General features: G+C 71.7%; 49 protein-coding genes, 1 pseudogene and 1 riboswitch (1 of these 51 running past the window's edge). Of the genes and pseudogenes, 36 read left to right on the top strand and 14 right to left on the bottom strand.

Annotated features, from left to right (window positions below):
- The 4 genes from ACIRQ9_RS29920 to ACIRQ9_RS29905 all read left to right on the top strand — a co-directional run.
- On the top strand, positions 1-1,762 hold the 3' portion of the coding sequence (locus tag ACIRQ9_RS29920; protein ID WP_404180190.1) for an ATP-binding cassette domain-containing protein. It extends 821 nt beyond the left edge of the window; 1,762 of the gene's 2,583 nt are visible here — the last part of the coding sequence; its start codon lies beyond the left edge, outside the window; it ends in the stop codon at positions 1,760-1,762.
- Positions 1,763-1,924: 162 nt separating this feature from the next.
- Positions 1,925-2,812 carry a FadR/GntR family transcriptional regulator gene (locus tag ACIRQ9_RS29915; protein WP_404180187.1) on the top strand — a complete coding sequence of 296 codons (888 nt, stop codon included), beginning with the start codon at positions 1,925-1,927 and terminating at the stop codon, positions 2,810-2,812.
- Positions 2,813-3,311: 499 nt separating this feature from the next.
- Entirely contained in the window at positions 3,312-4,862 is a 1,551-nt protein-coding gene (locus ACIRQ9_RS29910) for an RNA polymerase sigma factor (RefSeq protein ID WP_404180184.1), read from the top strand.
- A gap of 121 nt (positions 4,863-4,983) precedes the next feature.
- On the top strand, positions 4,984-5,850 hold the full coding sequence (locus ACIRQ9_RS29905) for a serine protease (RefSeq protein ID WP_404180181.1): 867 nt from the start codon (positions 4,984-4,986) through the stop codon (positions 5,848-5,850).
- Between the two features lie 102 nt (positions 5,851-5,952).
- On the opposite strand, the gene ACIRQ9_RS29900 is transcribed toward ACIRQ9_RS29905, so the two are convergent.
- Positions 5,953-6,183 carry a hypothetical protein gene (locus ACIRQ9_RS29900; protein WP_404180178.1) on the bottom strand — a complete coding sequence of 77 codons (231 nt, stop codon included), beginning with the start codon at positions 6,181-6,183 and terminating at the stop codon, positions 5,953-5,955.
- Positions 6,184-6,625: 442 nt separating this feature from the next.
- Here ACIRQ9_RS29900 and ACIRQ9_RS29895 point away from each other — a divergent pair, with 442 nt between their 5' ends.
- The 6 genes from ACIRQ9_RS29895 (at position 6,626) to ACIRQ9_RS29870 (ending at position 13,849) form a co-directional block, all read left to right on the top strand.
- Entirely contained in the window at positions 6,626-8,749 is a 2,124-nt protein-coding gene (locus ACIRQ9_RS29895) for a type IIA DNA topoisomerase subunit B (RefSeq protein WP_404180175.1), read from the top strand.
- Positions 8,750-9,277: 528 nt separating this feature from the next.
- Complete coding sequence (locus ACIRQ9_RS29890) at positions 9,278-9,811, top strand: DUF1453 domain-containing protein (protein WP_404180172.1); 534 nt, start codon at positions 9,278-9,280, stop codon at positions 9,809-9,811.
- Positions 9,808-10,959, top strand: a complete 1,152-nt coding sequence (locus tag ACIRQ9_RS29885; protein WP_404180169.1) for a sensor histidine kinase — start codon at positions 9,808-9,810, stop codon at positions 10,957-10,959. The genes ACIRQ9_RS29890 and ACIRQ9_RS29885 overlap by 4 nt, the downstream gene beginning before the upstream one ends.
- The gene (locus ACIRQ9_RS29880; protein ID WP_404180166.1) at positions 10,956-11,633 is read left to right on the top strand and encodes a response regulator; all 678 of its coding nucleotides are present in this window, start codon (positions 10,956-10,958) and stop codon (positions 11,631-11,633) included. Before ACIRQ9_RS29885 ends, ACIRQ9_RS29880 begins: the two co-directional genes overlap by 4 nt.
- A 69-nt stretch (positions 11,634-11,702) precedes the next feature.
- The gene (locus ACIRQ9_RS29875; protein WP_404180163.1) at positions 11,703-12,260 is read left to right on the top strand and encodes a DUF485 domain-containing protein; all 558 of its coding nucleotides are present in this window, start codon (positions 11,703-11,705) and stop codon (positions 12,258-12,260) included.
- Positions 12,257-13,849, top strand: a complete 1,593-nt coding sequence (locus ACIRQ9_RS29870; RefSeq protein WP_404180160.1) for a cation acetate symporter — start codon at positions 12,257-12,259, stop codon at positions 13,847-13,849. Before ACIRQ9_RS29875 ends, ACIRQ9_RS29870 begins: the two co-directional genes overlap by 4 nt.
- A gap of 4 nt (positions 13,850-13,853) precedes the next feature.
- Here ACIRQ9_RS29870 and ACIRQ9_RS29865 read toward each other — a convergent pair whose 3' ends face one another.
- A complete protein-coding gene (locus ACIRQ9_RS29865; RefSeq protein WP_404180158.1) occupies positions 13,854-14,546 on the bottom strand; it encodes a response regulator in 693 nt (230 codons plus the stop codon).
- A 158-nt stretch (positions 14,547-14,704) separates the two neighbouring features.
- Between ACIRQ9_RS29865 and ACIRQ9_RS29860 the strand changes: the two genes are divergently transcribed.
- The 3 genes from ACIRQ9_RS29860 to ACIRQ9_RS29850 are packed head-to-tail and all read left to right on the top strand — an operon-like array spanning position 14,705 to position 17,485.
- Positions 14,705-15,520, top strand: a complete 816-nt coding sequence (locus ACIRQ9_RS29860) for an ABC transporter ATP-binding protein (protein ID WP_404180157.1) — start codon at positions 14,705-14,707, stop codon at positions 15,518-15,520.
- Positions 15,510-16,373 (top strand): ABC transporter permease, encoded by an 864-nt coding sequence (locus ACIRQ9_RS29855; protein WP_404180155.1) that lies wholly within the window; start codon positions 15,510-15,512, stop codon positions 16,371-16,373. The genes ACIRQ9_RS29860 and ACIRQ9_RS29855 overlap by 11 nt, the downstream gene beginning before the upstream one ends.
- A 53-nt stretch (positions 16,374-16,426) precedes the next feature.
- Positions 16,427-17,485, top strand: a complete 1,059-nt coding sequence (locus ACIRQ9_RS29850) for an ABC transporter substrate-binding protein (RefSeq protein WP_404180152.1) — start codon at positions 16,427-16,429, stop codon at positions 17,483-17,485.
- 6 nt (positions 17,486-17,491) lie between these two features.
- On the opposite strand, the gene ACIRQ9_RS29845 is transcribed toward ACIRQ9_RS29850, so the two are convergent.
- The 4 genes from ACIRQ9_RS29845 to ACIRQ9_RS29830 form a co-directional block, all read right to left on the bottom strand.
- Positions 17,492-18,172, bottom strand: coding sequence for a response regulator (locus ACIRQ9_RS29845; protein WP_404180149.1), 681 nt, complete (start codon positions 18,170-18,172; stop codon positions 17,492-17,494).
- Complete coding sequence (locus ACIRQ9_RS29840) at positions 18,169-19,818, bottom strand: ATP-binding protein (RefSeq protein ID WP_404180146.1); 1,650 nt, start codon at positions 19,816-19,818, stop codon at positions 18,169-18,171. Before ACIRQ9_RS29840 ends, ACIRQ9_RS29845 begins: the two co-directional genes overlap by 4 nt.
- Positions 19,819-19,935: 117 nt before the next feature.
- Entirely contained in the window at positions 19,936-20,880 is a 945-nt protein-coding gene (locus tag ACIRQ9_RS29835; protein ID WP_404180143.1) for a sucrase ferredoxin, read from the bottom strand.
- 77 nt (positions 20,881-20,957) lie between these two features.
- A complete protein-coding gene (locus ACIRQ9_RS29830) occupies positions 20,958-22,214 on the bottom strand; it encodes a citrate/2-methylcitrate synthase (RefSeq protein WP_404180140.1) in 1,257 nt (418 codons plus the stop codon).
- 109 nt (positions 22,215-22,323) lie between these two features.
- Between ACIRQ9_RS29830 and ACIRQ9_RS29825 the strand changes: the two genes are divergently transcribed.
- Positions 22,324-23,487 (top strand): citrate synthase, encoded by a 1,164-nt coding sequence (locus ACIRQ9_RS29825; protein WP_404180137.1) that lies wholly within the window; start codon positions 22,324-22,326, stop codon positions 23,485-23,487.
- A gap of 173 nt (positions 23,488-23,660) precedes the next feature.
- Positions 23,661-24,740, top strand: coding sequence for a CobW family GTP-binding protein (locus ACIRQ9_RS29820; protein WP_404180134.1), 1,080 nt, complete (start codon positions 23,661-23,663; stop codon positions 24,738-24,740).
- On the opposite strand, the gene ACIRQ9_RS29815 is transcribed toward ACIRQ9_RS29820, so the two are convergent.
- Entirely contained in the window at positions 24,737-27,193 is a 2,457-nt protein-coding gene (locus ACIRQ9_RS29815; RefSeq protein WP_404180401.1) for a DNA topoisomerase (ATP-hydrolyzing) subunit A, read from the bottom strand. The genes ACIRQ9_RS29820 and ACIRQ9_RS29815 overlap by 4 nt on opposite strands.
- A 280-nt stretch (positions 27,194-27,473) precedes the next feature.
- Here ACIRQ9_RS29815 and ACIRQ9_RS29810 point away from each other — a divergent pair, with 280 nt between their 5' ends.
- The 4 genes from ACIRQ9_RS29810 (at position 27,474) to ACIRQ9_RS29795 (ending at position 32,257) form a co-directional block, all read left to right on the top strand.
- Positions 27,474-28,868, top strand: a complete 1,395-nt coding sequence (locus ACIRQ9_RS29810; RefSeq protein WP_404180131.1) for a M16 family metallopeptidase — start codon at positions 27,474-27,476, stop codon at positions 28,866-28,868.
- A complete protein-coding gene (locus ACIRQ9_RS29805; protein ID WP_404180128.1) occupies positions 28,865-30,253 on the top strand; it encodes a M16 family metallopeptidase in 1,389 nt (462 codons plus the stop codon). Before ACIRQ9_RS29810 ends, ACIRQ9_RS29805 begins: the two co-directional genes overlap by 4 nt.
- A 189-nt stretch (positions 30,254-30,442) precedes the next feature.
- A riboswitch (cyclic di-AMP (ydaO/yuaA leader) is annotated at positions 30,443-30,606 on the top strand.
- Positions 30,607-30,618: 12 nt separating this feature from the next.
- The gene (locus tag ACIRQ9_RS29800) at positions 30,619-31,374 is read left to right on the top strand and encodes a M23 family metallopeptidase (RefSeq protein WP_404180125.1); all 756 of its coding nucleotides are present in this window, start codon (positions 30,619-30,621) and stop codon (positions 31,372-31,374) included.
- A gap of 187 nt (positions 31,375-31,561) precedes the next feature.
- The gene (locus ACIRQ9_RS29795) at positions 31,562-32,257 is read left to right on the top strand and encodes a GntR family transcriptional regulator (protein ID WP_404180122.1); all 696 of its coding nucleotides are present in this window, start codon (positions 31,562-31,564) and stop codon (positions 32,255-32,257) included.
- A gap of 424 nt (positions 32,258-32,681) precedes the next feature.
- Here the strand turns inward: ACIRQ9_RS29795 and ACIRQ9_RS29790 are convergent, their stop codons facing one another.
- Positions 32,682-32,963: an HPr family phosphocarrier protein gene (locus ACIRQ9_RS29790; protein ID WP_404180119.1), complete on the bottom strand. Its 282-nt coding sequence runs from the start codon at positions 32,961-32,963 to the stop codon at positions 32,682-32,684.
- 176 nt (positions 32,964-33,139) lie between these two features.
- Here ACIRQ9_RS29790 and ACIRQ9_RS29785 point away from each other — a divergent pair, with 176 nt between their 5' ends.
- The 4 genes from ACIRQ9_RS29785 (at position 33,140) to ACIRQ9_RS29770 (ending at position 38,601) form a co-directional block, all read left to right on the top strand.
- Positions 33,140-36,046: a GNAT family N-acetyltransferase gene (locus tag ACIRQ9_RS29785; RefSeq protein ID WP_404180116.1), complete on the top strand. Its 2,907-nt coding sequence runs from the start codon at positions 33,140-33,142 to the stop codon at positions 36,044-36,046.
- Positions 36,047-36,122: 76 nt separating this feature from the next.
- Entirely contained in the window at positions 36,123-36,719 is a 597-nt protein-coding gene (locus ACIRQ9_RS29780) for a DUF5998 family protein (protein ID WP_404180113.1), read from the top strand.
- Positions 36,719-37,912 carry an alkaline phosphatase family protein gene (locus ACIRQ9_RS29775; RefSeq protein ID WP_404180110.1) on the top strand — a complete coding sequence of 398 codons (1,194 nt, stop codon included), beginning with the start codon at positions 36,719-36,721 and terminating at the stop codon, positions 37,910-37,912. Before ACIRQ9_RS29780 ends, ACIRQ9_RS29775 begins: the two co-directional genes overlap by 1 nt.
- 41 nt (positions 37,913-37,953) lie before the next feature.
- Positions 37,954-38,601 carry a thymidine kinase gene (locus ACIRQ9_RS29770; protein WP_404180107.1) on the top strand — a complete coding sequence of 216 codons (648 nt, stop codon included), beginning with the start codon at positions 37,954-37,956 and terminating at the stop codon, positions 38,599-38,601.
- Here ACIRQ9_RS29770 and ACIRQ9_RS29765 read toward each other — a convergent pair.
- On the bottom strand, positions 38,591-39,406 hold the full coding sequence (locus ACIRQ9_RS29765) for a VOC family protein (RefSeq protein WP_404180104.1): 816 nt from the start codon (positions 39,404-39,406) through the stop codon (positions 38,591-38,593). The genes ACIRQ9_RS29770 and ACIRQ9_RS29765 overlap by 11 nt on opposite strands.
- 314 nt (positions 39,407-39,720) lie before the next feature.
- Here ACIRQ9_RS29765 and ACIRQ9_RS29760 point away from each other — a divergent pair, with 314 nt between their 5' ends.
- Positions 39,721-40,563, top strand: coding sequence for a sulfurtransferase (locus tag ACIRQ9_RS29760; protein ID WP_404180101.1), 843 nt, complete (start codon positions 39,721-39,723; stop codon positions 40,561-40,563).
- Positions 40,564-40,657: 94 nt separating this feature from the next.
- On the opposite strand, the gene sepH is transcribed toward ACIRQ9_RS29760, so the two are convergent.
- Complete coding sequence (gene sepH / locus ACIRQ9_RS29755; protein WP_404180098.1) at positions 40,658-41,695, bottom strand: septation protein SepH; 1,038 nt, start codon at positions 41,693-41,695, stop codon at positions 40,658-40,660.
- A gap of 471 nt (positions 41,696-42,166) precedes the next feature.
- On the opposite strand from sepH, the gene ACIRQ9_RS29750 reads away from it, so the two are divergent.
- Positions 42,167-42,949 (top strand): hypothetical protein, encoded by a 783-nt coding sequence (locus tag ACIRQ9_RS29750; protein ID WP_404180095.1) that lies wholly within the window; start codon positions 42,167-42,169, stop codon positions 42,947-42,949.
- On the opposite strand, the gene ACIRQ9_RS29745 is transcribed toward ACIRQ9_RS29750, so the two are convergent.
- The gene (locus ACIRQ9_RS29745) at positions 42,873-44,201 is read right to left on the bottom strand and encodes a D-arabinono-1,4-lactone oxidase (RefSeq protein ID WP_404180093.1); all 1,329 of its coding nucleotides are present in this window, start codon (positions 44,199-44,201) and stop codon (positions 42,873-42,875) included. The two genes, ACIRQ9_RS29750 and ACIRQ9_RS29745, sit on opposite strands and share 77 nt — an antisense overlap.
- Complete coding sequence (locus tag ACIRQ9_RS29740) at positions 44,161-45,399, bottom strand: MFS transporter (protein WP_404180090.1); 1,239 nt, start codon at positions 45,397-45,399, stop codon at positions 44,161-44,163. Before ACIRQ9_RS29740 ends, ACIRQ9_RS29745 begins: the two co-directional genes overlap by 41 nt.
- Positions 45,400-45,560: 161 nt before the next feature.
- Here ACIRQ9_RS29740 and ACIRQ9_RS29735 point away from each other — a divergent pair, with 161 nt between their 5' ends.
- Positions 45,561-46,688, top strand: coding sequence for a ferrochelatase (locus ACIRQ9_RS29735; RefSeq protein WP_404180087.1), 1,128 nt, complete (start codon positions 45,561-45,563; stop codon positions 46,686-46,688).
- Positions 46,689-46,696: 8 nt separating this feature from the next.
- Positions 46,697-47,527, top strand: a complete 831-nt coding sequence (locus tag ACIRQ9_RS29730) for an inositol monophosphatase family protein (RefSeq protein ID WP_404180084.1) — start codon at positions 46,697-46,699, stop codon at positions 47,525-47,527.
- Positions 47,528-47,689: 162 nt separating this feature from the next.
- Here the strand turns inward: ACIRQ9_RS29730 and ACIRQ9_RS29725 are convergent, their stop codons facing one another.
- The gene (locus ACIRQ9_RS29725) at positions 47,690-47,863 is read right to left on the bottom strand and encodes a hypothetical protein (protein ID WP_404180081.1); all 174 of its coding nucleotides are present in this window, start codon (positions 47,861-47,863) and stop codon (positions 47,690-47,692) included.
- A 416-nt stretch (positions 47,864-48,279) separates the two neighbouring features.
- On the opposite strand from ACIRQ9_RS29725, the gene ACIRQ9_RS29720 reads away from it, so the two are divergent.
- From ACIRQ9_RS29720 to ACIRQ9_RS29705, 4 genes are all read left to right on the top strand, one after another.
- Entirely contained in the window at positions 48,280-48,933 is a 654-nt protein-coding gene (locus ACIRQ9_RS29720) for a response regulator transcription factor (protein ID WP_007387794.1), read from the top strand.
- Between the two features lie 5 nt (positions 48,934-48,938).
- Positions 48,939-50,189 (top strand): sensor histidine kinase, encoded by a 1,251-nt coding sequence (locus ACIRQ9_RS29715; protein WP_404180077.1) that lies wholly within the window; start codon positions 48,939-48,941, stop codon positions 50,187-50,189.
- A gap of 400 nt (positions 50,190-50,589) precedes the next feature.
- Positions 50,590-50,886: a DUF4193 domain-containing protein gene (locus ACIRQ9_RS29710; protein WP_005481602.1), complete on the top strand. Its 297-nt coding sequence runs from the start codon at positions 50,590-50,592 to the stop codon at positions 50,884-50,886.
- 13 nt (positions 50,887-50,899) lie between these two features.
- Entirely contained in the window at positions 50,900-51,817 is a 918-nt protein-coding gene (locus ACIRQ9_RS29705) for a hypothetical protein (protein WP_404180074.1), read from the top strand.
- A 27-nt stretch (positions 51,818-51,844) separates the two neighbouring features.
- Here ACIRQ9_RS29705 and ACIRQ9_RS29700 read toward each other — a convergent pair whose 3' ends face one another.
- Positions 51,845-52,306 (bottom strand): DUF3093 domain-containing protein, encoded by a 462-nt coding sequence (locus ACIRQ9_RS29700; protein WP_404180071.1) that lies wholly within the window; start codon positions 52,304-52,306, stop codon positions 51,845-51,847.
- Between the two features lie 58 nt (positions 52,307-52,364).
- Between ACIRQ9_RS29700 and ACIRQ9_RS29695 the strand changes: the two genes are divergently transcribed.
- From ACIRQ9_RS29695 to ACIRQ9_RS29675, 5 genes and pseudogenes are all read left to right on the top strand, one after another.
- Entirely contained in the window at positions 52,365-52,949 is a 585-nt protein-coding gene (locus tag ACIRQ9_RS29695) for a PaaI family thioesterase (protein ID WP_399011036.1), read from the top strand.
- Positions 52,946-53,509, top strand: coding sequence for a dUTP diphosphatase (gene dut / locus ACIRQ9_RS29690; RefSeq protein WP_404180067.1), 564 nt, complete (start codon positions 52,946-52,948; stop codon positions 53,507-53,509). Before ACIRQ9_RS29695 ends, dut begins: the two co-directional genes overlap by 4 nt.
- Position 53,510: 1 nt before the next feature.
- A complete protein-coding gene (locus ACIRQ9_RS29685; RefSeq protein WP_401411409.1) occupies positions 53,511-54,266 on the top strand; it encodes a DUF3710 domain-containing protein in 756 nt (251 codons plus the stop codon).
- Between the two features lie 190 nt (positions 54,267-54,456).
- Positions 54,457-55,626, top strand: a complete 1,170-nt coding sequence (locus ACIRQ9_RS29680) for an alginate lyase family protein (protein ID WP_404180063.1) — start codon at positions 54,457-54,459, stop codon at positions 55,624-55,626.
- A gap of 159 nt (positions 55,627-55,785) precedes the next feature.
- Positions 55,786-56,426: pseudogene (locus ACIRQ9_RS29675) on the top strand (histidine kinase); the annotation flags it as partial.

Below are 56,426 nucleotides of genomic sequence, written 5' to 3'. Positions count from 1 at the left end.
CCGCCACGGCATCCTCGTTCACCAACTCGCCGACGAGGTGGGCGACATGGGGGCGGGCGCGGGGGCAAAGCAGTCGTCGGACGCCGCACCGGAGGTGGCGCGGCGGCAGCCGGATGCGGCCGAGCAGGTCGCGATGGGCGAGCACCGGGCCGTCGGCGAGAAACCGGAAGCGGACCCACGGGACACGCCCGGCGCCGATCGACGGCAGGACACCTGCGGTTCGCCGGTCACCCCGCAGCCGCGCACGTCGAACGGGCCGAGGCCGGTGAGCCCGTCGGGCACCACCGACCAGGAACCGGGCACCGAGCCGGTCTCGCACCCGGCGCAGGACTCCGTCGCAGCGGAGCGGCAGCCGCACGGAGCCCCCCTCGTGCGCGCCGACGACACGGCGGCCGGGGCCGGGTCTTCGCACGCGGAACACCCCGACGCCGCAGACGACAACGAGACCCCGGCCGTCACGGTCGCGGCCCGGACCGCAAGCGTCTCCGCTGCTGCCCGGTCCGCGTCGACCGCACAGCCATCGCCCGCTGCCTCGGCCACGGCATCCGAGTCCCCGAACCACGCCGCCGCCTCCGAACTGATCTCCGCCACGGTCCCCGCCCAGCCGCCCTCCGCCGCCGATGCCGCGCGGACGGCCGCCGCCTCCGCCGCTCACCCGGCGGCAGCCACCGCGACCGCCCGGCCGCAGGGCTCCGCGGTGTCCCCGCGATCGTCGTTCCGCCCGCTCCAGGACGGTTCCTCCGCCCGCCCCGCCTCCCCGCAGACGCCGACTCCCGCCGAAACCGCCGAAGCCCCTCCCGTTCAGCCTCCTGTCGACCAGCCGCACGCCCGCGAAGCCCTGATCGCCAAGGTCTTCACCAGGAAGCTCCGGCGGACGGCACAGGCCGGCGACGGCGTGACCACCTCCGCTTCGACCGAAGCCGCCTGGCGCTCCCCGGCCGCCGCGCCGCACGACTCGTCCCAGCTCCCGCCTGCCATCGACGTACGGTCCGCCTCCGGACCGCTCCGTCCCCTGCGTTACGAACTCCGTCGGGCCGCCGGTATCGGCGCAGGCTTCGTCACCTGCGGTGCCGTCCTGGCGGTGTCCGCCCTCGTCGCCGTTCTGCTCGCCCGGCTCGGGCACACCCCGCAGGCCCGGCTGTTCGCCGCCTGGCCGCGGGAACTGCCGCTGCCGCCCGCGGCGCTGGGCGCCGGGCTGCTCGGCGCACTGGCCTTCGGAGACGAGTTCCGCCACCCCGCGCTCGCGGCGGACCGCGGCACCGTGCCCCGCCGGCTGGGGCTGCTCACCGCGAAACTGACGGTCTCCGGAGCCACCGCCGTCCTGCTCTCGTTCCTCACCCTCGGCTGCGACGCCGAAATGCTCTATCTCGTCTACGGCGGAGAACTCGCGAAGGTTCCCGCGGACTGGCTTCCGATGACCGCAAGTTGGTTCGGACTGGTCGTCGGCTGCGCCTGGGCCGGAGTCCTCGCGGCCGGCATCTTCCGGTCCACCACGGCCGGCCTCGCCGCGGTGCTCGCCGTACCCGTACTCGTCGTGCCCGTCGTACACAAGGCGCTGCAAGGGTCAGGCGCGCGGATGGCCGCCGGACTCCCGGTGCGGATGAGGGAGATGTTGCTGCTGCAGTGGCCCTTCGGAGGCGAGCGATATCTGGTCGCTGCGGTCCGGGTGGTGGCCCAACCCGTGGGCGGCGCAATGACGTTGTCGCTGACGGCACTGCTGTGCGCGTACCTGGCCACCACCCTGCGGACCAGGCTCCGATGACCACGGACCGAGCGCTTCCGATCCTCCCGCGCGCACAACTCCCCGCAGAAAGGCCATTTCTTTCTGATAAGGCGTCAATTGCGATGGGGTGAGCGATCACCCTTTCGTGTGCTTTTCACCAAAGACCTCAAGGGAGTTGGAGGCAACGCCGACAAAGGATCCGTGAGTACCCTTGCGCACACCATGATGACCGCCGCCCGCTCCGCAGACTCTGGTCTGGTCGGCCCGGGCGAACTCGACCGCTATCCGTACGTGGATGCCCCCGTCACCGATCGGGTCGGTCCGCCTTCCTGGGATGGCCCGGAGCCGGAGCTCGGCCGTGTGGGCCGACGCGCCGCGGGCAGCCGCGGCCGCGGACTGCACGGTCAGCTCGTCCAACAGCTCGGTCAGATGATCGTCTCGGGTGACCTGGGCGCGGACCGCCCGCTGGTGCCCGAGGAGATCGGCCAGCGATTCGAGGTCTCCCGCACCGTCGTCCGTGAGTCCCTCCGGGTGCTGGAGGCGAAGGGGCTGGTCAGCGCGCGTCCGAACGTCGGCACGCGCGTGCGTCCGGTCAGCGACTGGAACCTCCTCGACCCCGACATCATCGAGTGGCGGGCCTTCGGGCCGCAGCGTGACGACCAGCGCCGTGAGCTCAACGAGCTGCGCTGGACGATCGAGCCGCTCGCGGCCCGCCTCGCCGCCGGGCACGGGCGCGAGGACGTCCAGCAGCGCCTGTCCGACATGGTCGAGATCATGAGCCACGCGATGGCACAGGGCGACGCGCTGACGTTCTCGCGCGCGGATGCCGAGTTCCACTCGATGCTCATCCAGATCGCCGGCAACCGCATGCTGGAGCACCTCTCCGGCATCGTCTCGTCGGCCCTTCAGGTCTCCGGTGGTCCCGTCACCGGCTGCGAGCGGCCGAACGAGACGTCCCTGGCCCAGCACGCGCGGATCGTCGACGCGCTCGGCACGGGCGACGGCACGGTGGCCGAGTCGGCCATGCGTCAGCTGCTGACCGTCCACCCCGAGGTCGAGCGCGTGGTTCCCGCCCCGCGTGAGCACTGACCCGCGCTGAGAGCGGTGCACCCGGTCGGCTCCGCGCCACGGCGGCGCCGTCGGCCCGGGATCCCGCTTCCGTCGGACCCCGCCGGATCCCTCAGGGCTCCGGCGGGGTCCGGCGGGGGGAACGACTCGGCGCCCGCGAGGCGGCGGTGAGGGCGGTCGAACGGCGCGGGGGAGCGGGCTCCGGAACGGGCGTACGGTGATCGAGCAGTCGTCCGAACGGCCCGGAGAGATCATCAACGACAACCTCTGTCCATGTCTGACCGTTTTTGAACGCTTACGGGGTGTGACTCGGGCCACGTAGATTGGGCGTAACGCTCTTGCGAACAGCGCGATGACCTAATAGGTGACAGTCGCGGAAGGAATACGGACGCCATTCATGGCGCTGTGCATCTTCCCGACCCCCCGCCCGCGCCGTCGGCCCATCCCCAAGCCGGCGGTCGGCTCCGGTCCGTCCAGGACGGGGCCGGAAGCCGTTTTCCAACGTTCCGAGAGGTTGTTCGTGTCGGCCAGCACATCCCGTACGCTCCCGCCGGAGATCGCCGAGTCCGTCTCTGTCATGGCTCTCATTGAGCGGGGAAAGGCTGAGGGGCAGATCGCCGGCGACGATGTGCGTCGGGCCTTCGAAGCTGACCAGATTCCGGCCACTCAGTGGAAGAACGTACTGCGCAGCCTCAACCAGATCCTTGAGGAAGAGGGTGTGACGCTGATGGTCAGTGCCGCGGAGCCCAAGCGCACCCGAAAGAGCGTCGCAGCGAAGAGTCCGGCCAAGCGCACCGCCACCAAGACCGTCGCGGCGAAGGCGGTGACCACCAGGAAGGCCACTGCCGCTCCCGTCGTGTCCGCCTCGGCAGCCGACGACTCGGCTGAGGAGGAGGCGTCCGTGAAGCGGGCCGCCGCCGCCAAGAAGGCCGCTCCCACCGCCAAGAAGGCCGCCGCGAAGAAGACCGCGACCGCCGCGAAGAAGGCGGTGCCGGCGAAGAAGACCGCCGCCAAGAAGGACGACGCCGAGCTTCTTGAGGAAGAGGTCCTCGAAGAGGCCAAGGCGGGCGGCGAGGAGCCCGAGGGCACCGAGAGCGCGGGCTTCGTCCTGTCCGACGAGGACGAGGACGACGCGCCCGCGCAGCAGGTCGCCGCGGCCGGCGCCACCGCCGACCCCGTCAAGGACTACCTCAAGCAGATCGGCAAGGTCCCGCTGCTCAACGCCGAGCAGGAGGTCGAGCTCGCCAAGCGCATCGAGGCCGGTCTGTTCGCCGAGGACAAGCTGGCCAACGCCGACAAGCTCGCGCCCAAGCTCAAGCGCGAACTGGAGATCATCGCCGAGGACGGGCGCCGTGCCAAGAACCACCTCCTGGAGGCCAACCTCCGTCTGGTGGTCTCCCTCGCCAAGCGTTACACCGGCCGCGGCATGCTGTTCCTGGACCTCATCCAGGAGGGCAACCTCGGTCTGATCCGCGCGGTCGAGAAGTTCGACTACACCAAGGGCTACAAGTTCTCCACGTACGCCACCTGGTGGATCCGTCAGGCGATCACCCGCGCCATGGCCGACCAGGCCCGCACCATCCGTATCCCGGTGCACATGGTCGAGGTCATCAACAAGCTCGCGCGCGTGCAGCGCCAGATGCTCCAGGACCTGGGCCGCGAGCCCACCCCGGAGGAGCTGGCCAAGGAACTCGACATGACCCCCGAGAAGGTCATCGAGGTCCAGAAGTACGGCCGTGAGCCCATCTCCCTGCACACCCCGCTGGGCGAGGACGGCGACAGCGAGTTCGGTGACCTCATCGAGGACTCCGAGGCCGTCGTGCCCGCCGACGCCGTCAGCTTCACGCTCCTGCAGGAGCAGCTGCACTCGGTGCTGGACACCCTGTCCGAGCGCGAGGCCGGTGTCGTCTCCATGCGGTTCGGTCTCACCGACGGCCAGCCGAAGACCCTCGACGAGATCGGCAAGGTCTACGGCGTCACGCGGGAGCGCATCCGCCAGATCGAGTCCAAGACCATGTCGAAGCTGCGTCACCCCTCGCGTTCGCAGGTGCTGCGCGACTACCTCGACTAGGTCGCGGTCGTACGACGTCGAAGGCCCGGTCTCCCCTTGGGGGGCCGGGCCTTCGGGCTGCGGGCCGCGGTGCGCTGGATGACTCTGGGTTTCCTGATACCACTCAGAGTGAGGAACGTGCATGCGCCGTCCCATTGCCCCGGCCTTGATCCGACCGCTGATCCTGGCGGCCGTCGGCGCCGTGATACCGCTGGCCGGCCCACCTCCGGCCGTTGCCGACAGCGTGGTCGTCGGCGGGTTCCCCGTTGACGTCTCGCAGGCTCCCTGGACGATCGCGCTGTCCAGTCGTGACCGGTTCGGAGGTACCCGGGCGGGCCAGTTCTGCGGCGGGGTGGCGATCGGCCGGACCACCGTGCTGACCGCGGCCCACTGCCTCGCCGACGACGTGATCGGAGGGCCCGGCGGCCCGGTGCGAGACCTGAAGGTCATCGCGGGCCGCACGGACCTGCTGTCGACGCAGGGCCAGGAGATCCCGGTGACCGTCGCCCGGGTCAATCCGCGGTACGACGCCGACGCGAACACCGGCGACTTCGCGGTCCTCACCCTCGCGCGCCAGCTGCCGGCCGACGCCGTCGTCAAGATGGCCGCCGAGGGCGACGCCGGCTACCTGCCCGGCACCGCCGCCCTGGTCTCCGGCTGGGGTGACGTCACGGGCGGCGGCGACTACGCGCGCCGGCTGTATGCGGCGGAGGTCCACGTGCTGCCCGACGAGACCTGCGAGCGCGCCTACCCCGGCGGGGTCGACGGCACCTACCGGGCGGATTCGATGGTGTGCGCCGGGGAGGCCCTGGGCGGCCCCGACGCCTGTCAGGGCGACAGCGGGGGACCGCTGGTGGCGAAGGGGCGGCTGATCGGCCTCGTGTCGTGGGGCAGCGGCTGCGGGCGCCCGGGGAGTCCCGGTGTCTACACGCGCGTCTCCGAGGTCGTGAGGGCGCTGGGGTCCGACGGGTCCTTCAGTGCCTCCCGAAGCCCGCAGGAGCCCTCCTGAGGGCCGCTGCGGGCAGATGACGACGGGCGGCCGCTTCCCCTGGGGGAGCGGCCGCCCGTTCACCGGTCTGGGCCGGAGCTGGCTCGTCGTGTGTGCGAGAGGTCAGCGCTCATCTTCGGAGTCGGTGTTCGGAACGGTCGTCAGCCGCTCCGTCTCGTCCTGTATCTCAGCGGCGATCTTCTTGAGTTCCGGCTCGAACTTGCGTCCGTGGTGGGCGCAGAAGAGCAGTTCTCCGCCGCTGAGCAGCACGACGCGCAGGTATGCCTGGGCGCCGCAGCGGTCGCAGCGATCGGCGGCCGTCAGGTGGCTCGCGGGGGTCAGAACAGTAGTCACGTCGCCTCTTCTCTAGCTCGACGAGCTGTCGTACCAGGGTCAACATCCAACCAGCCCGAAAACGTTCCCGCTCGGGGCTTCTCCTCGAAAAATATTCTTCCGAGGTGGCCGTCTGCTGCCGGTTGGCGGCGAATGTGCCGTATTGCGTCGTCTTCGGTGCTTACGGGTTCGCGCGGTTCATCGATCTCATCCTCCCGGCCGGGTTGCCGGTTGTTTGTGAGGACGTGCCCGGAGCCTAAATGGTTCATGCCTCGAAGGGAACGTGATATGTACTTCACTCCATCGAGGGATCGAACACGTATGCGACCCTGGACTACTGTGAGTTCACGACGAGGGTGGCGTTACAACGGCTCTACCAGGCCTCGGTACCCTCTGAACGGCGACCGAAGCCGGCCCCTTACCCAAAAGGGGCTCCACTGAAATTCAGCGAGGAGCGAACCGCGTGACCGCCGATACGTCCGTGCCGTCCACAGCGCTGCTGGCAGGAGCAGACCGGGACGGCTCCAACTACACCGCGCGGCACCTGCTCGTCCTCGAGGGTCTCGAGGCAGTGCGCAAGCGCCCCGGTATGTACATCGGCTCGACCGACAGTCGCGGTCTGATGCACTGTCTGTGGGAGATCATCGACAACGCCGTGGACGAGGCCCTGGGCGGCTACGGCGACCACATCGAGGTCATCCTCCACGACGACGGCTCCGTCGAGGTCCGGGACAACGGCCGAGGCATCCCCGTGGACCTCGAGCCCAAGACGGGTCTGTCCGGCGTCGAGGTCGTGATGACCAAGCTGCACGCCGGCGGCAAGTTCGGCGGCGGCTCCTACGCCGCCTCCGGCGGCCTGCACGGCGTCGGCGCCTCGGTGGTCAACGCGCTCTCCGCGCGGCTCGACGTCGAGGTGGACCGCGGCGGCCAGGTGCACGCCATCAGCTTCCGCCGCGGCGTCCCCGGTGCCTTCGCCGGTGACGGCCCGGACGCGAAGTTCGAGGCCAAGAGCGGGCTGCGCAAGACCAAGAAGATCCCCAAGACCCGCAGCGGCACGCGCGTGCGCTACTGGGCCGACCGCCAGATCTTCCTCAAGGACGCCAAGCTCACCCTGGAGATCCTCCACCAGCGGGCCCGCCAGACCGCGTTCCTGGTGCCCGGCCTGACCATCGTCGTACGGGACGAGTACGGTCTCGGAGCGGACGGCAGCAAGGGCGAGGAATCCTTCCGCTTCGACGGCGGCATCAGCGAATTCTGCGAGTACCTGGCCACCGACAGGCCGGTCTGCGACGTCCTCCGTTTCTCCGGACAGGGCACCTTCAAGGAGACTGTGCCGGTCCTGGACGACCACGGCCAGATGACCCCCACCGAGGTCACCCGCGAACTCGGCGTCGACGTGGCGCTGCGCTGGGGCACCGGCTACGACACGACCCTGAGGTCGTTCGTCAACATCATCGCCACGCCCAAGGGCGGCACCCACATGGCCGGCTTCGAGCAGGCCGTGCGAGAGACCCTCAACGAGGTGCTGCGCGCCAAGAAGCTGCTCCGCGTCGCCGAGGACGACATCGTCAAGGACGACGCCCTGGAGGGCCTGACCGCCGTCGTCACCGTGCGCCTCGCCGAGCCGCAGTTCGAGGGGCAGACCAAGGAGGTCCTCGGCACCTCGGCGGCCCGCCGGATCGTGAACAACGTGGTCACCAAGGAACTGAAGGCGTTCCTGACCTCCACCAAGCGGGACTCCGCCGCGCAGGCCCGCGTGGTCATGGAGAAGGTCGTCGCGGCCGCCCGGACACGCATCGCCGCCCGCCAGCACAAGGACGCGCAGCGCCGGAAGACGGCCCTGGAGTCCTCGTCCCTGCCGGCCAAGCTCGCCGACTGCCGCAGCGATGACGTCGAGCGCAGCGAGCTCTTCATCGTCGAGGGAGACTCCGCGCTCGGTACGGCGAAGCTGGCCCGGAACTCGGAGTTCCAGGCGCTGCTGCCGATCCGGGGCAAGATCCTCAACGTGCAGCGGTCCTCGGTGACCGACATGCTCAAGAACGCCGAATGCGGCGCGATCATCCAGGTCATAGGAGCGGGCTCCGGCCGTACCTTCGACATCGACGCAGCCCGCTACGGCAAAATCATCATGATGACCGACGCCGATGTGGACGGCTCCCACATCCGCTGCCTGCTGCTGACGCTGTTCCAGCGCTACATGCGGCCCATGGTCGAGGCCGGCCGGGTCTTCGCCGCGGTGCCCCCGCTGCACCGCATCGAGATCGTCCAGCCCAAGAAGGGCCAGGACAAGTACGTGTACACGTACTCGGACCGCGAGCTGCGCGAGAAGCTCATGGAGTTCCAGAGCAAGGGCGTCCGGTACAAGGACTCCATCCAGCGCTACAAGGGTCTCGGTGAGATGGACGCCGACCAACTGGCCGAGACGACGATGGACCCGCGTCACCGCACCCTGCGCCGGATCAACCTCTCCGACCTCGAAGCGGCCGAGCAGGTCTTCGACCTGCTGATGGGCAATGACGTGGCGCCGCGGAAGGAGTTCATCTCCGGCTCGGCGGCGACGCTGGACCGGTCGCGGATCGACGCGTAGCAGTCGTACCTGGCCCGTGACAGCGGGCCGGGTGGGACGCCGGCAGTGTGGGGGAGGGGACCAGGGCGGCGCGCGTTCGTGACGAGGGCGCGCCGCGCCGAGCCGCCCGGGGCGACCGTGTCCCGGCCGGTGCCCGGCCGCCCCCCCGAATCACAGCGGCTCCGGCTACCGGGATCCCGGCGACTCGCAGCCGCCTCCCGGCAGCGTCGGCCGCAGCCTCGTACCAGCCGCCGGATCGGCGCAGCCGCACACGGCGCCGACGGCTCCGCACGTCACCTCACAGCCCGGGACGGGCATCAGGCAGCCCGCCACGGGCACCACCACGGCGCCATCGTCCCCGCACGGCTCCGCGCGGCCCGATGCAGCTCTCCGCAGGGCTCTCCACCCGCGGGTGGAGAGATTCCGCTCGCTGGATTCCACCCGTGATCCACCCGCACTCCGATCTGCTGACCTGCGCGTTTCCGTAGCGTCTGTGGTGTCGGCAGCTCCCGCTCCCGGCACCGCCCCTTCCCGCTCACGGAGGCTCTGATGGCCGGGCTCGTCAACGCGTTGCTGATCGTGGCAGTCGTCGTGGTGGTGATCGTGCGCCAGTTCCGCGCCCGCCGGATCGACACCGGCCGGCGCTGGTGGCTGCTGCCGGTGATCCTCGGGGTCGTCGCGCTGCGCGATCCCGGCATACTCGACACCCACCACCGCACCGAGTCCGCCCTGCTGCTCGGCGCGGAACTCCTGGTGGGACTCGGTATGGGCGCCGCGTGGGCCTGGACCACGCGGGTGTGGACGGAGCCCGACGGGGCTGTCTGGACCAAGAGCACCAAGGCCAGTGCGATGGTCTGGTTCCTCGGGATAGCCGTACGCATCGGTCTCGTCGGCCTCGGCGCGCTCGTTGGCGTCCACCAGAACAGCGCGGCCCTCATGCTCGGACTGGCGGTCACCCTTCTCGTCCGCGCCGGAATCCTGGTCTGGCGCGCTCGGCCCCTTCCCTCCACAGCCCCCGCGAGCGGACCCGCCCGGGCGTACCGTGACGGCATGGCCCGGGTCACCAGGAAGGAAGGCGTGTGACGGAGAACGTCTGGACGCGCTGGCCCTCGCGTGAGGCGCTGGGCCGCGCGGGGATCTCCCAGCCCCGGCGCACGCTCGCCTGGGCCGTGCGTCTGGTGGTCCTCGGACTGCTGCTGTGGAGCGCCTTCAACCAGTCGCACGTCCGCGGCTGGGAGATCGTCGCGGCGGTGGCGGCTGTCGGCGTGACCGCGGTGGCCTCCTGGGGTTTCTACCGGACCACCTACAGCCACCGGCTCCTGCCCTCCCTGGTCCTCATCGGTGTTCTCCTGGCCATCGCGGTGGTGGCGGAGGCCAGCGGGTTCCGAGGGCCTGCCCTGGTGATCTGGTGCGGCTGCGGCATCTCGGCCTTGGAGCGGCTGCCGATCGCCGTCGCGGTACCCGTCACGACGGTCGCCCTGGCCTCTTTCTCCGCCGTCAACAACGACGTGTGGCTGACCACCGTGGCCACGGTCGTCGGTTTGGCTCTCGCCGGCTACGTGATGCGGCTCGATGCGGAGGCCCGGGGGCACGCGCAGCGGCTGCTGGCCCAGGAGCGCGCGGCGAGAGCGGCCGAGGCGGAGTCGGCGGCGCTGGCGGAGCGGACCAGGATCGCGCGGGAGATCCATGATGTGCTGGCCCACAGCCTCTCGGCTCAGATGGTGCACCTGGAGGCGGCGCGGCTGCTGATCGAGCGCGGGGCGGACCGGCAGCAGATCCTCGAACGGGTGGTGGCAGCCCGGGGAATGGCGCGGGACGGACTGGCCGAGACCCGTCAGGCACTGTCCGCCCTGCGCGGCGAGATGACCCCGCTGGAGGATTTCCTCACGGAGATCGTCGCGTCGACCGACGGAGCCGAGGTCACCGTCACGGGCGAACGCAGGGGCCTGCCGGCGGAGGCGTCGCAGACGGTGCGGCGCGTCGCGCAGGAGGCGCTGACGAACGTCCGCAAGCACGCCCACGGTGCCAAGGTCCGGGTGCGGCTCGACTATCAGGAGCACGAAGTGACCCTGGACGTCAGGGACACGGGCGGCCGTCCCGGCGATCTCACCGGCGCGGGCAGCGGATACGGTCTGCTCGGTATGCGGGAGCGGGCGGAGTTGCTGGGCGGGTCGCTGGAGGCAGGGCGTGACGACGAGGGGTTCGCGGTGACGTTGAGGGTGCCCGTATGACAGAGGGTGAGACGAAGCCGGCGCGGGTGGTGGTCGCCGACGATCAGACCGTGGTCAGGGAGGGCATCGTGATGCTTCTCGGGCTGCTGTCCGGCGTGGAGGTCGTCGGCGCGGCGGGGGACGGGGAGGAGGCGGTGCGCCTGGTCGCCGAACTCGCTCCGGACGTGGTGCTGATGGATCTGCGGATGCCGCGTTGCGACGGCGTGGAGGCGACCCGGCGGATCCGGTCCGAGTATCCGGGGACGCAGGTCGTGGTGCTCACCACCTTCGCGGACGACGAGTCGCTGTTCCCGGCGCTGAAGGCCGGCGCCCGTGGCTATCTCACCAAGGACGCGGGCGGCGACGAGATCGTGCGGGCGGTGCACAGCGTGCTCTCGGGAGACGCCGGGCTGTCGCCGAGCATCCAACGGCGGCTGCTGGAGAGGCTGTCGCAGCCCGAACCGGCGGCCGTGGCCACGGAGGCGCCCGACGGGCTGACCGGGCGGGAGACCGAGGTCCTGGTGCTGATCGCCGAAGGACTCAGCAACCAGGAGATCGCCCGCAGACTGCACGTCTCCACCGCGACGGTGAAGACACACATCAACAACCTGTTCGCCAAGACGGGCCTCAAGGACCGTGCGCAGGCCGTGCGTTACGCCTACGGGAAGGGACTGGTGCGGCCACCAGGGAATTGAGTCACCTGATGGGGTGAAGAGCCCCGGGAAGAAGTGTCGGGGATCTTCCCGATCTGTCCATCCTTGGGCATGCAGTCAAGCAATGGTCGCCACCGCGACGGCGGGGGCGGTCCCGAGAGTTCAGCCGAGCACGACCACGACCAGGGCGATTTCGGCGCGGCCCCCCGCGAGGTCGCGTACGAAGATCCCTGGTACGACGCGTTGGCCTCCGGCTGGGGCGAGTTGGACGGGACGGGCGTGCCGGCACCTGCGGTGCCGGCCCCGCGGACCGAGCGGGAGGGCGCCGCGGTGCGCGCCCGTGACGTGTACCTGGAGGTGCAGCGCAGTGCGGCCTTCCAGGAGGTGCGCAGCCGCTACCGGAGGTTCGTGGTGCCGGGCACGACCGTGTTCCTCACCTGGTACGTGGGGTACGTGGTGACGGCGACGACCGCGCCGGGACTGATGGCCAAGCCCGTCGCGGGGGCGGTGAACGTGGCGATGGTCGCGGGCCTCGGACAGTTCCTCAGCACCTTCCTGCTCGCCTGGGCCTACTCACGGAACGCGCGGTTGCGCAGGGACCGCGCCGCGCTGGAACTGCGCTGGGACACCCAGGAGCTGACCCGGGGCGCCCGGGGTGGAGTGTCATGACGGGCAATCACCAGACGTTGGCTCTGCTGCTGTTCAGCGCGTTCGTCGCGGTGACACTCGGGATCACCACGTGGGTGAGCCGGCGGCGGCACGGTTCGGCGGAGGAGTTCTACGCAGGCGGCCGGCTCTTCTCCCCGATGGAGAACGGATTCGCGATCGCGGGCGACTACATGTCGGCGGCCTCCTTCCTCGGCGTGACCGGACTCATCGCGCTGTTCGGCTACGACGGCCTGCTGTACGCCGTGGGCTTCCTCGTCGCCTGGCTGGTCGTGCTGTTCCTGGTGGCCGAACTGGTCCGCAACTGCGGACGGTTCACGCTCGCCGACGTGATCGCGGCCCGGATGCGGGAGCGGCCGGTGCGGATCGCGGCGGGAACGTCCTCGATCACCGTGTCCGTGCTCTATCTGGTGGCGCAAATGGTCGGCGCGGGCAGCCTGGTGGCGCTGCTGCTGGGGCGGACCAGCGAGGCGGCGCAGGTGTGGACGGTCATCGGGGTCGGCGCGCTGATGGTGATCTACGTGTCGCTGGGAGGGATGCGCGCGACCACCTGGATCCAGATCGTGAAGGCGGTGCTGCTGCTGGGCGGCACGGTGGTCCTGACCGTGATGGTGCTGCTGCGGTTCCACGGCGACGTCGACGGGCTGCTGCTCACGGCGGCCGAACGCAGCGGACACGGCAGGGCGTTCCTGGCGCCGGGACTCAAGTACGGCGGCGGCTGGAGCGCACGGATCGACTTCATCAGCCTCGGACTGGGCCTGGTGCTCGGCACGGCCGGCCTGCCGCACATCCTGTCGCGCTTCTACACGGTGCCGACGGCCCGCGCGGCCCGGCGTTCCACGGTCTGGTCGATCGGCCTGATCGGCGGGTTCTACCTGATGGCGATCGTGCTCGGGTTCGGGGCCGCCGCCGTGGTCGGACCGGACGCGGTGCGTGCGTCGAACGAGGCGGGCAACACGGCCGTCCCGCTGCTGGCGCTCGATCTGGGCGGCGGTGAGGGCTCCACCGGGGGAACCATCCTGTTCGCGGTCGTCGCCGCGGTCGCTTTCGCGACGATTCTCGCCGTGGTCGGAGGGATCACGCTCGCCTCGTCGGCGTCGGTCGCCCATGACCTGTACGCCTCGCTGCGCAGGCCGCACGGCAAGCAGCGCAGTGAGGTCGGGGTGGCGCGGACGGCCGCGGTCGGCATCGGAGTGGTGGCGATCGCCCTCGGCCTGCTGGCCCGCGACATGAACGTCGCCTTCCTGGTCGGGCTGGCCTTCGCGGTGGCCGCCTCGGCCAACCTGCCCGCGCTGCTGTACTCGCTGTTCTGGCGCGGCTTCACGACCCGCGGCGCGGTGTGGGCCGTATACGGCGGACTGGTGCCGGCCGTCGGACTGGTCGTGCTGTCCCCGGTGGTCTCGGGAAGCCCCGGAGCGCTGTTCCCGGGCGTGGACTTCCAGTACTTCCCGTTGCAGAACCCGGGGATCGTCTCCATCCCGCTCGGCTTCCTCGCCGGCTGGCTCGGCACCGTCACCTCGGACGAGGTGCCGGACGAGGCCAAGCAGGCCGAGACCGAGGTGCGGTCGCTGACCGGGGCGGGCGCCGTGTGACCCGCTACGGCGCCACCCAGGCGTACCGGTGCTCCGGGCGTCCTGTGTCACCGTACTTGAGGGAGAGGCGGAGCCGGCCCACCTGCTCCAGATGACGGAGGTAGCGCTGCGCGGTGGACCGGCTCAGGCCGGTCTCGGCCGCCACCTCGTGAGCGGAGAGCGGGTGTGCGGCGCGGTGCAGGACGCCGCAGATCAGGTCGGTGGTCGGTTCGGAGTGGCCGCTGGGCAGGCCGGGCGTGGACGGGGCCGGTGAGGTGCGCAGTGCGCCGAAGATCCGGTCGACCTGTTCCTGGCCGGTCAGCCCGCGGCCGCCGACCCGGTCGACCGTGCGGCGCAGGGCCGCGTAGGAATCGAGGCGGGTGCGCAGGGCCGCGAAGGTGAACGGCTTGACCAGGTAGTGCAGGGCGCCCAGCCGCATCGCCTTCTGGACGGTGGTCACGTCGCTGGCTGCCGTGATCATGATGACGTCGGTGCCGTGACCCTGTTCCCGCATCAGGTGGATGAGTTCGAGGCCGGTCCGGTCCGGCAGGTAGTGGTCCAGCAGGACCAGGTCGATGGTGCCGCGTTCCACCGCGGCGAGGGCCTGGGCGGCACTGTGCGCGCGGGCGGCCACCCGGAAGCCGGGAACCTTCCCCACGTACTTGGCGTTTATCTCTGCGACGCGGAAGTCGTCGTCGACCACCAGGACGTCAATCATCAGGCCTCTCCTTCAAGGCCGGCGAGCGTTAAGCCCGTGTTTCGTCTGCGCAGTTCTAGCGCGCGCAAAATGAGCACAACAGATGCTTGCGAGCAAAAGAACGGCTTGCGCCCAGAAGACTGATGCCGTGGTCCGGGTCACACCTACCGTCCCGGCCCATGAACGCAGACACCAGCCCCGCCATCGAGCTGCGGGGCGCGAGCAAGATCTTCAAGACCCCGTCGGGGGGTCTGCACACGGCTGTCCGCGACCTCGACCTCACTGTGGGGCGTGGTGAGTTCGTGGCCGTCGTAGGGCCGACGGGTTGCGGCAAGTCCACCACGCTGACCCTGGTCAGCGGGCTGGAGGAGCCCAGTCGGGGCGAGGTGCTGGTGGCCGGTGCGCCGGTGGCCGGCGTCGGCGACAAGGTCGGTTTCGTCTTCCAGCAGGACGCCACCTTCCCGTGGCGGACCGTCCTGTCCAACGTGATGGCCGGGCCCCGTTTCCGTGGTGTGCCCAAGGCGGAGGCGAAGGAGAAGGCCCGCGAGTGGCTGGCCCGGGTCGGACTCGCCGCTTTCGAGGACCGTTATCCCCACCAGCTCTCCGGTGGCCAGCGCAAGCGCGTCGCGCTCGCCGCGACCTTCGTCAACGACCCCGAGATCCTGCTCATGGACGAGCCGTTCTCCGCGCTCGACGTGCAGACCCGGGCCCTGATGTCGGACGAACTCCTCGAACTGTGGGAGGGCACCGGCGCCTCCGTCGTGTTCGTCACCCACGACCTGGAGGAGTCCATCGCGCTGGCCGACAAGGTCGTCGTCATGACCGCCGGGCCCGCGACCGTCAAACAGGTCTTCGACATCGACCTGCCCCGCCCCCGCAAGGTCGAGTCGGTACGTCTGGAGCCGCGGTTCATCGAGATCTACCGCGAGATCTGGGAGTCCCTCGGCGAAGAGGTCCGCATCACCCGCGAAAGGGGTGCCGCCCATGTCGCCTGAGACGCTCAGCACACCGGTCGTCGACACGGTCAAGGCCCCGGACCGCGCCCGGTCGCGGGCCCAGGCCGCCCGCAGACGCAAGGTGGTCGTGTTCGCCGTGCGCGTGCTGCTCCTGGTGGCCGTCCTCGGCCTGTGGGAGGTCCTGTCCCGGGCCGAGGTGATCGACCCGTTCAACTTCTCGATGCCTTCGAAGATCTGGGACCAGATCTGGACCTGGATGACCCACGGCACCGCCCTCGGCTCCCTGGGCGAGCAGATCTGGTACACGCTGTACGAGGCGCTGCTCGGCTGGGTCATCGGGGTCGTCACCGGTGTGGTCTGCGGTATCGCCCTGGGCCGCATCGCGTTCCTCGCCGACGTCCTCGGTCCCTACATCAAGGTGCTCAACTCGATTCCCAGGATCGTGCTCGCCCCGATCTTCGTGATCTGGTTCGGGCTCGGCGCCTCCTCCAAGGTCGCCTCCGCCGTCGTGCTGGTCTTCTTCCCGGTGTTCTTCAACGCCTTCCAGGGCGCCCGCGAGGTCGACCGCAACCTGGTCGCCAACGCCCGGATCCTCGGCGCCAGTGACCGCAGGGTGACCCTTCAGGTCGTGATCCCGTCCGCCACCTCGTGGATCTTCACCAGCCTCCATGTCAGCTTCGGTTTCGCCCTGATCGGCGCCATCGTCGGCGAGTACATCGGCGCCACCAAGGGCATCGGCCTGCTCGTCGCGCAGTCGCAGGGCACCTTCAACGCCGCCGGTGTCTACGCGGCGATGGTCATCCTCGCCGTCGTCGCGCTCGCCGCCGAGGGGCTGCTCACCTTCGCCGAGCGCCGCATCTTCCGCTGGAAGCCGTCGGACTCCGACAGCTGACCCGCCCCGCCCGAACCCTCCCGCACCGCCTTCTCACAAGGACGTGAACCGTCATGCGCAAGTCCGCCAGATACTCCACCCTGGCCGCCGCCGGCCTGCTCGCCCTCTCCTCCCTCACCGCCTGCGCCAACGACGCGGCGAGCACCACCTCCAGCGGCTCCGGCGGCAAGGGTGACGGCAAGGGCACGAAGGTCAAGATCATGGTCGGTGGCCTGGACAAGGTCATCTACATGCCGGCCATGCTCACCCAGCGGCTCGGCTACTTCGACGCCGAGGGCCTCGACGTGGAGCTGCTGACCGAACCGGCCGGTGTCCAGGCCGAGACCGCGCTGGTCGCCGGGCAGGTCCAGGGGACGGTCGGCTTCTACGACCACACGCTCGACCTGCAGACCAAGGGCAAGGCGGTGGAGTCCGTGGTGCAGTTCTCGCACGCCCCCGGTGAGGTGGAGGTCGTCTCCGCCAAGGCGGCCGGCGACATCACCTCGCCCAAGGACTTCAAGGGCAGGAAACTCGGCATCACCAGCCTCGGCTCGTCGACCGACTTCCTCACCAAGTACCTCGCCGTCAAGAACGGCGTGAAGGTCAGCGAGTTCTCGCCGGTCGCCGTCGGCGCGGGCGCCACTTTCATCTCGGCGCTCCAGCAGGGTTCCATCGACGGCGGCATGACCACCGATCCGACCGTCGCGACCATCCTGGACAAGAAGGCGGGCAAGGTCCTGGTCGACATGCGGACGCCGGAAGGGTCCCAGAAGGCGCTCGGCGGGCCGTACCCGTCGTCAAGCCTGTACATGCAGACGGACTGGGTCAACGGTCACAAGGACACGGTCCAGAAGTTGGTCAATGCATTCGTCAAGACGCTCAAGTGGATGTCCACGCACAGCGCTGCCGACATCGCGGCCAAGATGCCCGCGGACTACGCCCAGGGCGACAAGGCCCTCTACACGGAGTCGATCAAGAGCACGCTGCCCATGTTCACCGACGACGGCGTGATGCCCGAGAACGGTCCGGAGACGGTGGAGAAGGTGCTCAAGGCGTTCAACACCAACATCCAGAACGCCGACGTCGACCTGAGTAAGACCTACACCACGGAGTTCGTCGAGGCCGCCAAGTAGACCGCCTCAGCCGCGGGTCGCCCACACGTAACGGTGTTCCGGGCGGCCCGCGTCGCCGTACTTGAGGGTCAGCCGCGCCCGTCCCGTGCGCTCCAGGAGCTTCAGGTAGCGCTGGGCGGTCTGCCGGCTCACCCCGGTCCGTTCGGCGAGCTCCTGGGCCGACAGCGGCCCGGACGCGTTCATCAGAGACTGGCGCACCAGCTCGGCGGTGGTGGGGGAGTGCCCCTTGGGCAGGTCCGGCTCCGACGTCGTGGACAGCGCCCCGAAGATCCGGTCCACCTCGGCCTGTTCGGCCTCGCCGCCGCCGTCCAGGGTGCGCCGCAGGTCGGCGTACGCCTCCAGCCTGGCGCGCAGCCCGGCGAAGGTGAACGGCTTGACGAGATAATGCAACGCGCCGTGCCGCATCGCCGCCTGCACGGTCGACACGTCACGCGCGGCCGTCACCATGATCACATCGGTCTGGTGGCCGCGTCTGCGCATCTCCCGGACCACCGACAGTCCCGTGTCGTCGGGCAGGTAGTGGTCCATGAGGACCAGGTCGAGCCGGGGCGGCTCCGTCAGCCGCCGCAGCGCCTCGGCCGCGTCGTGAGCCCGGCCGGCCACCCGGAAACCGGGCAGCTTCTCCACGTAGGCGGCGTTCACGCGGGCGACCCGGGTGTCGTCGTCCACGATCAGGACCTCGATCATCGCGTCTCCTCGCGGGCCGGGACGAGCACGGGTTCCGGCCCGGTCAGGGCCTCGGGGAGCGCGACCGTGAACTGCGCGCCCCCGCCGTCCGCGTCGCCCACGACCGCGCTGCCGCCCTGCCGTTCGGCGAGCCTGCGCACCAGGGAGAGACCGATGCCGCGCTTGCCGTGCGCGGGCGGCTTCTTCGTGGACCACCCCTCGGTGAAGACCAGTTCCCGCTGCTCCGCGGGTATCCCGGGCCCGGTGTCGCGCACCGTGAGGACGACCGCGCGGCCCTCGGCACGCAACTCGACCTCCACGCGCGCGTGCGGAGTGGCGGCGACCGCGTCCAGCGCGTTGTCCACGAGATTGCCCACGACCGTGACCAGCCCCCTCGGGTCGACCAGCCGGTCCGGGAGCCGGGTGCGGTCCGACACCCACAGGGCGACCCCGCGCTCCGCCGCGACGGTGGCCTTGCCGACCAGCAGCGCGGCCAGCAGCGGGTCCTTGATCTTCTCGGTGACCTGCTCGGCGGTGACCCGGTGGTCGCCCACCACCTCTCCGGCGAACTCCACGGCGTCCTCGAACATCTCCAGCTCCAGCAGCCCGAGCAGGGTGTGCATCCGGTTGGCGTGTTCGTGGTCCTGGGCGCGCAGGGCGTCGATCAGCCCGCGCGTGGAGTCCAGTTCGCGGCCGAGCTGTTCCAGTTCGGTGCGGTCGCGCAGGGTGGCGACGGCGCCGCCGTCGTCGGTGGGCATGCGGTTGGCGACCAGGACCCGGTGGCCGCGCACGGTGAGCAGATCGGTGCCGGTCACCCGGCCGGCCAGGACGTCGGTCGTGCGGCCCTCGCCGAGCGCCTCGTCGGGGGACCGGCCGACGGCCTCGTCGCCGATGCCGAGCAGGCGTCTCGCCTCGTCGTTCAGCAGCCGGACGCGGCCGTCGCGGTCGAGCGCCACCACGCCCTCCCGGATGCCGTGCAGCATCGCCTCGCGCTCCGCGAGCAGGGCCGAGATGTCGGAGAAGGCCAGGTCGCGGGTCTGTCGGTGGACCCGTCGGGAGATCAGCCAGGCGGCCAGCGCGCCGGCGGCGAGCGCCCCGCCGGCGTAGGCGAACAGCCCGGGGATGGTGCTGAGCAGGCGCGCCCGGACGCTGTCGTACGCGATGCCCACCGAGACCGCCCCGACGATCCGGTGGTCCGCGTCGTACAGCGGCACCTTGCCGCGCGCGGAGCGGCCCAGGGTGCCGCTGTCGATCTGCATGACGTCCTGGCCGGCCAGCGCCTCCTTCGCGGACGTCGAGACATGCCGGCCTATCAGCGACGGCGTGGTGTGCGACCAGCGGAATCCCCGCAGGTCCATCACCACGACGTACTCGGCCCGGGTGGCCTTCCGGATCCGTTCCGCCTCCTGTTGCACCGGGCCTGTCGTGCTCGGCGGCGTGGTGAGGACGCCCTCGGCTATCTTCGGGTCCTGTGCCGTGGTCTGCGCGATCGCCAGGGCCCGGCGCATCGCCTCCTGGTCGAGCTGCTTGCTCAGCGGCGCCAGGAAGAGCCCGGTCGCCAGCACCGCGACACCGGCGGCGATCACCACCTGCGTCAGCAGGACCTGCGAGAACGCCCGTCGGGGCAGGCCGATGCGCAGGCGGCGTGCGGGGGGAGTGGGGCTCATGCCCCGACGGTACGTGGGGGTGCGGGCCCGGCCACAGGGGGTGTGGCGTGGATCTCTTGACTGTTCCTTGGGGAAGTCGGCCGCCGGGGCCGCGCCGGTTCCGTCGCCCCGGTCGGGTCAGCTCGCCGGCGCCGTCGCCGTCCCGGCCTGCCGCAGCGAGACCACGTCCATCCGGGCCGGCGACCCGAGCACCGACACCCCGCAGCTCTCCGCGCGGGGCGGCAGCGAGGTGCCCTGGGCCACGCCGACCCGCCAGCGGCGGCCGTCGGTGTGGACGACGGTGACGTCCCAGCGCGGCGCCGCGCCCTCGGTCCTCACGACGCTCAGCGCGCCCGCCGTGTACTCGCCCGCCGCCTCGCGCACGGCCAGCTCGGCCGCCTGCGCGGGCCGTTCCCAGGCGGAGCAGCCACGGCAGGCCTCCAGCACCACACGGCCCTCCTGGACGCCGTGCAGGACCTCCTTGACGGCATGCGCCTCGGCACGGCCGTACGCGTAGCCGTACGGCAGCACGAGCACGGTCGGCGAGAAGCGATGACCACCCAGATGGGTGACCTCCCAGGTGCCCGTCACGCCGGACGCGGCCAGTTCGGCGGCGAGCGGGCGGCCCAGCAGGGCGCAGCAGCGGTCGCGCTTGCCGTTGGTGCAGACGAGCGCGAGCGGGCTGCCCGTGTGCGGCCGGCCGCCGAGTGCCGTGCCGAACGAACGGTGGTCGCCCGCGCCGAGCGCGGCGAAGTCGAGGCCGAGCAGCCGGGCCGGGTCGCGGACGGCGGCCGCGTGCAGCCAGATGTTCCCGGGCACCGTGTGGGCCGCGTAGACCCGGCGCACGGCGGGGGTGCGCGGATCGGCGTGGCGGCCGGGGCGGCGGATGAGCGCGATCCGAACGCCGGTCCCCTGGGCGGCGGCCTCCAGGGCGCGGCCGAGCACGGGGTCCAGATGACTCGACGTGAGCGCCTTGGCGCCCCACGGGCCGGGCTGTTCCAGCAGCAGCCACGTCGTCGCGGTGGCGGCGGTACCGGAAACGGGCTCGTCGAGCAGCCGGGAGACGGTGGTGCACCTACTCACAGAGGTGAGCCTAACCTGACTTCGCCCCAGATGGCTTCCGGCCCCGTCCGGCACGCCCGCGCGGCGGCCCGGCCGGGCTACTCCGGCAGCGGCCGCGGCGGCTTCGGACCGACGTAGTGACCGCTGGGGCGCATCCGCAGCGGACGTTCCCCGTACTCCTCCAGGGCGTGGGCGATCCACCCCGCCGTCCTGGCGACGGCGAAGATCGTCTCGCCCGCGGTGGCGGGCATGCCGCACGAGGCCGTGAACACGGCCAGCGCCAGGTCCACGTTGGCGTGCAACGGAGCGTGCCGGGCGGTCACGGCGACCACGTCCCGTGCCGCGAGCAGGGCGGGCTGCGCGCGGGGCACGTCCTCCAGGAGGCGGAACAGGACCCGCGCGCGCGGGTCCTCGCCCTCGTAGAGCCGATGACCGAGGCCGGGGACGCGGCGGCCCGCACGGAGCTCGTCCGCGATCACCGGCACCGCGGTGCCCCGGTCGAGGACGTCCAGCAGCATCCGGTGGGCGAGGCCGCTGGAGGCGCCGTGCAGCGGGCCTTCGAGGACGCCGAGCCCGGCCGAGACGGCCGCGTAGGCGTGGGCGCGTGCGGAGGCGGCGAGCCGGACCGCGAGGGTGGAGGCGGCCAGGTCGTGGTCGACGAGCAGGGCGAGCGCCGTGTCCAGGACGCGCAGCGCCGGGTCGTCGGGGTCGATGCCGGTCAGCCGGTGCCACAGCCGCAGGGCCAGCGAGCCGTCGTCGGGCCGGTTCCGGCGCTGTACGGGCAGCGCCGCGACCATGGTGGGGATCAGTGTCCGCGCGGTGCCGAGGACGGCGTCCTCGGACAGGTCGAAGCGCAGGGGGTCCTCGGCGGCCGAGGCGATCGTGGCGACCCGCAGCCGGTCGGTGGGCGACGTGTGCTCGGGCAGCGCGTCGACCGCACGCCGGGCCACGGCGACGGCGGCCCGCGGAGCGGTGAGGGTGGCGCCCGGCGTCATCCGGCCCGTCCACAGCCACTCGGCCACCTCCTCGTAGGAGTGCCGCACGGCCAGTTCGGTGGCGTCGACACCGCGGAAGAAGTAGCGGTCCCTCTCGATCAGCGTGATCCGGGTGCGCACGGACAGGTCTCCGCCGGCGCCAGAAGTCCCGGCCGCCTCTCGCCTGTTGCGCCGGGCGAGCGCCTCCACCTCGGCGGCGTCGAAAGTGCTGGCGCGGCCGCCGGGCGCCCGCGCGCTGCTGAGCTGGCCGCGGCTCACGTAGGCGTACACGGTCTCGGGCTTCACTCCGAGCAGCTCGGCGGTCTCCTTGGTGCTCAGCCGCCGGGCGGGGCTGCCGGGAGCGGGTTGTTGATCGCGCATGGCGCCACCGTAGCCGTGTTCCTTGTGTATTGATTGAATCAATATTGACAGAGATCTAGTCAAGCATGGACAGTCGGATCAAGTTCAGGGAGAGCAGTGGAGGCATGTCATGGCCGTCAACAGGAGCGCGTCGACCCTCGTGGAGGTGCCGCGCGGACTCGCCGGTGTCGTCGTCACGGACACCGAGGTCGGGGACGTCCGAGGGGCCGAGGGCTTCTACCACTACCGGCAGTACTCGGCCGTCGAACTCGCCCGCACCCGCGGTTTCGAGGACGTCTGGCACCTCCTGGTCCACGGCGGACTGCCGGACGCGGCACGCTCCGCCGCCTTCGCCGCCGAGACCGCCGCCCTGCGGCAGCTGCCCGACGAGGTCCGCACCGCACTGCCCGCGGTGGCCGCGGCGAGCGGCGGCTCCGGGCCGCTCGCCGGGATGCGCACCGCGCTCTCGCTGCTCGGCGCGGCGCGCGGGTTCCGGCCGGTGTACGACATCGATCCGGACCGGCGGCGGGCCGACACGGTCGCCGCCTGCGCGGCCGTACCGACGCTCCTGACCGCCCTGTACCGGCTCGGGCGGGGACTCGACCCGGTGGAGCCGCGCGCGGACCTGTCCTACGCGGCCAACTACCTGTACATGCTCGCGGGTTCCGAGCCCGACCCCCGACACGCCCGTGCGGTCGAGCAATACTTGATCTCAACCATTGACCACGGATTCAACGCGTCAACCTTCACCGCCCGGGTCATCGCCTCCACCGGCGCGGACGTCGCCGCCTGCCTCGTGGGAGCGGTCGGCGCGCTGTCGGGGCCGCTGCACGGCGGCGCGCCCAGCCGGGCCCTCGACACCCTCGACGCGATCGGGACACCGGACCGGATCGACCCCTGGATCCGGGCCCAGGTCCTCTCCGGAGACCGCGTCATGGGCTTCGGACACGCCGTCTACCGCACGGAGGACCCGCGGTCACGCATGCTGCGCGAGATCGCTCAGGACTTCGGCGGCCCCCGGGTCGCGTTCGCCGTCGAGGTCGAGCGCCAGGTGGAGCGCATCCTCGCCGAACTGAAGCCCGGCCGCGAACTCCACGCCAACGTCGAGTTCTACGCGGGCGTGGTCATGGAACTCTGCGGTCTGCCCCGGGAGATGTTCACCCCGACGTTCGCTGCCGCCCGCGTGGTCGGCTGGAGCGCCAACGTCCTGGAACAGGCGGCGGACTCGAAGATCATCCGGCCGGTGGCCCGGTACGTCGGCCCGGAGCCGAGGACGGCGGCCGCCCCCCGATAGGCACGCGGCGGACGGCACGGACCGCCGGCGTGGGACCGGGCCGCCCGGACGCGACGGGCCGCCCGGACACGACGGGCGGCGCGGACGCGGCGCCGCGGGCGAGGGCCGCGCCGCCGGCGGGCGTTTCCTATCCTGGACCGGCCGGACCGCCGTACGCACGAAAGAGGCCCCCGTTGGAGCACCGCCGCAGCCCCCAGCAGATCCCGGTCGTCGTGCTCGCCGGATTCCTGGGCTCCGGGAAGACCACGCTCCTCAACCACCTGCTGCACCGCAGCGGAGGCAGCCGCATCGGGGCGATCGTCAACGACTTCGGGGCCATCGAGATCGACGCGATGGCCGTGGCCGGCGCCCTCGGCGACTCGACCGTCTCGCTCGGCAACGGCTGCCTGTGCTGCGCGGTCGACGCGAGCGAACTGGACGCCTACCTGGACCGCCTCGCCGGCCCGGCCACCGGCGTCGACGTGATCGTCATCGAGGCGAGCGGCCTCGCCGAGCCCGAGGAACTCGTCCGGATGCTGCTCGCCAGCGAACACCCCGGCATCGTCTACGGCGGCCTCGTCGAGGTCGTCGACGCCGCGGAGTTCGACGCCACGCGCGCGAAGCACCCCGAGATCGACCGGCACCTCGCCCTCGCCGACCTGGTCGCCGTGAACAAGCTGGACCGGGCCGAGCAGGACGGCGAGCGGGTCCTCGGGCTCGTGCGGTCGCTCAGCGACCACGGGGCAGCCGTCGTCCCGGCCACCTACGGCCGCATCGACCCCGAGTTCCTCTTCGACTGCCGGCCCGGCGAGGAGCGCGTCGGCCAGCTGTCCTTCGACGACCTGCACGCGCACCACGACGGCGAGGACCACCCGGGACACCTGCACACCCGCTACGACAGCCTGTCCTTCGTCTCCGGCCGGCCCCTCGACCCGCGCCGGCTCATGGCCTTCCTCGACAGCCGGCCCGAGGGGCTCTACCGGATCAAGGGGTACGTCGACCTCGGGCCCCACGACCACGCGAACCGCTACGCCGTGCACGCCGTGGGACGGTTCCTGCGCTTCTACCCGGAGCCCTGGCGGCGCGACGAGGAGCGGCTGACGCAGCTCGTGCTGATCGGCTCCGGTATCGACGGCGCCGCCCTGCGCAAGGAACTCGACGCCTGCACGAGCGACGCCCCGCACGCCGACGAGCACGGCATGTGGGGCGTCCTGCGCTACGTGCAGGGCCTGGAAGAGGGCCCCGAAGAGGCCCCGGAGGCCTACGACTCCTAGACCGGCCCCGCCACCACCGACACCGTCTTCGCCAGTGACACGCCGGAGCCGTCCCGGCGCGGGTCGATCTCCGGCAGCTCGGCCGGGGTGCCGTTCTTCTGGGCCGCCTTCGCCGGAACCGGTCCCGCCCAGGCGAACGCCAGGCAGTCCTCGCCCTTCAGGAAGCGCTGGCAGCGCACCCCGCCGGTGGCGCGGCCCTTGCGCGGGTACTGGTCGAACGGGGTCAGCTTGGCCGTGGTCTGCACCGAGTCGTCGAGCGTGCCGCGCGAGCCGGCCACCGTGAAGACCACCGCGTCGGCCGCCGGGTCCACCGCGGTGAAGGAGATGACCTTGGCACCCTCGGTGAGCTTGATGCCCGCCATGCCGCCCGCCGGACGTCCCTGCGGGCGCACCTGGGAGGCCTGGTAGCGCAGCAACTGCGCGTCGTCCGCGATGAACACCAGGTCCTCCTCGCCGGTGCGCAGCTCGATCGCGCCGACGATCCGGTCGCCCTCCTTGAGGGTGATGACCTCCAACTCGTCCTTGTTGGACGGATAGTCGGGGACCACGCGCTTGACCACGCCCTGCTCGGTGCCGAGGGCGAGCCCCGGCGAGGACTCGTCCAGCGTGGTCAGGCAGACCACCGACTCGCCGTCGGTCAGGGAGAGGAACTCCGACAGGGGCGCGCCGCCCGCGAGGTTCGGGGCGCTCGCCGTCTCCGGGAGCTGCGGCAGGTCGACCACGTTGACGCGGAGCAGACGGCCGGTGGAGGTCACCGCGCCGATCTCGCCGCGGGCGGTCGCCGGGACCGCCGAGACGATCACGTCGTGCTTGGCCCGCTTGCCGTCGGTGTCCTCCGGGAACGGCTCGCCGTTCGCCGTGCGCGCCAGCAGGCCCGTCGAGGAGAGCAGCACCCGGCACGGGTCGTCGGCCACCTGGAGCGGCACCACGGCCGCGGGCGCGCCCGAGGCCTGCAGCAGCACCGTGCGCCGCTCGGTGCCGAACTTCTTCGCCACCGCGGCCAGTTCGGCCGAGACCAGCTTGCGCAGCTCCGCGTCCGACTCCAGGATCCGGGTCAGCTCGGCGATCTCCGCGGTGAGCTTCTCCTTCTCCGCCTCCAGCTCGATGCGGTCGTACTTGGTCAGGCGCCGCAGCGGGGTGTCCAGGATGTACTGCGTCTGGATCTCCGACAGCGAGAAGCGCTCCATCAGGCGCTGCTTGGCCTCCGCGCTGTTGTCGCTGGAGCGGATCAGCCGGATGACCTCGTCGATGTCGACCAGGGCCGTCAGCAGGCCCTCGACCAGGTGGAGACGGTCGCGGCGCTTGGTGCGGCGGAACTCGCTGCGGCGGCGGACCACCTCGAACCGGTGGTCGAGGTAGACCTCCAGCAGTTCCTTCAGACCGAGCGTGAGCGGCTGGCCGTCCACCAGGGCCACGTTGTTGATGCCGAAGGACTCCTCCATCGGCGTCAGCTTGTAGAGCTGCTCCAGGACCGCCTCGGGCACGAAGCCGTTCTTGATCTCGACGACCAGGCGGAGCCCGTGCTCGCGGTCGGTGAGGTCCTTGACGTCGGCGATGCCCTGCAGCTTCTTGGAGTTGACCAGGTCCTTGATCTTGGCGATGACCTTCTCGGGGCCGACCGTGAAGGGCAGTTCGGTGATGACCAGGCCCTTGCGGCGGGCCGTGACCGTCTCCACCGCCACCGTGGCGCGGATCTTGAAGGTGCCGCGGCCCGTCTCGTACGCGTCCCGCACGCCGTCCAGGCCGACGATCCGGCCGCCGGTCGGCAGGTCCGGGCCCGGCACGTGCTTCATCAGCGTGTCCAGGTCCGCGTTCGGGTACCGGATCAGATGGCGCGCGGCCGCGATCACCTCGCCCAGGTTGTGCGGCGGCATGTTCGTCGCCATGCCGACCGCGATGCCCGAGGAGCCGTTGACCAGGAGGTTGGGGAAGGCGGCGGGCAGCGCCACCGGCTCCTGCTCCTGGCCGTCGTAGTTCGGCGTGAAATCGACCGTGTCCTCGTCGATGGACTCGGTCATCAGGCTGGTCGCCTCGGCCATCCGGCACTCGGTGTACCGCATGGCGGCCGGCGGGTCGTCGTTGCCCAGCGAGCCGAAGTTGCCGTGACCGTCGACCAGCGGCACGCGCATCGAGAACGGCTGGGCCATGCGCACCAGCGCGTCGTAGATCGACGCGTCGCCGTGCGGGTGCAGCTTGCCCATCACCTCGCCGACCACGCGCGCGCACTTCACGTAGCCGCGCTCGGGGCGCAGCCCCATCTCGTTCATCTGGTAGACGATCCGCCGGTGCACCGGCTTCAGGCCGTCGCGGGCGTCCGGCAGAGCGCGCGAGTAGATGACCGAGTACGCGTACTCGAGGTAGGAGCCGCGCATCTCGTCCACGACGTCGATGTCGAGGATCCTCTCCTCGTACGAGTCGTCGGGCGGCGGGGTCTTCGTGCTGCGGCGGGCCATCGCTGCCGGCTCCTTGCTCATGCGTGAACGGGATCTGACGCTGACCATTGTGGACCGCGGTACTGACAGGCCGGGCCAGGACCCGGTCACCGCGGCCCGCCCCGGTGCCTCGGAGGCGTTCGGGGGCGAGTCGGACGCAGGCTACGCGATCCGCTGTGGGCGTACGTGGTGCGGGAACTTCGCCGGGTCCCCGCCCGCTTGCATACAGTGGCAGGACCGGCAGGAAAACCGCGGTTCTAGACGGCTTCCGCGAGTGAGTGACGCGAGTGAAGGGACGTACATGCCCATGGGTCACACGACCAAGGCCGAGACAGGCTCCGGAGGCCTGACAGCGACCGAGCACCGCTTGGCCAACGGTCTGCGCGTGGTGCTCTCCGAGGATCACCTGACCCCGGTCGCGGCGGTCTGCCTCTGGTACGACGTCGGTTCCCGGCACGAAGTCAAGGGACGCACCGGTCTGGCTCACCTCTTCGAGCACTTGATGTTCCAGGGCTCCGCCCAGGTGAAGGGCAACGGCCACTTCGAGCTGGTGCAGGGCGCCGGCGGCTCGCTCAACGGCACCACCAGCTTCGAGCGCACCAACTACTTCGAGACCATGCCCGCCCACCAGCTGGAGCTCGCCCTCTGGCTGGAGGCCGACCGCATGGGCTCGCTGCTCGCCGCCCTGGACGACGAGTCGATGGAGAACCAGCGGGACGTCGTCAAGAACGAGCGCCGTCAGCGCTACGACAACGTCCCCTACGGCACCGCCTTCGAGAAGCTCACCGCGCTCGCCTACCCGGAGGGCCATCCCTACCACCACACGCCGATCGGCTCGATGGCGGACCTGGACGCGGCCACCCTGGAGGACGCGCGGGCGTTCTTCCGCACCTACTACGCGCCCAACAACGCGGTGCTCTCGGTGGTCGGCGACATCGACCCCCAGGAGACCCTCGCCTGGATCGAGAAGTACTTCGGCTCCATCGAGGCGCACGACGGCAAGCCCGCCCCGCGCGACGGCTCGCTCCCCGAGGTCATGGGCGAGCAGCTGCGCGAGGTCGTCGTGGAGGAGGTGCCCGCGCGCGCGTTGATGGCCGCCTACCGGCTCCCGGAGGACGGCACGCGCGCGTCCGACGCGGCCGACCTGGCCCTGACCGTCCTCGGCGGCGGCGAGTCCTCCCGCCTGTACAACCGGCTCGTGCGGCGCGACCGCACGGCCGTCGCCGCGGGCTTCGGCCTGCTGCGCCTGGCCGGCGCGCCCTCCCTGGGCTGGCTGGACGTGAAGACCTCGGGTGACGTCGAGGTCCCGGTCATCGAGGCCGCCATCGACGAGGAGCTGGCCCGCTTCGCGCAGGAGGGCCCCACGCCCGAGGAGATGGAGCGCGCCCAGGCCCAGCTGGAGCGCGAGTGGCTGGACCGGCTCGGCACCGTCGCGGGCCGCGCGGACGAACTGTGCCGCTTCGCCGTGCTGTTCGGCGACCCGCAGCTCGCCCTGACCGCCGTCCAGCGCGTTCTCGCGGTGACCGCGGAGGAGGTCCGGGAGGTCGCCGCGGCGCGCCTGCGGCCCGACAACCGCGCGGTGCTCGTCTACGAGCCCATCTCCCCGGAGTCCGTCGAGGACGCCGACGTTCCCGAGGACCCCGAGGCCGAGGCCACGGTCGAAGCCGGCGACAACAACGAGGAGACGGCCAAGTGACCGAGCTCGCCACGATGGACTTCCACCCGCAGCCCCAGCCGGGCGAGGCGCGGCCGTGGGCCTTCCCCGCCCCCGAGCGCTCCACCCTGGACAACGGGCTCACCGTGCTGCGCTGCCACCGCCCCGGCCAGCAGGTCGTCGCCGTGGAGGTGCTTCTGGACGCACCCCTGGACGCCGAGCCGGCCGGTCTGGACGGCGTCGCCACGATCATGGCGCGCGCCTTCTCCGAGGGCACCGACAAGCACTCCGCCGAGGAGTACGCCGCCGAGCTGGAGCGGGCCGGCGCCACCCTGGACGCGCACGCCGACCACCCCGGTGTCCGGCTCAGCCTGGAGGTCCCGGCCTCCCGTCTGGGCAAGGGGCTCGGGCTGCTCTCCGACGCGCTCAGGGCGCCCGCCTTCGCCGACAGCGAGGTCGAGCGGCTGGTCCGCAACCGCCTCGACGAGATCCCGCACGAGCTGGCCAACCCCAGCCGCCGGGCCGCCAAGCAGCTCTACAAGGAGCTGTTCCCGGCGACCGCGCGGATGTCCCGGCCGCGCCAGGGCACCGAGGACACCGTCGAGAAGATCGACGCGGCCGCCGTACGCGGCTTCTACGACCGGTATGTACGGCCCGCCACGGCCACCGCGGTCGTCGTCGGCGACCTGACCGGCATCGACCTGGACGACCTGCTCGGTGAGACCCTGGGCGCCTGGAGCGGCTCCACGGCCCAGCCCCGCCCGGTGCCCGCGGTCAGCGCCGACGACACCGGCCGCGTCGTCATCGTGGACCGGCCCGGCGCCGTCCAGACGCAGTTGCTCATCGGCCGCGTCGGCGCCGACCGGCACGACCGGGTCTGGCCCGCCCAGGTGCTCGGCACCTACTGCCTCGGCGGCACCCTCACCTCCCGCCTGGACCGCGTCCTGCGCGAGGAGAAGGGCTACACCTACGGCGTCCGCGCCTTCGGCCAGGTGCTGCGGTCGGCTCCCGACGGCAGCGGTGCCTCGATGCTCGCCATCAGCGGCTCCGTGGACACCCCGAACACCGGCCCGGCGCTCCAGGACCTGTGGACGGTGCTGCGCACCCTCGCCTCCGGGGGCCTCACGGACGCCGAGCGGGACGTCGCCGTGCAGAACCTGGTCGGCGTGGCGCCGCTCAAGTACGAGACGGCCGCGGCCGTCGCCGGCACCCTGGCCGACCAGGTCGAGCAGCACCTGCCCGACGACTTCCAGGCCACGCTCTACCGGCAACTGGCCGCCACCGGCACCGTGGAGGCCACCGCGGCCGTCGTGAACGCCTTCCCGGTCGACCACCTGGTGACCGTCCTGGTCGGCGACGCGGCGCAGATCAAGGAGCCCGTCGAGGCCCTCGGCATCGGCGAAGTGACGGTCGTCGCCGCCGAGTAGCGGCACGCGCGTCCGGAGCCCTGGTGACCCACCGGTCACCAGGGCTCTGAAATGTCCGGATTGATGCGGAGGTTGCCTGTCTGCCCTGTGGGATACGCGACAAAAACCCTGATCCGTTTGAGGATTGCCAGAACGCCCTCGTACGTTCTTCCGGGCTGTCCGCCGACACTGCGCCGCGCCCGCGGCACCGGACAGTCATCGCCGAGTCCCCGTACGGCGCGAGCCAGGGGAGCCGGGGACCCACGCAGTCCCTGGGGTGAATCGGGCGCCCGCGCGAGCCGCGAGGGGGCCCGTAGGAGACCTTCCTGCTCCGAACCCGTCAGCTAACCCGGTAGGCGAGAGGGAAGGAAAGGACCAGCCTCTACATGGCGTTCATGTGCGCCTCCGGGAAGCACCGTCGTCCCGGCCGGGTGAAGCGCACCACCGCGCAGGCCGCCGGTATCGCGGCCCTCACCACCACGGGTGTCATCGGCACCGTCTCGGCGGCCCCGGCGCTCGCCGCGGAGAACTCCGTCGAGCAGACCGGCCTCACCCCGGTGATCACGATCAGCGACTCGGTCGCCGACCGGATCGACGCCCAGGCGGCCGCGCAGACGGCCGCCGCCGAGCGCAAGGCGGCCGAGGAGGCCGCGCGCGAGAAGGCCGCGGCCAGGGCCGAGAAGGAGCGCGAGGCGAAGGCGCGCGCGGCACGGGAGGCCGAGCGCAAGCGTCTCAACGCCTTCGTCGTGCCGGTCGCCGACTCGTACGTCTCCACCGGCTACAAGACCGGCGGCTCGCTCTGGTCCTCCGGCTCCCACACCGGCATCGACTTCCACGCCGCCTCCGGCACCGAGGTGCACGCGGTCGGCACCGGCACGGTGGTCTCCACCGGCTGGGGCGGCTCGTACGGCAACCAGATCGTCATCAGGATGGCCGACGGCATGTACACCCAGTACGGTCATCTGTCGTCGATCGGCGTCTCGGTGGGCCAGAAGGTCACCCCGGGCGAGCGGATAGGCCTCTCCGGCGCGACCGGCAACGTCACCGGCCCCCACCTCCACTTCGAGGCCCGGACGACCCCGGAGTACGGCTCGGACGTCGACCCGGTCGCCTACCTCCGCAAGCACGGTGTGAACGTCTGACGCGTTCCGACGAGAGTCTCCGAAGCCCCGGCCGCCGAGCCGGGGCTTTCGTCGTTTTCGCGGGCCCGCTGTCCAAAAAATATGCATGGATTCAGGGCCGCCGTCGGAAATTCCCGCTCATTGCAATAGAGTCACGGAACGGACGCCACTCGACGGCGTTTCACGGGGATTAAGGCGGAGGTCGGACATGCGTATTCCGGCGCAGTCGGTATGCACGGCGATCCGGGACGACATCGTCGCGGGCGTCCACGAGCGTGGCAGCCGGCTCACCGAGGAACTCCTCGCCCGTCGCTACGGTGTCTCGCGCGTCCCCGTCCGCGAGGCCCTGCGCACCCTGGAGGCCGAGGGGTTCGTGGTGACGCGCCGGCACGCGGGCGCGTGCGTGGCGGAACCGAGCGAGCAGGAGGCCGCCGACCTGCTGGAGATGCGTCTGCTCCTGGAGCCGCTGGGCGCCTCCCGGGCCGCCCAGCGCCGTACCGAGGCCCACCTCAAGGTTCTGCGCGGCCTGGTCAGGCTGGGTCAGGAGCGGGCCCGCAGGGGCGGCAGCGAGGACCTGCGGTCCCTGGGCGGCTGGTTCCACGAGACGCTCGCCCAGGCCACCGGCAGCCAGGCCCTGACCTCGGCGCTCACCCAGCTGCGGCACAAGATCGCCTGGATGTACGTGGTCGACGCGCCGCCCGACCCCGTCGAGTCCTGGGCCGAGCACGGCGCCATCGTGGACGCGGTGACGCGCGGCGACGGCGAGCGCGCGCGGGCGGTCACCGCGCTGCACACCGAGCGGTCGGCGGTCTCCCACCGGCTCCGTTTCTCCGGCGGCGCTGACCGGGCCGGCGGTGTGAGGACTTCGCAACATCCCGTAAACATGTCGGGCCCGCGGCATTAACACGGGCACCGTATACAAAGAGATGTTATTCGGTGGAGCGGTATTTCCGACGCCCTCTGCCGGGCTCCGCCGTCTTTATTTCGTGCGCGCCCGGAATTTGGTGGGCGCGCCTTTGGTGTGCCCAGTGGGAAATGGCGTGGACCCCCGGCGACAATTACGCGCGCCCGGCGTGAAACCGGATTCCGCGCAGCAAGCCCGTCGGCCGTGCCGACGGAGGGCCCGGCGGGGAAAGGCGCGGCCGCGCCGCCGAAGGATGGCCGGAACGGCGAGGCCCCGCCGGGAAGGTCCAGCGCGAACGGGGAGGCCCCGCCGGGAAGGTCGGGCGCGAACGGGGAGGCCGCGCCGGGAAAGCCCGGCGGGAACGGCGAGGCCGCGCCGCCCCCGCAGGGGTGACGCGGCCTCGGTGGTGCGGGCGCCGTGGCGCTCAGACGGTCTCGGGGAGCTCCTCGAGACCCTCGCCGACCAGCTTGGCCAGGCGGTCCAGGGCCGCGTCCGCGCCCTCGGCGTCGGAGGCGAGGACGATCTCCTCGCCGCCCTGGGCGCCCAGGCCCAGCACGGCCAGCATGGAGGCCGCGTTGACGGGGGCGCCCCCGGCCTTGGCGATCGTCACCGGGACGCCGGTGGCCGTGGCGGCTCGGACGAAGATGGAAGCGGGGCGGGCGTGGAGGCCCTCGGCCCAGCCGACGTTGACGCGGCGCTCAGCCATGTGATGCTGCCCTTCGGTGTTCAGGGTTGTCTAGACCAGTTTCCCATATCGTGAAGCATGCCCGGAGCGGGCCGAAGCCCGCGCGGGTGTGAAGCCGGACCGCGGCCTCGGACCGGCTCCCGTCCTCCACAGACTGCCTCGCGCCACTGTCGGACGCGAGCCGTACGCTGGGGCCCATGCAGACCCCGGCGGACCGACAGGACCGGCACGCGTACCCCTCCCACTGGGAGGCGGACATCGTGCTGCGCGACGGGGGTACCGCACGCGTCAGGCCCATCACCGTCGACGACGCCGACCGACTGGTCAGCTTCTACGAGCAGGTCTCGGACGAGTCGAAGTACTACCGCTTCTTCGCGCCCTACCCCAGGCTCTCCGCCAAGGACGTCCACCGCTTCACGCACCACGACTTCGTGGACAGGGTGGGACTCGCGGCCACCATCGGCGGCGAGTTCATCGCCACCGTACGCTACGACCGCATCGGCCCCGGCGGCGTGCCCGCCTCCGCGCCCGCCGACGAGGCCGAGGTCGCCTTCCTCGTCCAGGACGCCCACCAGGGCCGGGGCGTCGCCTCCGCCCTGCTGGAGCACATCGCCGCCGTCGCGCGCGAGCGCGGCATCCGCCGGTTCGCCGCCGAGGTGCTGCCCGCCAACAACAAGATGATCAAGGTGTTCACGGACGCCGGCTACACCCAGCAGCGCAGCTTCGAGGACGGTGTGGTCCGGCTGGAGTTCGACCTGGAGCCCACGGACCGCTCGGTCGCCGTCCAGCGCGCGCGGGAGCAGCGCGCGGAGGCCCGCTCGGTCCGGCGGCTCCTCACCCCGGGCTCGGTGGCCGTGATCGGGGTCGGCCGGGCGCCCGGCGGCGTCGGCCGCAGCGTCCTCGGCAACCTCCGCGACGCCGGCTTCACCGGTCGCCTGCACGCCGTGAACCAGGCCTTCCCCGACGACCTCAAGGAGGTCGACGGCGTGCCCGCGCACCGCTCCGTGCGCGACATCGACGGACCGGTCGACCTCGCCGTGGTCGCCGTCCCCGCCGAGCAGGTGCCGGGTGTCGTCACCGACTGCGGCGAACACGGCGTCCAGGGCCTGGTGGTGCTGTCCGCCGGTTACGCGGAGAGCGGGCCTGACGGCCGCGAGCGCCAGCGCGAACTCGTCCGGCACGCGCGCACGTACGGCATGCGGATCATCGGCCCGAACGCCTTCGGCGTCATCAACACCGCCGCCGGCGTACGGCTGAACGCCTCGCTCGCCCCCGAGATGCCCCGCCCCGGCCGCATCGGCCTCTTCGCCCAGTCCGGCGCGATCGGGATCGCCCTGCTGTCCCGGCTGCACCGGCGCGGCGGCGGTGTCACCGGGACCACGGGCGTGTCGACCTTCGTGTCGTCCGGCAACCGCGCGGACGTCTCCGGCAACGACGTCCTGCAGTACTGGTACGACGACACGGAGACCGACGTCGTCCTCATGTACCTGGAGTCCATCGGCAACCCGCGCAAGTTCACCCGCCTGTCGCGGCGCACGGCGGCGGCGAAGCCGCTGGTGGTGGTGCAGAGCGCCGGTTCGGCGCCGCAGGGGCACGCGGTGCAGGCCACGCGGCTGCCGCACGCCACCGTGTCCGCGCTGCTGAGGCAGGCCGGGGTGATCCGCGTCGACACCATCACGGAACTGGTCGACGCGGGACTGCTGCTCGCCCGGCAGCCGCTGCCGGCCGGGCCCCGGGTGGCGATCCTCGGGAATTCCGAGTCGCTCGGGGTGCTGACCTACGACCGCTGCCTGGCGGAGGGCCTGCGCCCGGCGCCCCCGCTGGACCTGACGACCACGGCGACCCCCGCGGACTTCCACCGCGCGCTGTCGCAGGCGCTCGCGGACGACACGTGCGACGCGGTGGTGGTCACGGCCATCCCGACGATCGGCGAGGGCGCGGTCGGCGACGGCGAACTGGCCGAGGCGCTGCGGTCGGCGGCCGAGGGGGCGCACGGCAAGCCGGTGCTCGTGGTGCACGTCGAACTCGGCGGGCTGGCGGAGGCGCTGTCGGCCGCGGGCCGCACCGCACCGCAGCCGCACGTCATGGCACCCGGCGCCTTCGGCCCCCAGCGCCTCCGCACCGCACCCCAGGACACGGCCGTCCGCATCCCGCCCGCCGCATCCCCGGAGACGGCCGCCGCCCGGACACCGTCCGTGGCCGTCACGGAGGGACTCCAGCCGCCCGCCGCCCAGCCCGGCTCCCGGCTGATCCCCGCCTACCCGGCCGCCGAGCGGGCCGTCCGGGCGCTCGCCGAGGCCGTGAAGTACGCCCAGTGGCGGCGCGAGTCGGTCGATCCCGGCAGGGTGCCCGAGTACGACGACATCGACGAGAAGGGGACCGCCGAGCTGATCGGCATGCTGCTGGAGCGCGGGGAGGGCCTCACCCCCGGGACCGAGGAGACCTGCGCGCTCCTCGGCGGGTACGGCATCCCCGTGCACCGCGCCGTGCCCTCGCCCACCCCCGAGGCCGCCGTGAGCGCCGCCGCCGACCTCGGCTACCCGGTCGCCCTCAAGGCCACCGCCCCGCACCTGCGTCACCGCGCCGACCTCGGCGGCGTACGGCTCGACCTGGCGGACGAAGGGCAACTGCGGCGGGCGTACGCCGAGTTGACCGAGCTGTTCGGGCCGCCGGAGGAACTGCGCCCGGTCGTGCAGCGGATGGCACCGCGCGGTGTCGACACCGTCGTACGGGCCGTGATCGATCCGGCCGCCGGAGCGGTGCTGTCCTTCGGCCTGGCCGGCGCCGCCTCGCAGCTGCTCGGCGACACGGCCCACCGGCTGGTCCCGGTGACCGACCGGGACGCGACCTCGCTGGTGCGGTCGATCCGCACCGCGCCCCTGCTGTTCGGCTGGCGCGGCTCGGCCCCCGTGGACACGCCCGCCCTGGAGGAACTGCTGCTGCGTGTCTCCCGGCTGGTCGACGACCACCCCGAGGTGGTCGCGGTCACCCTGGAGCCGGTCGTGGTCGCCCGGCACGGCGTCAGCGTCCTCGGTGCCACCGTCCGGCTGGCGCCCCCGCCGGCCCGCGACGACCTGGGGCCGCGGACCATGCCCGCCTACTGACCGCCGCCCCCGCCCCGTGGTGGGTTTGCACCAGGGTGCGCCGACTGGCCCGGACCCCCCTTGCCCACGGATTAGGATGGACGTCATGGCCAAGACCAGTACGACGACCCAGGGGCTGCGCGTCGCGATCGAGCGCAGCGGCTACTACCCGGCCCTCGTGGCCGAGGCGGTGGAGGCCGCCGTGGGCGGCGAGCCGATCCGGTCGTACCTGGTCCACCAGGAGACGACGTTCGACCAGAACGAGGTACGGCGGCACGTGACCGTGCTCGTCCTCACCGGCAACCGCTTCATCGTCAGCCACACCGACGAGCAGGCCGCCGACAGCACCTCCCCGACGCCGTACGCCACCACCTCCACCGAGTCGGTCAAACTCGGCCGGATCTCGTCGGTCGTGGTCAGCCGGGTGGTCGCCAACCCGGAGCAGTACACGCCCGGCACCCTGCCCCGCGAGATCGTGCTGACCATCGGCTGGGGCGCCGTCTCGCGCATCGACCTGGAGCCCGCCGCCTGCGGCGACCCCAACTGCGAGGCCGACCACGGCTACACGGGCAACTCCACGGCGGACGACCTGAGCCTGCGCGTCAGCGAGGCGGGGGACGGGCCGGAGACGGTGCGCCAGGCGCTCGTCTTCGCGCAGGCCATCTCCGAGGCGACCGCGGACGTCGCACACTGATGGCCTACGCCGCCTGGGACCATCCGGAACCGCTCGCCCTCGGCTCCGCCCCGCTGCCCGAGTACGGCAGCGGCTCCCTCGCCGACCTGCTGCCCACCCTGGCCGCAGGGATGGCCGTACCCGGCATGACCGCGGCGATCAAGGAACTGACCCCGGCCGACCGCAACTGCGTCTTCCTGGTCGACGGCCTCGGCTGGGAACAGCTGCGCGCCCACCCGGACGAGGCGCCCTTCCTGGCCTCGCTGCTGGGCAGTTCGCGCGGCGGCACCGGACGCCCGATCACCGCCGGCTACCCGGCGACCACCGCCACCTCGCTCGCCTCCGTCGGCACCGGCCTGCCGCCCGGCGCGCACGGCCTGCCCGGCTACACCGTCCGCAACCCGGCCACGGACCAGCTGATGAACCAGCTGCGCTGGCAGCCGTGGACCGACCCGGCCGCCTGGCAGCCGTACCCCACCGTCTTCCAGCTCGCCGCCGACGCCGGTGTGCACTCCGCCCAGGTCTCCTCACCGACCTTCGAGCGCACCCCGCTCACCAAGGTCGCGCTCAGCGGCGGAACGTTTCACGGACGGCTCACCGGCGAGGAACGCATGGACTTCGCGGCGGAGCAACTGGCCGCGGGCGACCGCTCCCTGGTGTACACCTACTACGCCGAACTGGACGGCGCCGGGCACCGCTACGGCGTCGACTCCGACACCTGGCGCGGCCAGCTGATGCACGTCGATCGGCTGGTGCAGCGGCTCGCCGAGCAGCTCCCGCCGCGCAGCGCGCTCTACGTCACCGCCGACCACGGCATGCTCGACGTGCCGTTCGACGAACAGCACCGCATCGACTTCGACGAGGATTGGGAACTGCGCGCCGGCGTCGCCCTGCTCGGCGGCGAGGGCCGGGCACGGCACGTGTACGCCGTCCCGGGTGCCGCGGGCGACGTGCTGACCTGCTGGCGCGAGGTGCTCGGCGAGCAGTTCTGGGTGGCCTCCCGGGACGAGGCGATCGCGGCCGGCTGGTTCGGCCCGCCGGACGGGTTCGACGAGCGGGTGTACGGACGGATCGGCGACGTCGTCGCGGCCGCCCACGACGACGTCCTGATCATCGCCTCCGAGCGGGAGCCCAAGGAGTCGGCGATGGTCGGCAACCACGGCTCCATGACCCCCGTCGAACAGCTCGTCCCGCTGCTCGAAGTACGCTCCTAGCGGTCCCTGACCCCACCGCCCCGAAAGGTGCTCACCTCCCCATGCCCGAGCTGGTCTTCTTCTCCGGAACGATGGACTGCGGGAAGTCGACGCTGGCTCTGCAGATCGAGCACAACCGGTCGGCCCGCGGTCTCGTCGGCATGATCTTCAGCCGTGACGACCGCGCAGGCCACGGCAAGCTCTCCTCCCGCCTCGGCCTGGTCACCGACGCCGTGGAGGTGGAGGACGGCCAGGACCTCTACGCCTACCTGGTCGACCACCTCTCGCAGGGCGGCCGCGCGGACTACGTCATCGCCGACGAGGCCCAGTTCCTGGCGCCCGGCCAGATCGACCAGCTCGCCCGGGTGGTGGACGACCTGGCCCTGGACGTGTACGCGTTCGGCATCACCACCGACTTCCGCTCCAAGCTCTTCCCCGGCTCCCAGCGACTGGTGGAGCTGGCCGACCGGGTCGAGGTCCTCCAGGTGGAGGCCCTGTGCTGGTGCGGCGCCCGCGCCACGCACAACGCCCGTACGGTGGGCGGCGAGATGGTCGTCGAGGGGGCGCAGGTGGTGGTGGGAGACGTCAACGGATCGGCCGGCGAGGTCGGTTACGAGGTGCTGTGCCGCCGCCACCACCGGCGCCGGATGACCGCCGCGTCGGCGCGCGCGGCGGCCCTGTCCCCGGACGTCCTGCCGGTCACGACCTGACGCGGCGCGGACCCTCGATCAGCGAGAACGCCGCACCCTCCGGATCCGCCACCGTCGCGACCCGTCCGTGCTCGCTGTCCCGGGCCGGTCTCAGCACCCGTCCGCCGAGTCCGGCGACCTCGCGCAGGGTCGCGTCCGCGTCGTCCACCTCGAAGTACGTGAGCCAGTGCGGCCCGCGGTCCCGGGGCAGCGCGAGGCCGACGCCGTGGATGCCGGCCACCGGACGGCCCTCGACGTGCAGGGTCACGTAGTCGAAGTCGGCGGACACCACCGGCTCCTCCGCGTAGCCGAACACCGCTTCGTAGAACTTGGCGACGCTCGCGGTCTCGAAGGTGAGCAGTTCGTTCCAGGCGGGTGTGCCGGGGACGCCGGTGACGGCCGTGCCGAGGTGGGCGGAGGCCTGCCAGATCCCGAACACCGCTCCCGACGGGTCGGAGCAGATGGCCATCCGCCCGGCCTCGGCCGCGTCCAGCGGGCCGACGCCCACCGTGCCGCCGCACAGGCGGGCCGTCTCCGCCGTCTGGTCCACGTCCTCCGAGGCGAAGTACGGCGTCCAGGCGATCGGCAGGTGCAGGTCCGGCGGCAGCTGCCCGATGCCGGCGACCTCCCGTCCGTCGAGCAGCGCCCGGACGTAGGGTCCGAGTTGCTGCGGACCCGGCTGGAACTCCCAGCCGAACAGCGCCTCGTAGAACTCCTCGGTCGCCGTCAAGTCGTGCACCATCAGACTCACCCAGCAGGGGGTGCCGGGCGCGCGCCCGGCGTGTGCACCGCCGTTCGGGCCGGCCGATCCCCTTACCTCGGTCATCGTCACTCTCTCCTCGGCCCCTCACGGTGGCCGTGTCGCTTCCGCTCTCCGGACCGGCGGTGCCGCTGCCGCGGGCACGCCCCGTGCCGATGCTCGCACCCTCCGTGGCGGCACACGCCCAGGCGGGGGCGGCGGCCTTCGCCGCGAGGATGCCTGGTCTGCCGATTCTCGCCCGTTTCCGGTCGATTGCCGCCGGGTGTCCATCAGCCGTACAGCATGTGCCCGGTCCCGTACGCCCGGTGATCGAGCCTGTCCGGCCGAGCAGAGTAGCCGTACCTGGACGCCGCGGCCACCCCTGGCGTAAGGATGAGGCCATGGAAGCCATCATCACCGCAACCGAACTCGCCGACGACCTGGCCGGGCCGAACCCGCCCGTGCTGCTGGACGTGCGCTGGCAGTTGACCACCAAGGGCGGCGCGGCCTTCGACGGCCCGGCCGAGTACGCCGCAGGGCACCTGCCCGGCGCCCGCTACGTGGACCTCGACTCGGAACTGGCCGCGGCGCCCGGCGAGCACGGCCGGCACCCCCTGCCCGACCCGGCGGTCTTCGCGGCGGCGATGCGCCGTGCGGGTGTCTCGGTCGGCCGGCCGGTGGTCGTGTACGACGGCGGGCACGGCTGGGCGGCGGCGCGCGCCTGGTGGCTGCTGCGCTGGACGGGTCACCCGGACGTGCGGGTCCTGGACGGCGGGTTGCCGTCCTGGGAGGGGGCCCTTTCGGCCGATCCGGTCGAGCCGGCCGAAGGTGACTTCGAACCCGCGCCCGGTGCGCTGAAGTTGCTCGACGCGGACGGGGCGGCGGCGCTGGCCCGCACGGGTGTGCTGCTGGACGCCCGTGCGGGGGAGCGGTACCGGGGCGAGGTCGAGCCGATCGACCGGGTCGGCGGGCACATCCCGGGCGCCCTCTCCGCGCCGACCGTCGAGAACGTCGGTCCGGACGGCCGGTTCCTGCCCGCCGCCGAGCTGCGTGACCGCTTCAAGGCGCTGGGCGCCCTGGAGGCCGCCCCGGTGGGCGTCTACTGCGGTTCCGGTGTCTCGGCCGCGCACGAGGTGCTGGCGCTGGCCGTCGCGGGCATCGACGCGGCGCTGTACGTCGGTTCGTGGTCGGAGTGGTCGGCGGACCCGTCCCGTCCGGTCGCGGTCGGCCCCGACCCGCAGTAGGACGACGGCCCGACCCGCAGTAGGACGACGCAAGGAGGGGGCACGCGCGCGTGCCCCCTCCTGCTGCCGGCCGTGCGGCGCGTGCCGCGCCCGGCTACTCCTGCTTCTTGCGCCGTGTGCCGAAGACGATCTCGTCCCAGCTCGGCACCGCGGCCCGGCGGCCGGGGCGGACGCCGTCGGCCTCGGCCTGGCGGTCGGTGGCGCCGATCAGCCGGTCGCGATGGCTGCCGACCGAGCGGGGCATGAGGACGTCCGCGTAGGCGGAGCCGGCGGAGGCCGCGGGAGCCGGGGGCTCCTCGGTCGCCGGTTCCGGGTCGGGCGGCTCCTCCGCGACGATCTCGGTGGGCCGCTCCGGGACCACCATGTCGCCGCGGAAGCTCGGCACCGCCTCCAGCAGGCTGGTCAGCGAGTCCCGCTCGCCGGCCGTCTCCTCCAGCGGTTCGGACGACTGTGCGGGCAGGCTCGGCCGGTCCCGGTCGCCGGAACGGTCCAGCGGACGGTCCCGCGGCAGCCGGGCGATCCGCGGGACGAACGGAAAGCTGGGCTCCGGTACGGCGAGGTCGTCGGACTCGCCGATCAGCGAGCGCGCCTCGTCGTCGACGGCCTGCACGAGCCGCCGGGGCGGGTCGTAGGTCCAGCTCGCCGAGTGCGGTTCACTCGCGACCCGGTAGACGAGGAGGACCTCCCAGGTGCCGTCGTCGCGGCGCCAGGAGTCCCACTGCACGGTGTCCTTGTCGGCGCCGCGCAGCACCAGACGCTCCTGCACGGCCTCGCCGAGCGGCGGACCGGAGTTCTCACCGGGCCGGCGGACGGGTGTCTTGCGGGCTCTTTCGGCCATGAAGGCGCGCTCGGCCAGTACCGGACCCTCGAAGCGCCGCACCCGGTCGACGGGGATCCCGGCGAGCTGGGCGACCTCTTCCGCGGTCGCGCCCGCCCGTATCCGCGCCTGGATGTCTCGGGGCCGGAGATGGCTCTCGACCTCGATCTCGATCTGGCCGAGCCGGGGCCGGTCGCCGCGGACGGCGGCACGGAGCCGTTCGTCGATCGGAAGCGTGTATTCCGTAGAGTCGGCAGCCTTGAGCACCAGCCGTGTGCCGTCATTGGAGACGGCCACGACACGCAGTTCGGGCATGGGGACCTCCCGGGTGGTGCCTGCCGACGTCACGTGCGTCGCTGCTTCCGCTAGTCGAGTGTGGCCTGCCCGGGTGCAGCCTGCCACAACCTTGCCGAGTTGCCCGGCGTGTCGGGCACGGGCCCGGGTCCGCCGTTATGGCACGGTTACCTATTCGCAACGCTAAGTGACCAACTCCGTCACCCTGTGCAACTGGCCCCCTCCCGGCGGTCCTGCGAGGCCGTGGACGCCCTGGCGGGAGACCGGACCCAGGGCTCGCAACAGTACTCCATTCGGGCCACGTGCGTGGATTGGCGCGCCGCCCGACTTCTGGCAACGAGCCTTCCCCGGCCGCCGGTTGCCCATTCCCGACGATCTTGAACGTGGCGTACTTCACGCAATCCGCAGAAACGGAACCAATGGTTTCGCTCGTACGTCCCTTTCTAGTGCAGTCGATCGGACAAGTACGGGAAGGGCAGGCAAGGTTCGGGAATGCGTGAAAGGCCCGGTTCCGGTGACCAGACCAGTGCGGGAGAGGAGGTGACGGCGGGTGTCAAGCGGATCGACCTGAGCGTGCCCCAGGTCGCCGGCAGCGCGGTGGCCGCCGTCGTGGCCGCCAAACTCGCCTCCTCCGTGGGGGTGTACGGCACGATCCTCGGTGCCGGGGTCGTCAGTGTGATCGCCACCTGCGGCGGCACACTGTTCCAGCACTTCCTCAGACGGACCGGGGAGCAGCTGCGCGTCGCGACGGTGACGCCCCGGTCCCGGGAAGAAGCGGCCCCGGCGCCCGGCGAGTTCACGGCGGGAACCGTCTACCGGGCCCGCACGCGGACCTGGCGCCGGCCGGTGCTCGCGGCGGCCCTGGTGTTCGCGGTGGCCATGGCCGGCATCACGACCTACGAACTGGTCTCCGGCAGCAGCTTCAGCGGCGGCTCCGGTACGACCGTGACCGGCGCCGTCACCGGCGGGCGGCCCGGTCCGTCGAGGCCGTCGGCCCCCTCCGGCTCCACGGACCCGTCCCCCTCGTCCGGATCCAAGTCCGGCGACGGATCCGGTGCTTCGACCGCTCCGTCGCCCTCGTCCTCCCCGGCTCCGGCGCGGACACCCGCGAGCGAGGGGGTGACGACGCCCGCGCCGTCCCCGAGCGGGTCCGTGAGCGAGGAGCCGGACGCGGCCCCGTCGCCGGCCGGGTCGCCGACTACTGCCCCAGAACCCTCCGCAAGTAGTCGTTCTGGAACAGCCGGTCCGGATCGAGCCGGTCCCGCAGCGCCGTGAACTCGCCGAACCGCGGGTAGGCCTTCGCGAAGTACTCCGCGTCCCTGGTGTGCACCTTGCCCCAGTGCGGACGGCCCCCGTGCGCGGTGAAGATGCGCTCCGCGGCGGTGAAGTACGCCTGGTACGGCGTGCCCCGGAACATGTGCACCGCGACGTAGGCGCTGTCCCGGCCGGAGGCGGTGGACAGGGCGATGTCGTCGGCCGGGGCGGTGCGGACCTCGACCGGGAAGTTGACCCGGAGGCCGGACCGGTCGACCATCGCCTTCAGTTCGCGCACCGTCTCCACCAGGGCCTCGCGCGGCACGGCGTACTCCATCTCCACGAAACGCACCCGGCGCGGAGACGTGAAGACCTTGTAGGGGATGTCCGTGTACGACCGCGCGGACAGCGCCGTGCTGGAGATCCGGGCGACCGTCGGCACCACGGCGGGCACCGCGCGGCCGAGCAGCTGCACGCCGTGGAAGAGACCGTTGGAGAGGAACTCGTCCTCGAACCAGCCGGCCAGCTGCCCCACCGGCTGCGCCGGGCCCGCGCTGCGGTTGTTGCGCTTGGTGTTGGTGTTGCCGGTGTGCGGGAACCAGTAGAACTCGAAGTGCTCGTTCTCCGACCAGAGCTGGTCGAACTCGGCGAGGACCCGGTCCAGCGGCATCGGTTCCTCGCGCGCGCTGAGCAGGAAGAGCGGCTCCACGGCGAAGGTGATCGCGGTGACGATCCCGAGCGCGCCGAGACCGATCCGCGCGGCCGCGAAGACCGCGCGCTCCTCCTCGGTCCCCTGGTCGGAGCAGGTGAGCACGGAGCCGTCGGCGGTGACCAGTTCGAGTGCCCTGATCTGGGCGGCGAGCGAGGCGGAGGCGCGGCCGGTGCCGTGGGTGCCGGTGCTGGTGGCCCCGGAGACCGTCTGCTCCATGATGTCGCCCATGTTCGTCAGCGACAGACCCTCGCGGGCCAGGGCGATGTTGAGCCGCTTGAGCGGGGTGCCCGCCTCGACCGTGACGGTCATGGCCGCGCGGTCGATCCGGCGGATCCCGGTGAGGAGCTGAGGGCGGATCGAGACGCCGTCGGTCGCGGCGATCGAGGTGAAGGAGTGGCCGCTGCCCACCGCCTTCACCTTCAGGCCGTCCTCGGCCGCCTGCCGCACCGCCGCCGCCAGTTCGTCCACGGAGGCCGGCGCGACCTCCCGCGCGGGACTGACCGTGACGGTCCCTCCCCAGTTACGCCACGTGCCGCTCTTCCCGCTCGCTGTACTGCTCAACGGTGCCTCCCCGACCCGTGACCGGCCCATTGAGCCGGCGGTACCCGAGGAAACCGACCGCGACCGCGACGGTCCCGGACACGGCCGGAACCCCGTACCCGGCGCGGGCCCCGGCCGCGTCGATCACCCAGCCGGCGACCGAGGAGCCGAGCGCCACCCCGACCGCGAGGCCGGTGCTCACCCAGGTCATGCCCTCGGTGAGCTTCGCGCGAGGTACGTGCTTTTCGATGAGGGACATCGTCGTGATCATCGTCGGTGCGATGGACAGGCCCGCAACGAACAGCGCCACGGCCAGAAGCGGCAGGTTTCCGACCAGTAGGAGGGGGATCATACTCACGGCCATCGCACAGATGCCCAGCAGCCACCGGCGCTCCGGCCTGCCCGCGAACCGCATCAGACCGAAGACCGCACCGGCGAGGCAGGAGCCCGCCGCGTACAGCGCCAGGACCACGCTCGCGGCGCCCTTGTGGCCGCGTTCGTCGGCGAAGGCGACGGTCACCACGTCCACCGCCCCGAAGATCGAGCCCGTGGCCGTGAAGGTCGCCACCAGCACCTGGAGGCCGGGCGCGCGCAGCGCCGAACCGCGGGTGTGGTGCTCGCGCGGATGCGGCGCGGGCTCGGTGGCGCGCTGGGCCGTCAGCCAGAAGACGCCGACGGCCAGGAAGCAGGCGGCCAGCAGCGGCCCCGCCTCCGGGAACCAGACCGTGGACAGGCCGATGGAGATGATCGGCCCGAAGATGAAGCAGACCTCGTCGACGACGGACTCGAACGAATACGCGGTGTGCAGCTGCGGTGTGCCCCCGTACAGGGCCGCCCAGCGGGCCCTGATCATCGCGCCCAGGCTCGGCACCGCGCCGATCCCGGCGGCGCAGACGAAGAGCACCCAGTCCGGCCACCCGTAGTGCGCGGCGAGGAGCAGCCCGGCCGCGGCCACCAGCGCGAGCAGCGTCGCCGGGCGCAGCACCCGGCGCTGGCCGTGCTGGTCGACCAGCCGGGAGACCTGGGGGCCGACTGCGGCGGCGGACAGCGCGATGGTGGCCGAGAGCGCGCCGGCCAGCCCGTACCGCCCGCTGATCTGGGAGATCATCGTGACCACGCCGATGCCCATCATGGACAGCGGCATCCGGCCGACGAGGCCCGCCGCGGAGAAGCCCTTGGTGCCGGGGACGGCGAACAGGGCGCGATAGGGGCTGGGCACGTGGGTCTCCGACAGGCTGGGTAAGGCGCGAACGCGGTGGATACAGCTTACGAGCGAGGTGCCCGGGTTGCACCCCGTCCGACCGGGGGATAAATCTCCCGAATCCGACTCTTCACCCTCCTGTTTCCGGGCCGTCAGCGCCGGGTGGCAGGATCGCCCCCATGTCAGACGCGCTCGATGCCACCCCCTACGACGCCCTGCTCCTGCTCTCCTTCGGCGGCCCGGAAGGGCCGGACGACGTGGTTCCGTTCCTGGAGAACGTGACGCGCGGGCGCGGTATCCCGAAGGAACGTCTCAAGGAGGTCGGGCAGCACTACTTCCTGTTCGGCGGGGTCAGCCCGATCAACGACCAGAACCGCGCCCTGCTGGACGCCCTGCGCAAGGACTTCGCCGAACACGGCCTGGACCTGCCGATCTACTGGGGCAACCGGAACTGGGCGCCCTACCTGACGGACACCCTGCGCGAGATGGTCGCCGACGGGCGCCGCCGCGTCCTGGTGCTCACCACCAGCGCCTACGCCTCCTACTCGGGCTGCCGCCAGTACCGCGAGAACCTCGCGGACTCGCTGGCCGAGCTGGCGGCCGAGGGACTCGAACCGCCCCGGATCGACAAGCTCCGGCACTACTTCAACCACCCCGGCTTCCTCGACCCGATGACCGACGGGGTGCTCCGGTCCCTCGCCGACCTGCCCGAGGACGTCCGCGCGGGCGCCCACATCGCCTTCACCACCCACTCCATCCCGACCGCGGGCGCCGACACCTCCGGGCCGCCGGAGGCCCACGGCGAGGGCGGCGCGTACGTCGAGGAGCACCTGGACGTCGCCCAGCTGATCGCCGACGCGGTCCGGGAGCGCACCGGCGTCGACCACCCCTGGCGGCTCGTCTACCAGTCCCGCTCCGGCGCCCCGCACATCCCGTGGCTGGAGCCCGACATCTGCGACCACCTGGAGACGCTGCACGGCGCCGGGGTCCCAGCCGTCGTGATGGCCCCGATCGGCTTCGTCTCCGACCACATGGAGGTCCTCTACGACCTCGACACCGAGGCCACGGCCAAGGCCGAGGAGCTCGGCCTGCCGGTACGGCGGTCCGCGACCGTCGGGGACGACCCGCGGTTCGCCGCCGCGATCCGGGACCTGGTCCTGGAGCGCGCGGGCGTGGAGAGCGGGCGGGCGGTCACGCCGTGTGCGCTGGGCGCGTTGGGCGCGAGCCACAACCTCTGCCCCGTCGGCTGCTGCCCGGCGCGCGCCCCCCGTCCGGCCGCGGCCGGCGCCGACAGCCCCTACGCGTGAGGAGCCCCGTGACCGACGCCCCGCACACCGATCTGCTCCGGCTCGCCCGGGAGGCGGCCGCCCGCGCGGGCGAGCTGCTGCGCGACGGCCGCCCGGCCGACCTCGCCGTGGCCCGGACCAAGTCCAGCCCGATCGACGTCGTCACCGAGATGGACATCGCGGCGGAGAAGCTGATCACCGACCTGATCTCCGGGCACCGCCCGGACGACGGCTTCCTCGGCGAGGAGGGCGCGTCGACCGAGGGCACCAGCGGGATCCGCTGGGTGATCGACCCGCTCGACGGCACGGTCAACTACCTCTACGGGCTGCCGACCTGGGCGGTCTCCATCGCGGCCGAACAGGACGGTCAGACCGTGGCCGCAGTCGTGGCGGCACCGGTGCGCGGCGAGACGTACCACGCGGTACGGGGCGGCGGGGCCTGGGCGACCGGGGCCTGGGAGGGCGAGCGGGAGCTGCGCTGCCGCCCGGCGCCGCCGCTGGACCAGGCGCTGGTGTCGACCGGCTTCAACTACGTCACCGAGGTCCGCACCCACCAGGCCCGGGTCGCCGCGCGGCTGATCCCCCTGCTGCGTGACGTGCGGCGGAGCGGGTCGGCGGCGATCGACCTGTGCGACGTCGCCTGCGGACGGCTGGACGGGTACTACGAGCGCGGGCTGAACGCGTGGGACTGGGCCGCGGGCGACCTGATCGCGCGCGAGGCGGGCGCGCTCACGGGCGGCCGGCCCGGAGAGCGCCCGTCCCGCGCCCTGACGGTCGCGGCCACCCCCGGGGTCTTCGAGCCGCTCCAGCAGCTGCTGGACTCCTTCGGCGCCTGGCACGACGGCGACCCGGACGCCTGACCCGTGAGGTCGGAGGCGGGGAGGTCGGCCGGTTTCTCGGTTTCTTTGGTCCCGACGAGTCGATCGTGTCCGTGCGGGTAGGGGTCACCGCATGAGCAGGGCCCCGGCGCTGGATTCGCCGGGGCCCTGCTCATGTGCCGGTGTACTGCTGGTGCGGGACTGTCAGACGCGGGTCACGCCGACTTCCACGCCATGTTCGGCGGCGAGGCGGTGCAGGTCGTCGAGCTCGGCCTGCTCCACCTCGACAAGGAAGTCGTCGCCCTCGTCACGAGCCCGGGTGATGTCGGACTCGGTCGCCTTTATGCGCTGCAGAAGTCCTGTGGTGAATGCGTCCATGCTGCGCCCCCTCGTCCTGGGTCGTGGGTCGGTGGCACGGGGGTGTGCCGTTGAAGGGGCGATCACGTCTCACGCGGGTGCCCAGCGCTGCCCGGCCGGGCGGCGACGGTGCCGGACACCCCCATCGTCCACTCTGCTGTAGCGGCGACGTACGTACCGCATGGTGCTGCGGCACATGCAGAGCGTGATCGCGGGGTGTACATGCCGTCCTCCCCCCGCTCCCTTCGCTGGAAACCTCAACCGGAACAGAAAATCGCGCATTCCCGCCCGGCGGCGCGGATCCCGCCGTCGCCCCCTCTGCCTTACTGCCGACTTATGGCCGAAAAGGGCAGGATGGAGCTCCTACACCCCGAGCAGACCCCTGCCCGCGTGCGCCGGTGCGCGCTACGCGGGTGGACAGAGGAAGGACAAGCGACGTGCGCGTACTCGTCGTCGAGGACGAGCAACTGCTCGCCGATGCGGTGGCCACCGGACTGCGCCGGGAGGCCATGGCCGTCGACGTCGTGTACGACGGTGCGGCCGCCCTGGAGCGCATCGGCGTCAACGACTACGACGTGGTCGTCCTCGACCGCGACCTGCCCCTCGTGCACGGCGACGACGTCTGCCGCAGGATCGTCGAGCTGGGCATGCCCACGCGCGTGCTGATGCTCACCGCGTCCGGCGACGTCAGCGACCGCGTGGAGGGTCTGGAGATCGGCGCCGACGACTACCTCCCCAAGCCCTTCGCGTTCAGCGAGCTGATCGCCCGCGTGCGCGCCCTCGGCCGTCGCACCAGCGTGCCGCTGCCCCCGGTCCTGGAGCGCGCCGGCATCAAGCTCGACCCGAACCGCCGCGAGGTCTTCCGCGACGGCAAGGAGGTCCAGCTCGCGCCCAAGGAGTTCGCGGTCCTGGAGGTGCTGATGCGCAGCGAGGGCGCGGTGGTCTCCGCCGAGCAGCTCCTGGAGAAGGCCTGGGACGAGAACACGGACCCGTTCACCAACGTCGTTCGGGTGACCGTGATGACGCTGCGCCGCAAGCTCGGTGAGCCCCCCGTCATCGTCACCGTCCCCGGTTCCGGCTACCGGATCTGACGGCCGTGGCGACCACTCCCGCACCTCCGCAGGCACCCCCGAAGCCGACCTGGGACCCGAGAAGGCCGCAGCCGGTCTTCCCGTGGCTGCGTCCCACCATCCGGATACGGCTGACGCTGCTGTACGGCGGCATGTTCCTGATCGCCGGCATCCTGCTGCTGTCGATCATCTACCTGCTCGCCGCGCAGGCGATCAGCACCGGCAACCAGCCCTTCTTCAAGATCATCGACGGCTCCAACATCAGGGTCTCCAGCGACAACTGCGCGGCGATCACCGGCACGCCCAACCTGCAGATCTCGGAGTTCAACGCCGCGATCGCCCAGTGCGTCGACCGCCAGCGCCAGGCGGCCCTCGACGACCTGCTGAGCCGCTCGCTGCTGGCCCTGCTGGGCCTTGCCGTGATCGCCTTCGCGTTCGGTTACGCGATGGCCGGACGGGTGCTGTCCCCGCTCGGCCGGATCACCCGCACCGCCCGCGCGGTGGCCGGCTCCGACCTGTCCCGCAGGATCGAACTGGACGGCCCGGACGACGAGCTCAAGGAGCTGGCGGACACCTTCGACGACATGCTGGAGCGGCTGCAGCGGGCCTTCACCGCCCAGCAGCGCTTCGTCGGCAACGCCTCCCACGAGCTGCGCACACCGCTGGCGATCAACCGCACGCTCCTGGAGGTGCACCTCTCGGACCCGGGTGCGCCGGTGGAGCTGCAACAGCTCGGCAAGACCCTGCTGGCGACCAACGAACGCAGCGAGCAGCTCGTGGAGGGCCTGCTGCTGCTCGCCCGCAGCGACAACCAGATCGTCGAGCGCAAACCGGTCGACCTGGCCGAGGTGGCCGGCCAGGCCGTCGACCAGGTGCTCGCCGAGGCGGCGGCCAAGGGCGTGACCATCCGGGGCGCGCGCAAGCCGGCGGTCGTCCAGGGCAACGGTGTCCTGCTGGAGCGGATCGCCCTGAACCTGGTGCAGAACGCGGTGCGCTACAACGTGCCCGAGGACGGCTGGGTCGAGGTCGACACCGAGATCCAGCACGGTCAGGCGGTACTGTCCGTGTCGAACACCGGTCCGGTGGTGCCTGCCTATGAGATCGACAACCTGTTCGAGCCCTTCCGGCGGCTCCGTACCGAACGCACGGGCAGCGACAAGGGCGTCGGCCTGGGCCTGTCCATCGTCCGGTCCGTGGCCCGGGCGCACGGCGGCCACATCGCGGCCCGGCCTCGTGAAGGAGGCGGTCTCGTGATGAGGGTCTCCTTGCCGGTCTGACGTGTTACAAGATCGCGACACACGCGGCGGATGTTCGCTTTGCGCGGAATTTTCTGTCGGTGTGTCGGGGTACCCCATGTGTGATCGATCACAAGGACGGTTTTCCGGCCATCTACTCTCCGTGATCATGGCTGGGGGAATAAAGCCGGGAAAATCCCTGTTTTCACGTGTCTTGATCACGGGAAGTACAGGGTGAGGCGCCTTTGAGGTGCCTCGCGAGGACCGTGTACGGTCCCCATCGCCATCCAACCCGATCACTCTCGGGAGATCCGGTTGGGTGTCGATTGAGTAACAGACCTTGATGTGAGGCAAAATCTCCGCCTCAGGTCGGGCACAAGTCCGGCCTCTCACGCGTTACGTGCGCTGGAGACACCGCAGACACCCAGAGGGGGAGAGCGACATGGCCACCGATTACGACACTCCACGCAAGACCGACGATGACGTCGACTCGGACAGCCTGGAAGAGCTGAAGGCACGGAGGAACGACAAGTCCACGTCCGCCGTGGACGTCGACGAGTTCGAGGCCGCCGAAGGCCTGGAGCTGCCCGGCGCGGACCTCTCGAACGAGGAGCTGGCCGTCCGGGTGCTGCCCAAGCAGCAGGACGAGTTCACCTGCATGAGCTGCTTCCTGGTGCACCACCGCAGTCAGCTGGCCCGGGAGAAGAACGGCCAGCCGATCTGCCGCGACTGCGACTGAGGAGGGGTCGGGCATGACTGGCTCGACCCCACCCCGGAAGCGCCGCTTCCCCCTGAAGGGAGCGGACTCGGGGCCGTCCGACGGCCCGCGCGCACGTGACGACGGGCGAGGCTCATCCGATCCGGGAGCCTCGCTCGAGCCGGCGGCCGACCGGGGTGACCTCCCGGCGCCGGCGGAGCAGCCCGCGCCCGTCGCCAGGCGACGGGCCGGGGGCATCCGTGACAAGGCCGTGCATCTGGCCCGGAAAGGCGCCCGTAAGGGCGGCAGCCGGGCGAGAGCGGGGCTGGCCTACCTCGCGGACCGGATCATCGAGATCGCCCCTCGTGTCCCCGTACGCGACCTCGCGACCCTGCGCCGGCAGTTCCCGGGTCTGGGACCCGAGCAGCTCGCCGACAAGCTGGTGACGGGTGCGGCGGGAGGCACCTCGGCGGTCGGGGCCGGCGTGGGCGCGGCGGCGATGCTGCCGGTGCCGCCCGCGATGCCGACCGAGCTGGCCGCGGAGATCACCGGGGTCGCGGCCATCGAGCTGAAGCTGATCGCCGAACTCCACGAGGTCTACGGCGTACGGCCGCCGGGAAACCTGAAGGACCGCAGCACCGCGTACCTGGCCTCCTGGTCGGGGGAGCGCGGGATCGACGTGATGAAGCCGTCGACGATCAACGGCGCCCTCGGCGGGCACATGAAGCGCGAACTGCGTCAGCAGATCATGAAGCGCATGGTGCGGGACCTGCCCAACCTGATGCCGTTCATGGTGGGCGCCGCGGTGGGCGCGGTCATGAACCGCCGGGACACCAAGAAGCTCGCGGCGCGGATCCGGGCGGACCTGAGAAAGATCCAGGTGCCCTGGGAGGAACTGCCCGAGCTGCCACCGCTGGAGGAGCCGGCGCAGCCGCTGCCGATCGCCGAGCTGCCGGAGGACTTCGGAGGCTGACAGCGGCCGGCCCTCGCGGGCCGGGACCTACTGGGCCCGCTTCGCCGCCTCGATCGCCGCCGCCAGGGCCTCCGGCTCCCGCGTCGACAGGTACAGGTACGGCGTCGGGTCCGCCGGGTCGGTGACCTCCACGCGCAGCGCCCTCGGGATGTAGGCCCGCAGCAGGAGGAAGGCGCGGACGTCGGCCTTGTACGTGCGCCAGGCGCGCGCCTCCTCCGGGTCCAGGATCTCCGAGGTGCCCAGCGCGGACACCGGGATCTTCGCCTCGCCCGCGATCAGCGAGTCGCCCACCACGCGGATGCGCGGGGAGCCGTACGAACTGGCCACCACCGCCGCCGCCGCCGTGCCGCCCACCAGGCCGCCGAGTGTCGGCAGGGTGCCGAACGGCAGCAGGACCAGGGCGCACGAGACGCCGATCAGGAAGCTGAGGAACCACCACGACCGGGGGGCCGTGAGGCGTTCTTCGTACGGGGTGGCGGAGAGCTGCATGGAGCCAAGCTTGGCACGGTGTCCTGATTCACCGGACGCGCGGGTAAGGTCTGCGCCTGTGAGTGGTAGTTCCGCAGCTCTTCAGCCTCCCGCCAGTGCCCGGAAACCGGTGCGGCACCCCGACGCCCCCGCGCCCGGCGAGCTCATCGGCGCCCACTACGAACATTGTTTCGGATGCGGCCACGGGCAGTCCCACGGGCTGCACCTGGAGGTGCGGGCCGGCGAGGGGGTGTCCCTCACCGCCGAGTTCACCGTGCGGGCCGCCCACCAGGGCGCTCCGGGCCTGGCGCACGGCGGTGTGCTCGCCACGGCGCTGGACGAGACGCTCGGCTCGCTGAACTGGCTGCTGCGGAAGATCGCCGTCACCGGACGGCTGGAGACCGACTTCGTGCGTCCGGTGCCCGTGGGCACCACGCTGTACCTGGCGGCCGAGGTCGCCGCGGTGTCCGGCCGGAAGATCTACTCGACCGCCACCGGACGCCTGGACGCCCCCGACGGGCCGGTCGCCGTCCGTGCCGAGGCCCTCTTCGTGGAGGTCCCGGTCGAGCACTTCACCGACCACGGCCGCGAGGAAGAGATCAAGGCCGCCATGAACGACCCGGACCGGATCCGGCGCACCCGCGCCTTCGAGGTGAACCCGTGAACCCCGCGACCCGCGTGAGCCCTCTCGACGTCCTCATCCGCCGCGTCGACCCGGACGTACCGCTTCCGGCGTACGAGCACCCCGGTGACGCCGGAGCCGATCTGCGGACCACCGAGGCGCGCGAGCTGAAGCCCGGTGAACGGGCCGTCCTGCCCACGGGGGTGTCGATCGCCCTCCCGGACGGGTACGCGGCCTTCGTGCATCCCCGTTCGGGGCTCGCCGCCCGGTGCGGTGTGGCCCTCGTGAATGCCCCGGGGACGATTGATGCCGGGTACCGTGGGGAGATCAAGGTGATCGTGGTGAATCTCGACCCGTACGAGGCCGTACGGTTCGAGCGCTTCGACCGGATTGCCCAACTGGTCGTCCAGCAGGTCGAGAGGGTCCGCTTCCAGGAGGTGGCGGAGCTTCCCGATTCGGCGCGGGCCGAGGGGGGCTTCGGGTCCACCGGCGGGCATGCCGCGGTGGGCGACGTGAGCGGCACAAGCGGTCAGGCCGTCGAGGGCGGTCGGACGGGTGGGAATCGATACGCTTCGGTCGTATCCGACCGGGAAGGACAGTGACGTGTTCGGACGTCGCAACAAGAAGGGTGCCGCCGAGGACGCGGCCGGCGAGGCCGAGCAGGTCGTCGACAGCATCGACACCCAGGCAGACGAGGGCGAGCGCGAGCGCGTGCGCCTGGAGCCGGAACCCCGGCCCGACGGGCCGTGGGACGCCACCGAGGTGCGCGAGCCGGGCGAGGGCCGGGTGGACCTCGGCGGGCTGTTCGTGCCCGGCGTCGACGGCATGGAACTGCGGGTCGAGGTCGCGGGCGACGCGATCGTCGCGGCCACCGTGGTGCTCAAGGACAGCGCCGTGCAGCTGCAGGCCTTCGCCGCCCCCAAGCGCGAGGGCATCTGGGGCGAGGTGCGCGAGGAGATCGGCTCCGGCATCACCCAGCAGGGTGGCATCGTCGACGAGGTCGAGGGCCCGCTCGGCTGGGAGCTGCGCGCCCAGGTGCCGGTCCAGCTGCCCGACGGCACGGGCGGCTACCAGGTCGTGCGGTTCGTCGGTGTGGACGGTCCGCGCTGGTTCCTGCGCGGCGTGATCTCCGGGCAGGGCGCGGTGCAGCCGCAGGCCGCCGGGCTCCTGGAGCAGATCTTCCGGGACACCGTCGTGGTCCGCGGCGAGGGCCCGATGGCCCCCCGCGACCCGATCGTCCTCAAGCTGCCGAACGACGCCCAGATGGTTCCCGAGGGCGTTCAGCAGGAGGAGTCCTCGCGCTTCTCCGGCGGCATGGGCCAGCTCCAGCGCGGACCGGAGATCACCGAGGTCCGCTGACGGCGCGACGCGCGACGAGGGCCGTACCCCCCGCGGGTGCGGCCCTTTCACATGCCCGCACTCGCGGGTGTGAACGGCCGCCCCTTCCTTCACACCTTGACGGAAGTCTGGTCCGTACCTACGGTCTCGGCACGCCTTCGTTCACAGAGGCGCTCCAAGTTCACATACGAGAACGTAGAACGGAGTCGCTGTGCGTCGCATCCCCCTGCTCGCGGCCGCGGGAGCCCTGCTCCTGGGAGTCTTCACGGCCCCCGCCGCCCATTCGGCCCCCAGCACCTTCGTGCACCCCGGAGTCACCGTCTCCAAGGCCCAGCTGGACTTCGCCCGCACCGAGGTGCTGGCCGGCGCCCAGCCCTGGAAGTCGGCGTACGACCAGATGATGGCCAGCGACTACGCCGACCTGAACCGGACGCCCAAGCCCCGGGCCACCGTCGAGTGCGGGTCGTACTCCAACCCCGACTACGGGTGCACCGACGAGCGCGAGGACGCGATCGCCGCCTACACCGACGCCCTGGCCTGGTACATCACCAAGGACGCCCGCTACGCCCAGAAGGCGATCCAGATCATGGACGCCTGGTCGGCCACCATCACCAGCCACACCAACAGCAACGCGCCGCTGCAGACCGGCTGGGCCGGCTCCTCCTGGCCCAAGGCCGCCGAGATCATCAGGTACACGTACACCGGCGGCTGGGCCAACGAGGGCCGGTTCGCCACCATGCTGCGCAACGTCTACCTCCCCACCGTCATCAAGGGCTCCAACTCCAACGGCAACTGGGAGCTGACGATGACGGAGGCCGCCGTCGGCATCTCCGTCTTCCTGGAGGACAAGGCGTCCTACGACTCGGCCATGGCCAGGTTCCGTACCCGCACGGCCGCCTACGTCTACCTGGCCTCCGACGGGTCGGTGCCCAAGACCGTGCCCAGCCAGAACCTGGACACCACCGCCAAGATCGTCTCCTACTGGCAGGGCCAGTCCACCTTCGTCACCGGCCTCACCCAGGAGACCTGCCGGGACTTCACGCACACCGGCTACGGCATCTCCTCGATCTCGCACGTCGCCGAGACCAGCCGGATCCAGGGCCAGGACCTGTACGGCACCGACGTCGGCGAGCGGCTGCGGCAGGCGCTCGGCTTCCAGGCCAAGTACCAGCTGGGCACCGCCGTCCCGAGCTGGCTCTGCGGCGGCACCCTGAACCTCGGGCTGGGACCCGTCACCGAGGTCGGCTACAACGCCCTCCACAACCGGCTGGGCATCGCCATGACCAACACCCAGACGCTCACCCACAACCAGCGCCCCGCCGGCAGCAACAACCTGTTCGTCGCCTGGGAGACCCTCACCCACGGCGACAACCCCAACTGACCCGCTCCGGTGCCCCGCGCCCCGCGCCGGGAGGCCCGCGGGGCACCATCAGGGTTCTGTCAAAGATGCCCGCCGCCGCACCGCCTGACCCGCTGACCGGGACCGTTGGCCGTAAGGTCGACGCTGCGTAGGCGGCGGTGAGCGGAAGACAATGGGACCATGGCACGCGGCAAGCTTCGGATCTATCTCGGTGCGGCACCGGGCGTGGGCAAGACCTACGCCATGCTCTCCGAGGCCCACCGGCGCGCGGAGCGCGGCACGGACTGCGTGGTCGCCTTCGTCGAGCACCACGGCCGGCCGCGCACCGAGGTGATGCTGCACGGCCTGGAGCAGGTACCCCGCCAGGAGCTGCAGTACCGGGACACCGCCTTCACCGAGATGGACGTGGACGCCGTCCTGCGCCGCGCCCCGGCCGTCGCCCTGGTGGACGAACTGGCCCACACCAACATCCCCGGTTCGCGCAACGCCAAGCGCTGGCAGGACGTCGAGGAGCTGCTGGCCGCCGGGATCGACGTGGTCTCGACCGTCAACATCCAGCACCTGGAGTCGCTCGGTGACGTCGTGGAGTCCATCACGGGTGTGCGCCAGCGCGAGACGGTGCCGGACGAGGTGGTGCGGCGCGCGGACCAGATCGAGCTGGTCGACATGTCGCCCCAGGCGCTGCGCCGGCGCATGGCGCACGGGAACGTCTACCAGCCGGACAAAGTCGACGCGGCGCTCTCGAACTATTTCCGGCCGGGCAATCTGACCGCGCTGCGCGAACTCGCCCTGCTCTGGGTCGCGGACCGCGTCGACGAGTA

Source organism: Streptomyces sp. NPDC101237, from assembly GCF_044767465.1.
Taxonomy (GTDB): domain Bacteria; phylum Actinomycetota; class Actinomycetes; order Streptomycetales; family Streptomycetaceae; genus Streptomyces; species Streptomyces gramineus.
Note: the sequence above shows the minus strand (reverse complement) of the source record. Positions and strands in the feature narration are given on the sequence as shown.

Excerpts from the sequence above, each read along its gene's own strand:
- ACIRQ9_RS29875 (WP_404180163.1), top strand. The coding sequence starts at position 11,703 with ATGCAGTCAAGCAATGGTCGCCACCGCGACGGCGGGGGCGGTCCCGAG.
- ACIRQ9_RS29810 (WP_404180131.1), top strand. The coding sequence starts at position 27,474 with ATGCCCATGGGTCACACGACCAAGGCCGAGACAGGCTCCGGAGGCCTG.
- ACIRQ9_RS29815 (WP_404180401.1), bottom strand. The coding sequence starts at position 27,193 with ATGGCCCGCCGCAGCACGAAGACCCCGCCGCCCGACGACTCGTACGAG.
- ACIRQ9_RS29880 (WP_404180166.1), top strand. The coding sequence starts at position 10,956 with ATGACAGAGGGTGAGACGAAGCCGGCGCGGGTGGTGGTCGCCGACGAT.
- ACIRQ9_RS29775 (WP_404180110.1), top strand. The coding sequence starts at position 36,719 with ATGGCCTACGCCGCCTGGGACCATCCGGAACCGCTCGCCCTCGGCTCC.
- ACIRQ9_RS29865 (WP_404180158.1), bottom strand. The coding sequence starts at position 14,546 with ATGATTGACGTCCTGGTGGTCGACGACGACTTCCGCGTCGCAGAGATA.
- ACIRQ9_RS29750 (WP_404180095.1), top strand. The coding sequence starts at position 42,167 with ATGCGTGAAAGGCCCGGTTCCGGTGACCAGACCAGTGCGGGAGAGGAG.
- ACIRQ9_RS29785 (WP_404180116.1), top strand. The coding sequence starts at position 33,140 with ATGCAGACCCCGGCGGACCGACAGGACCGGCACGCGTACCCCTCCCAC.
- ACIRQ9_RS29840 (WP_404180146.1), bottom strand. The coding sequence starts at position 19,818 with ATGAGCCCCACTCCCCCCGCACGCCGCCTGCGCATCGGCCTGCCCCGA.
- ACIRQ9_RS29850 (WP_404180152.1), top strand. The coding sequence starts at position 16,427 with ATGCGCAAGTCCGCCAGATACTCCACCCTGGCCGCCGCCGGCCTGCTC.
- ACIRQ9_RS29710 (WP_005481602.1), top strand. The coding sequence starts at position 50,590 with ATGGCCACCGATTACGACACTCCACGCAAGACCGACGATGACGTCGAC.
- ACIRQ9_RS29780 (WP_404180113.1), top strand. The coding sequence starts at position 36,123 with ATGGACGTCATGGCCAAGACCAGTACGACGACCCAGGGGCTGCGCGTC.
- ACIRQ9_RS29735 (WP_404180087.1), top strand. The coding sequence starts at position 45,561 with ATGTCAGACGCGCTCGATGCCACCCCCTACGACGCCCTGCTCCTGCTC.
- ACIRQ9_RS29905 (WP_404180181.1), top strand. The coding sequence starts at position 4,984 with ATGCGCCGTCCCATTGCCCCGGCCTTGATCCGACCGCTGATCCTGGCG.
- ACIRQ9_RS29770 (WP_404180107.1), top strand. The coding sequence starts at position 37,954 with ATGCCCGAGCTGGTCTTCTTCTCCGGAACGATGGACTGCGGGAAGTCG.
- ACIRQ9_RS29860 (WP_404180157.1), top strand. The coding sequence starts at position 14,705 with ATGAACGCAGACACCAGCCCCGCCATCGAGCTGCGGGGCGCGAGCAAG.
- sepH (WP_404180098.1), bottom strand. The coding sequence starts at position 41,695 with ATGCCCGAACTGCGTGTCGTGGCCGTCTCCAATGACGGCACACGGCTG.
- ACIRQ9_RS29855 (WP_404180155.1), top strand. The coding sequence starts at position 15,510 with ATGTCGCCTGAGACGCTCAGCACACCGGTCGTCGACACGGTCAAGGCC.
- ACIRQ9_RS29765 (WP_404180104.1), bottom strand. The coding sequence starts at position 39,406 with ATGACCGAGGTAAGGGGATCGGCCGGCCCGAACGGCGGTGCACACGCC.
- ACIRQ9_RS29800 (WP_404180125.1), top strand. The coding sequence starts at position 30,619 with ATGGCGTTCATGTGCGCCTCCGGGAAGCACCGTCGTCCCGGCCGGGTG.
- ACIRQ9_RS29790 (WP_404180119.1), bottom strand. The coding sequence starts at position 32,963 with ATGGCTGAGCGCCGCGTCAACGTCGGCTGGGCCGAGGGCCTCCACGCC.
- ACIRQ9_RS29845 (WP_404180149.1), bottom strand. The coding sequence starts at position 18,172 with ATGATCGAGGTCCTGATCGTGGACGACGACACCCGGGTCGCCCGCGTG.
- ACIRQ9_RS29725 (WP_404180081.1), bottom strand. The coding sequence starts at position 47,863 with ATGGACGCATTCACCACAGGACTTCTGCAGCGCATAAAGGCGACCGAG.
- ACIRQ9_RS29760 (WP_404180101.1), top strand. The coding sequence starts at position 39,721 with ATGGAAGCCATCATCACCGCAACCGAACTCGCCGACGACCTGGCCGGG.
- ACIRQ9_RS29825 (WP_404180137.1), top strand. The coding sequence starts at position 22,324 with ATGGCCGTCAACAGGAGCGCGTCGACCCTCGTGGAGGTGCCGCGCGGA.
- ACIRQ9_RS29795 (WP_404180122.1), top strand. The coding sequence starts at position 31,562 with ATGCGTATTCCGGCGCAGTCGGTATGCACGGCGATCCGGGACGACATC.
- ACIRQ9_RS29705 (WP_404180074.1), top strand. The coding sequence starts at position 50,900 with ATGACTGGCTCGACCCCACCCCGGAAGCGCCGCTTCCCCCTGAAGGGA.
- ACIRQ9_RS29700 (WP_404180071.1), bottom strand. The coding sequence starts at position 52,306 with ATGCAGCTCTCCGCCACCCCGTACGAAGAACGCCTCACGGCCCCCCGG.
- ACIRQ9_RS29870 (WP_404180160.1), top strand. The coding sequence starts at position 12,257 with ATGACGGGCAATCACCAGACGTTGGCTCTGCTGCTGTTCAGCGCGTTC.
- ACIRQ9_RS29890 (WP_404180172.1), top strand. The coding sequence starts at position 9,278 with ATGGCCGGGCTCGTCAACGCGTTGCTGATCGTGGCAGTCGTCGTGGTG.
- ACIRQ9_RS29830 (WP_404180140.1), bottom strand. The coding sequence starts at position 22,214 with ATGCGCGATCAACAACCCGCTCCCGGCAGCCCCGCCCGGCGGCTGAGC.